Below are 57,671 nucleotides of genomic sequence, written 5' to 3' on the forward strand. Positions count from 1 at the left end.
CGGTGGCTCCCAATTCGGTGAGCTGGCGGTATAATCCATAGCCGCAAGGACCAGCCTCATAACAGGCATAAACCTTCAGGTCGGCGGCCACTAACTTGCCAACGAGGCGAACCAGTTCCTCGTGCTTCAAGCGCAACGGGCGTTGCGGCAAGCTGCCGTCCACCTGTAGGCAAGCCACGCCATCGCGGGCATGAAGATCGATCCCGAGCTTGACCTCCTGCCCATTGGACGAGACGATTCCGTTAATCAATTTGGAGAAGTTATTTTTCGATTGGTTATTCATATCGGGCGACATGTTGGAGAATTCTTTCCCACTTGTCGCCCTCATGTTATCTACGGGGTAGCATCCCGGCTTTCGCCGGATGAAGGATCGGTGCGCTTCAGCCGCCGTCGTTGGGCGGTCCGTCAATTTGGAAACGTTCGCCGTGTCCGACGGTCTTCGGCTAAAGCACGAAGCTCCGGCTTATGCTCTGTTTCATCGAGTGAAAACTCGATGCTGCTATGAGGGTTTCGTGACAAGCGGAAAATGAAACCGTTGTTTGATTTATTTTTCTTAGGACATTCTTAAGATCTGCTTTCTTACCTTAGTTCCCCTAGCGGGGGTTTGGGGGCGGCAATGAGCCCCAATCTTTTGGCCTTTGGAGTTGCCCCCGGAAAGGAATGTCTCTCGTCCCCGGTCCCCTCGAACTGGCCGGGGGGACAAACTGCTATCCGCGCGTGCCTTAGAGGCAGCGCATTATAATTTATGCGACCCCCGGCGAGGCCGGAGGAAAAGAGGGACGGAGCAAGCGGCACAATCTACAGGAACGGATGAAAGTCCAAGCATCGAAACGTGCGCGCTCCACTCCGAAATCGGGTTCGCTTCAGGCAAAAAGATCAAAGAACAAAAAGGGAAGTTGGTTGCCCTCAGCCGACTGCAACCTCGGGCATCCTCAGGCCGAGCTTCTCAGGCGTGGTTTGACCGGTGGCCAACCGCCACAGATCGATGGCGAGCTTGCGGGCGGCCGCGACCGCGATCTTGCGCCGAGACCGGCCGCTGACAAGCTTCTCGACCAACTCGCGCACGGGCGGGTAATCGGGTTGCCATCGCACCATGCGCCAGACCGCTTCGATTAACAGGGCGCGTATTCGCGGATTGCCGTGCTTGTTTATACTCAGATCCCGGGAGGATCCTCCGCTTTGGTGAACCCCGGCACATAATCCGACGAAGCCGGCCACTTGACGCCGGTTCTTAAACCGTCCCCAGTCGCAGATCTCCCGCAGGAGCATCACCCAGGTCAGGGCTCCGATTCCGACCGGCAGAGGCTGTTTAACCTCCTCGACCAGTTCCTTTTTGATGGCCCTTTCCTTCTCGTCGAGCTTCAGCAGAATCTCACGCATTACCTCAAGTTGCTGGACCAGATACTCGGGTAATTCGAGACAGAGATCCTTCCATTTGCGCGGCCCCCACCAACGGCCTTTCACGTGGAATCCCTGCGCCAGCAACGCGCTTCGACCACGTGCCTCCCATCCACTCCGGCTCTTCTTGATCTGATCGCGCAGACGTGATCTCGCCCGCGCCTGTTCTTCCTCCTGGCTTGGCACACGAATGACCGTGAAGGCCTTCTTGTTGCCTCGCAAATAGCGGTCGAGTTGGTCGACCAGCCCCCGCGCATCAAGGTTATCCGTCTTTTGGTTGCGTCCGCCCGCCAGGCTCACCGGGGCAACCACGAAAACGGTGGCTCCCAATTCGGTGAGCTGGCGGTATAATCCATAGCCGCAAGGACCAGCCTCATAACAGGCATAAACCTTCAGGTCGGCGGCCACTAACTTGCCAACGAGGCGAACCAGTTCCTCGTGCTTCAAGCGCAACGGGCGTTGCGGCAAGCTGCCGTCCACCTGTAGGCAAGCCACGCCATCGCGGGCATGAAGATCGATCCCGAGCTTGACCTCCTGCCCATTGGACGAGACGATTCCGTTAATCAATTTGGAGAAGTTATTTTTCGATTGGTTATTCATATCGGGCGACATGTTGGAGAATTCTTTCCCACTTGTCGCCCTCATGTTATCTACGGGGTAGCATCCCGGCTTTCGCCGGATGAAGGATCGGTGCGCTTCAGCCGCCGTCGTTGGGCGGTCCGTCAATTTGGAAACGTTCGCCGTGTCCGACGGTCTTCGGCTGAAGCACGAAGCTCCGGCTTAAGCTCTGTCTCATCGAGTGAAAACTCGATGCTACGGGGTAGCATCCCGGCTTTCGCCGGATGAAGGAGCGGTGCGCTTCAGCCGCCGTTGTGGGCGGTGCGTCAATTTGGAAACGTTCGCCTTGGCCGACGGCCTTCGGCTGAAGCACGAAGCTCCCGCTTACGCCTTGCGGCCGGCCGACGGAAGGAACCGGTCGGCGGCGTTCATGAAGTGGCGCCAGTCCCAGAGAGTGATGTCGTGTTTTCCTTCGCGGAGGTGGTAACTCACGGGGCCGTAGACGGCCTCGCCGGGGGCGGGCATTTTGGTTAGATTCTCGCATGGGTGTCCGAGAAATGAATACACCTTGGCCGCTTCGGTCGCGCTGATCCACTCGCCCCGGGGGTCGGCCCAGAGGTCGCCGGACGCACTGGCGATGTAAAGGGGCCGGGGAGCGATCAGGGCGAGCAACATGTGTTGGTCGAGAGGCAGGGCCTCCTCGTTTCCACCATATTGTTTGAAGTCGCCGCAAAACCAGTGGGGGAAGTTTTGGTTGATCACCTCGACCGTTTCGCCGAAATTCCGGCGGGAGAGGGAGGCGCCGACGCATCCGGAATTGTTCGAAATCGCCATTGCGAACCTCGGGTCCCGGGCGGCCGCCCAGAGCGCGGTTTTGCCGAGGCGGGAATGGCCGACGGAGATGATCCGGCGCGGGTCGAGGCGGGAGTCCGATTCGACGTAGTCGGCCATGCGGCTCATTCCCCAGGACCAGGCCCCGATCGTTCCCCATTCGTCGGGGGCGGGGGAGGTCTGGCCGGGACGGTAGAAAAGAGGATGCGCGCCGTTTTGAAAACCGTCGTCGAAATCCGGATCGAAGTCGCCGCAATATGCCATCACGACCGCGTAGCCGCGGGCAGTGATTTCTTCGAACGGCCAGCGGGATTGGCTCTTGCCGCGGCTCTTTTCAGTGGCCCGGTTTCCCGCGGTCTCCATCGATTCCACTGCGCGAACCCATTTGTCGGTGACGGTGATGAAAGGGGAGGGATGGGCGGTTTGATTGCCGTGGAAATTCAAGCTGATGAATGTGGGAAAAGGATTGGCACTGTCGGAGGGAAGGGCGAGCAGGATGGTCGCTTTTAGTTTCCCACGGGAGGTGGTGACGGTGAGTTCGATTTCCTCCAGAAGGCAGTTCGGGATGATTTCGTCGCTTTGCTGTAACGAAGTGAAAGTCGTCTCGAATGGAAGATCGGGAGTCCGGCCATAGACATGACGGGCAAAGAGATTCAGGATTTCCGGGCGGCGGCGTTCCGTCCATTCGGTCGCACTGGAGAGTGGCCGCCCGGCGACGACCAGAGGATCGGGGAGGTCGAAGGGACGGACGCGAGTTTCGTCGTAATTGGGTGCCGGGAGATCGGAGTTCTTCATGGGAAAATGGATGCCGGGTCGCTCGGGCGAATGCGAAGAGCGGAAATCTGATGGGATGCTTGGGCGGAAGCCGTCATGCACTGTTGGAAAAGGTCCTTCAATTGTTAAAGGCAAACCGATACCGGGGGAAGGTTAAAAGTCGGCAAAGGGTTTGGCCGGCAACAAAAAGGCTCGATCGTGGCGAAGAATCCAGCAATCTGTTTTTGCATACTTCCGATTGCGCTTCAACGGATGCCACGCATGAAACGGTCTCGATCCAAGGCGGCGATTCTCGTATTGGGATTCGCCTTCGGCTTGCTCGCTCTCCCGGGCGTCCCCTGGGAAGTGGTGCAAGGTCGGCTCGAAGGGGCGATGATCGATTGGCTCTTCAAAAAGAGGGGGGCGATTCCGCCGCGGGAGGATATCGTCGTCCTCGGAATCGATTCCGAATCGATGGAGTTTTTCGAAGACGAACTCGAAGCTTACCCGGACTTGGAACTCCTGACCGAATGGCCGTGGCCGAGAGAGGTCCACGGGATGTTGCTCGATCGTTTGGTGGAGGCTGGAGCCCGGGTGGTGGCGTTCGATATTTTGTTTCTCGGACCGAGCATCTACGGGGAGGAAGATGACGCCCGATTCCGCGAGGCTTTGTTGCGTCACCGGGAGCGGGTGGTGATCGGATTCAGTTTCGAAGATACGGACGCGACCTTGGGAAGGACCGAGTTGAACCGGCCGTCGGCGACGTTATTTCCCGAGGAGGATTGGACGGACTTCGCTGGGTTTGTCCGTTATCCGAAAGATTTCGACGGACGGGTGCGGCGGGCCTTTTTTGAGACGACTCCGGCGTTGGTTTCCGGCATTCGGGCCGAACCGTTGGCGGAAGAGCCGAAGTTGGTTTCGTTTCCGGCGATGGCGGCCCGGAAGTTCGAGCCCCAGGTGGTGATTCCGGGTTGGCGGGAAACGCGGATGATCCGATACGCCGGTCCGTCGAGGACGTTTCCGCAGTTTCCGGTGTCGCATGTTTTCCATGACCGGTATTGGGATTGGAATTTTCGGAGGGGCGAATTCTTCCGCGACAAGGTCGTCTTGATCGGGGCGACGGCTGGGTTTATGCACGACGTGCATATGACTCCGATGGGGTCGATGGCTGGAGTGGAGATTCATGCCAACAGCGTTGCGATGCTCTTGGATCAAACGTTTTTGCGCGAGCCGCCGCTCTGGTTCAAGAGGGGGTTGACGCTTTTGGCGGGCATGGCAGGAACCGGGTTGATTCTGCTCTGGCGGGGCGCCCATTGGGTGAAATTCGCGGGGATGATCGTGGCCGGGGCTGGCGCGGTCGCGGGCACCTATGGATTGTTCGTTGGTTTCGGTTTGGTCGTGGCATTCCCGCATCCGTATCTGGCGTTTTTCGGTGCCGGAGTTTCAGGCCTGGCGATCCAGTTGACGGTCGAGCAAATGGAAAAGCGGCGGTTGAGCCGGACCTTTGGGACCTTCGTGTCATCGGATGTGGCTCGCTATCTGATCGCTCATCCGGAGGAATACGAACGGGTGGCGGTTGGAAGGCGCAAACATTGCGTGATTCTTTTTAGCGATATCCGGGGATTCACGACGTTGACGGAAGAGGCGGAAGATCCGGAAGCTTTCGTGTCGCAGTTGAATGAATACCTGGCCGCCTGGGTCGATTGCGTATTCGACCACGGGGGAACGCTGGATAAGTTCGTCGGCGATGCGGTGATGGCGGTTTGGGGAGGGATCCAGACGCGGGGCGAAGCGGAAGATGCTCGCTGCGCGGTCCGCGCCTCCTTGGCGATGCGGGAAAAATTGGAAATGCTGAATCGCCGTTGGGAGGAGGAGGGAAAACCGGTTTTCCGAATCGGAGTGGGGATCGGGGCGGGCGAAGCGATGGTTGGAAACATGGGTTCACCCGGTCGGAAGTTGGAGTTCACCGTGATCGGCGATCCGGTCAATTTGGCCGCCCGACTCGAAGGGGAGACGAAGGCCTTCGGCGAACAGATCCTGGTCTCGGAGGAGGTCCAACGGTTGATTGCGGGGGAAGTTCGGACTCGGTCGCTCGGGGAAATTCAAGTCCGCGGAAGAAAAAAGGGCGTGCGAATCCACGCGGTGGAAGGGCTGCATTCACCGGAACCGACGATGGATCGTCCGGATGCGTCTGTCGTCGGATAAAATTGCCGGAGGCTTTCCGGGCGATTTCGAAGGAGGTGCGAAGGAAGTGGAGAGCGTTTTTTTACTCTTGTCATCCGGGGAGGGAGATTGGAGGCTTGCCGATTTATCGGCGTTGTTTCGCACAGAGCGGGGGCGTCGGCGATTAGCGACTTTTCCAATTTCAGCACTATGATCAGTTCCACCTCCGACCGGCATCCGTTCTTGCAGGGACTCAGTAAACATCGTGGGGCACCGCCGACCATCATTGTTATTTTTGGCGCGTCGGGCGACCTTACGTCACGCAAACTGGTGCCGGCGTTGTACAATCTCAGTTGCGACAATCTCCTCCCGGCGGACTTCCATTTGATTGGCTTTGGACGCAAAGAGATGTCGGACGAGGCGTTTCACCAGGCGAACGTCGAGTCGATCCGCCAATATTCCCGTCGGGACCTCACCGCGGAAATTTGGGGGCGGGTCGAGGCGCAATCCTCCTATTTTTCCGGAGGGTATGACGATTTGGAGGCATTTCGTCAGCTCAATGAGCGGATCGACGCCATTGAAAAACAACTCGGACGGGAGATGCAGGCGGTTTTCTATGTCTCGACTCCGCCGTCTGTTTTCAAGCCGATCCTGGAGAACCTCGGGGCGTCCGGACTGGCCCGGCGGCATCTGCATACCCGTTACGCTTCGAAGGTGGTCGTCGAGAAACCGTTCGGCCGCGACCTGGCTTCGGCCCGGGAGTTGAACCGGGTGATCACCGATCAGTTCGACGAACAGCAAGTGTATCGGATTGACCACTACCTGGGTAAGGAAACGGTGCAGGACCTTTTGGTGCAGCGGTTCGCCAATTCGATCTTCGAACCGATCTGGAACCGGCGCTACGTCGAGTGCGTCCAGATCACCGTGGCGGAAGATCTCGGGGTTGGGACGCGGGGCGGTTACTATGAGCAAAGCGGCGCGATGCGGGACATGATCCAGAACCATACGATGCAGCTGCTCAGTTTAACCGCGATGGAGCCGCCCGTGTCGCTCGATCCGGAAGCGATCCGGGACGAAAAAGTGAAACTCCTCCAGGCGATCCAGCCGTTGAATCCGAAGCCTGACGCCGGCGACGTGGTCCGCGCCCAATACACCGAAGGATTGGTCGGGGGTAAAAAGGTGCCGGGCTACACGCAAGAGGCGGGAGTCGATCCTCGTTCCGCCACCGAAACCTATGCGGCCCTCCGGTTGTCGATCAACAATTGGCGGTGGGAAGGAGTTCCTTTCTATATGCGCTCGGGCAAACGGATGGCCCGGCGGGTCAGTGAAATCGCGGTCCAGTTCAAGCGCCCCCCGGGGATTCTTTTCAGCGAGGCCGATCGATTCGACCTCGCGCCGAACACGATGGTGATGCAAATCCAGCCGGACGAAGGCGTGACGCTTTTGATGAACTCGAAAATCCCCGGCCTGGAGACCCGGACCCAGCCGGTGAAGATGCATTTCCGTTATAAGACCACCTACGGGTCGAATACGCCGGAAGCCTACGAGCGGTTGATTCTCGATGCGATGATCGGGGACGGCACGCTCTTCATCCGCGGCGACGAAACGGAGGCCTCGTGGAAGATCATGTCGCCGATTTTGGAAGCGTGGCAAACCCTCGGCTGCCGAGGGATGGAAACCTACGCCGCGGGATCGTGGGGCCCGTTGGCGGCGGAGCAGTTGCTTTGGAAACGCCAGCATGAATGGCGAAGAAAATGATGAATGATGAATGATGAAACTCTTCCTAATTCATCATCCCTAATTCATTATTTTCTCCCATGAAGATCGTCGGCTTGCAGTGGGATTTGGCCTGGGAGGATAAGCGGGCCAATTTTGGCCGGGTGGAGGAATTGATGGTCTCCGTGAGGCCGGAGGCGGGATCATTGGTCGTGTTGCCGGAAATGTTCGCCACGGGTTTCAGCATGAACGTGGCGGCGATAGCCGAGGAGGAGCGGGGGGAAACGTTTTGTTTTCTAACGGACCTCGCCCGACGTCACGAAGTGAACGTTCTCGCGGGAATGGTTTGCCGGGGGAACGGCGGACGGGGTTGCAACGAGTCGGTGGTGATCGATCCGCGCGGAACGGAACGGGTGCGTTACCGAAAGATGCATCCGTTCAGTTATGCCGGGGAGGACCGGTTTTACGAATCGGGGCAGTCGCCGGTTTCCTGGCGGGCGGAGGAGGGTTTGGAGGTGTATCCGTTGATTTGTTACGACCTCAGGTTCCCCGAGCTCTTCCGGGTGGCGACCCGCCGGGGGGCTGGAATGTTCGTGGTGATCGCGAACTGGCCGAGTTCGAGGGTGGAGCATTGGCGGACCCTTTTGCGGGCCCGGGCGATCGAGAACCAGGCGTGGGTAGTCGGGGTGAACCGTTGCGGACGCGATCCGAAACTTGAATACCCGGGGTCGAGCACGATCATCGCCCCACAAGGCGAAGTGGTTGCGGAATTGGGTGCCGAGGAAGGGTGGATCAAGGCGGAGGCGGACGCCGAATCGGTCGCCCGTTGCCGCGCCGATTTTCCGTTTCTGAAGGACCTGCGGGCCGATTTGTTCGGCCCCGCAGATCGGCAATAACGGGCTGGAAAGTCCGTTCTCCTGTCTTCAATACGGCAACGGGAAGGCGCGGCAGAGGTCGAGGGCGATTTCGCGGGCCTCGGCGATCTTGGCGTCGTCGTCGGGATTCGAAAGGACCAGGTCGATGGCGGTGACGATCCGTTCCATTTCCGCCTCCTTCATGCCGCGGCTGGTGACCGCCGGGGTGCCGAGGCGAATGCCGCTGGCCTGGAAGGGGCTGCGGGTTTCGAATGGAATGGTGTTCTTGTTGCAGGTGATGTTCGCCCGATCTAGGGTTTCCTGGGCCTTCTTGCCGGTCAGATCCGGGTTCTTGTCGCGGAGATCGATCATCATCAGATGATTGTCGGTGCCGCCGCTCACCACCCGGAATCCCCGGGCGGTCATCGCCGCCGCCATCGCTTTGGCATTGGAGACGATTTGTTGTTGGTAGCCGCGGAAATCGTCGGCTGCGGCTTGTTTGAAACAGACCGCTTTGGCGGCGATCACATGCATCAGCGGTCCCCCTTGGACGCCCGGGAAGACGGCGGAATCGATCGCCTTGGCATGCTCCTGGCGGCAGAGGATCAGGCCGCCCCGGGGGCCGCGCAAGGTCTTGTGGGTGGTGGTGGTGACGAAGTCGGCGTGGGGGACGGGCGACGGGTGGATTCCGGCGGCGACCAGTCCCGCGATGTGGGCGATGTCGGCCAGCAGGAGGGCGCCGCAGGAACGGGCGATTTCGCCCATTCGGGCGAAGTCGATCACCCGGGAGTAGGCGGAGGCGCCGACGGTGATCATCTTCGGCTTTTCGCGTTGGGCGACCTCGGCGATCTCGTCGTAGTTGATCCGTTCGTCTTCTTGGCTGACGCCGTAGCTGACGACATTGAAGAACTGTCCGCTGAAGTTGTTCGGATGGCCGTGGGTCAGGTGGCCGCCGTGGCTGAGATTCATGGTGAGAATCTTGTCGCCCGGCTTGAGGGTTGCCAGATAGACGGCGGTGTTGGCCTGGCTGCCCGAGTGCGGTTGGACGTTGGCGTGGTCGGCTCCGAAGAGGGACTTGGCCCGCTCGATGGCGAGGCGTTCGACGATGTCGACGTATTCACAACCTCCATACCAACGTTTGCCGGGATAACCCTCGGCGTATTTGTTCGTCAATACGCTTCCCTGGGCTTCCATCACCGCGGGCAGGGTGAAGTTCTCGGAGGCGATGAGCTCGATGTGGTTTTGTTGCCGTTCGAGTTCGGAGGCGATCGCCTGGTGAATCTCGGAATCATAGCTTTCGAGCCGGGCGGCCGGCAGGCTTTTGGCAGTGTCTGTCATATGCATATAAAGTTTGGCTTAACCGTTCTTGCTGGCGACGAGTTCCCGGATGAACCGGATCACGGAGGGGATCGCCTCGACCATGCTGTCGCGGCAGGCCTCGTAGGCGCGAAGATCCATACCGTAAGGATCGGGGATCTCGCCGGCGGTTTCGGGCGGAAGGAATTCCCGCATCAGGTAAACGTCGGTGGGGAGGGGATCGAAATGGTAGGAGAGGAGGGCGCGGTGGCTCTCGGTCATACAGAGAGCGACCAACGACGATTCAAGCAACTCCCGGGTGACCGGCTGGCTCTGGTGGTCGGTGAGCGACAGCCCGACCTTCTTCATCGCGGCTTTGGCGTTGGGGGAGGCCTCTTCCCCCAGGCAGGCGGCGACCCCGGCGGAGACGACCGAGAGGGACCGGAGCGGTTCATCTTCGGCGGCGAGGGCGTGGGCGAGCAGGCGTTCCGCCATCGGGCTGCGGCAGATGTTCGCGGTGCAAATGCAAAGGATTTGATTCGATTGTTGCGCCATGTGGATCGACGGTGGGGAGGTTGGAAGTCAGTGGCCGATTTCCCCCAAGGCCTGGAGCGCTTTCACGATATTCAGCGCTCCGCGGAGAATCGGATCGGGAGCGACGTCGGGCCGTTCCTCGTCGTTGGCTGGCTCTTCCGTCAGGCCGGGGAGCGGGGCGTGTTCCCGCATCAACCGGCCCTCGTCGAAACGGGGACGGGATTCGCGGGTTTGCACGAGATCGTCCAGGGAAACGTCGTCGTTGAGGGCTTCGTAGCCGATCAGGTCGTCGGTCGGATCGACCGAAATTCGCACCCGGGGAACGAAACCGGACGTCACGAGGGATTCTTGGTTAACCGGACGGATCTCACCGCGGATGATGTAGTAAGACTCGGTGCCGGGAAACGGCTCGAAGGCGGCGGTCTGGCCGGGAGACGAGGTTCCGACGGAAATGACTTCGCCGTCCTCCTTGAGTTGGGCGAGGAGGGCTTCGAGCGGGCCGCGGGTTTCGTGGTTGGAAAGCGTGAAAACGGTTTGGTCGGAGTCGCGGAGGCGGCGTCCGTCGATGGTGAACAAGGCGTTGGCCAGATGTTCGGCCGCCGCCGGGTAGGTGCCGGCGCGAGCCAGACTGAAACTCGCGCGGCGGGTGAGCATCGCGCCGAGGTCGAGAGTCGATTCGAGGTCGGCGGAGAGGAACCGCAGATCGAGGATGAGAAGGGGGCGGTCGAGCGCCTCTTCGATGGCCGGGAGGGCGGAGGGAAGGTGTTTCACCCGCAGGTAAACACCGTTTGGTTCGATCTCCCGGATGACGGGTGGTTCGGCTTCGGGGAGATCGAGCTCGGGAGGATCGGTGAGGATCCGTTGGGGGAAAAGGCTCTTCAACCCGGCCAGCAGAAGTTCGTCCCGGGAAGTCTCATCGAGCGCCGGGAAAAACTCCGGCGGAAAGAGTTCCGGGTCCGAAAGGTCCAGCGTGCCGCGCTCGGTCTGGGCGGTCAATCCGGAGGCCGCCGAGAGAAAACAAAAAGCGCAGAACAAGCCGAAGGTTATGTGCGAAACGGTCTTCAATGGTATGGATCAGCGATTCAATTGTTTGGCTCCAATATCCCGTCGGGCATACTTGGACGCAAACGTAATTTTGTCGCAAAGGGCGTAGGCCGCGTCGGCCGCTTCCCGGAGCGAGGAGGCCATCGCGGTGACGCCGAGCACCCGGCCGCCGTTGGTGACGACCGTTCCTTCCGAAGAGAGGGTGGTGCCGGCGTGGTAAATGGCGGACTTCGCCGGGACGTCGGCGGGGAGGGTGATCTCATCCCCTTTGCGGTAGTCCCCCGGGTAACCTCCGGCCGCGAGGACGACGCAGAGCGAGTAATCGGGTTTCACCGCGAGTGGGATTTCGGAGAGATACCCTTCGGTGCAGGCGTGCATCAAATGGAGGAGATCGGTCTTCAAGCGGGGAAGAATGACCTGGGTTTCCGGATCGCCGAATCGGGTGTTGAATTCCAAAACCTGGGGGCCCTCCTTGGTCAGCATGATGCCGATGTAAAGGGTCCCGACGAATTGGATACCTTCGGAGGCGATCGCGTCGACGCTGGGGCGGGCCACCGTTTCGATGATGTTGCGGAGAGTTTTCTCGTCGACCAATTCGGCCGGGGAGTAGGCGCCCATGCCGCCGGTGTTCGGACCGGTGTCGTTTTCGCCGGCGCGTTTGTGGTCCTGGCTGGTGGGCAGGACGATGAAGTCGGAGCCGGAGACCATCAAATGGATCGACGCTTCCTCGCCCTGGAGACATTCCTCGATCAGGACCCAGCTGCCGCTCGCGCCAAAGGTGTTTCCTTCCAGCATGCCCCGGACGGTTTCGGCCGCGTGTTCAAAGTCGTCGGCGATGATCACCCCTTTGCCCGCGGCGAGTCCGTCGGCTTTGATGACCACCGGGAAGGAGTGGCCGCGGAGGTAGTCGAGGGCGGTGTCGACGTGGCGGAAACTCCGTCCGGCTGCGGTCGGGATGTTGTATTTGATCAACAGGTCCTTCGTGAAGATCTTGCTCGCTTCGAGCCGGGCGCCATCTTTGCGGGGGCCGTAGGCGGGAATCTCCTTTTCGGCCAAAGCGTCGACCAAGCCGAGACTGAGCGGAACCTCCGGGCCGACCACCACGAAGTCGACCTTTTCGCGGACGGCGAGCGCGACCAAGCCGTCGACATCGTCCGCGGCCACGGGAAAGCAATCGATCTCGGCGGCCATTCCTCCGTTGCCCGGGGCGGCGATCACCTCGCGGCAAAAGGGGCTTTTGCGGCACAGCGAAGCGAGGGTGTGTTCACGGCCTCCGGAGCCGACGATCAATACTTTCAGTGGTGAATCCGGTTTTTTCATGTGGAATATGCGGAAAGTGAAACATACAAGCGCCCCGGGGCTGAGAGGTAAAGCTTTAAGGGAACCGTAGATGTCGGAGGGGAGGGGGAACCGCGGATCTCGGAGGGGAGGGGGAACCGCAGATTTCGCAGATGGGCGCAGATGGTAGATGGGGAGGGAGGGGAGGATGGCTGGTCCTTCCGCTTAAGTATTTATCTTTGCGCCTTTTGTGCCTTCTCGCGGCTGAATAGCGGGTATCCGAAAAGGTTTTCGGTCGATCCCAAGCTGTAGCAGCGGGGAAGACAACACACCCCACCATGCTCGCGCATGGTCCCCCCCTCTCAAGAGGGGAATGGCTTACAAAAAGATCCCCTCTTGAGAGGGGGGGGACCGCTCGCTAGAGCGGTGGGGTGTGTTTCCAGGCCGGTCCGGTCGCTGCAAACCCTTTTCGGACGGGGTCTAAATGCTGCTGGTTTTACGGTTGAATGGGGCGAAAAAAAAGACCGGCCGCGAACGGCCGGTCTTGATGATTAAGAATGAATGGAAACAGCTGTTACTGGGCTTCGCCTTCCGGGGAGGCTTCTCCTTCTTCTTTGGCGGCGCGGTCGGCCATCGCTTCTTTGCGGCTCAGGCGGACCCGGCCTTTTTCGTCGATGCCGACGCACTTGACCCACATTTCATCGCCGAGTTTGGCGACATCCTCGGTCTTCTTGACCCGGAAGTCGGCCAGTTCGGAGATGTGGACGAGGCCTTCGCGTCCCGGGAGAACTTCGACGAAACAGCCGAAATCCTTGATGCTCCGGACCACGCCCCGGTAGATGCGGCCCGGGGTGATTTCGGCGGAGACCAACTCCACTTCTTCGATCGCCCGCTCCATCGCCTGCTTGTTGTTGCTGTAGATGAAGACCTTTCCGCTGTTGTCTTCGGCGATGTCGATGGTGGCGCCGGTCGTCTCGGTGATCCGACGGATGTTTTTTCCGCCGGGACCAATCAACGCGCCGATCTTGTCGGGATCGATCTGGATGGTGTGGATCCGCGGCGCATACGGGTTGAGTTCGCCCCGCGGCTCGGCGATGGCGGCCAGCATCCGGGTGAGGATGGCGAGCCGGGCTTCGCGGGCCTGGGCAATGGCCGTTTTGGCGAGGTCGAACGGAAGACCGGAAATCTTCAGGTCGAGCTGGAAACCGGTGATCCCTTCGTTGGTGCCGGCCAACTTGAAGTCCATGTCGCCGAAATGGTCTTCGGCGCCGAGGATGTCGGTCAGCAACTTGTGTTTCGTGATCTTGCCGGAGTCATCTTTCTCGGTGACCAAGCCGACCGAAATACCCGCGACCGGAGCCAGGATCGGCACCCCGGCGTCCATCAGGGCCAAACATCCGCCGCAGATCGAGGCCATCGAGGTGGAACCGTTGGAGGCCATGACTTCGGAAACCAAGCGGATCGAGTAGGGGAAGATGTCTTCCGCCGGGATCACTTGGAGGAGGGAACGTTCGGCGAGCGCGCCGTGGCCGATTTCGCGGCGGCCGGGGCCGATGAAACGACCGGCTTCACCGACCGAGAACGGCGGGAAGTTGTAATGGAGGATGAACGATTTCGTTTTCGCCCCACCGGTCAAGGCGTCAAGGTCCTGCGCGTCGCGCGACGCGCCGAGGGTCGCTACCACCAACGCTTGGGTTTCGCCCCGAGAGAAAAGGGCGGAACCATGGACCCGCGGCAATACGCCGACTTCGGAAAGGATTTCCCGGAGGTCGCCCGGACCGCGCCCGTCGACCCGTTTGCCGTGGTCGAGGATGTTGGAGCGGTAAACTTCTTCCTGCAACTCCTCGAAGGCGATGCGAATGGCGTTCGGGTCGAAATTCTCTTCGCCGAGTTCCGACTTCACCACTTCGGCGGTCTCTTCCATCACTTTGCTGACGGCGCGGGAGCGATCTTCCTTCTTGTCGTTGAAGACGGCGGTGACCAGTTTCTCGCTCGCTTCGCGGCGGACGATGGCGGTGACCCGGTCGTCGCCGGTGACGAGAGGGAATTCGCGCTTCGGTTTGCCGGCGAGTTCGGCCAGCTTGCGGATTCCGGCGATGATCGGCTGGATCGCCTTATGGGCGAATTCGAGGGCCTCGACGAACCGGTCTTCCGGCATTTGGTCGGCGCTCCCTTCGATCATCAACATCTCGGATTCGGTGCCGACGTAGATCAAATCGAGGGTGGAATCGTATTGTTGTTCGATGGTCGGGTTGACCACGAACTCGCCGTCGACTTCGCCGACCCGGACCGCGGCGACGGGGCCGTTCCAGGGAATATCGGAGATCATCATGGCGGCGGAAGCGCCGTTGATCATGAGGACATCCGGCTCGTTGATGAGATCGAGCGACAGGCAGAAGCCGATCACCTGGACCTCGTTGAGGAAACCCTTCGGGAAGAGGGGGCGCAACGGACGGTCGCAGAGACGGGACGTGAGGATCTCCTTTTCGCTGGGCCGGCCCTCCCGTTTAAAGTAGCCGCCGGGGAAACGGCCGGCCGCCGAGTATTTTTCTCGGTAATCGACGGTGAGAGGGAAGAAATCCTGGCCGGGGCGCAGGTTCTGGGAGGCGGTGGCCGAGACGAAGAGCACCGTTTCCCCGAGGGAGACGGTGACGGCGCCGCTGGCGAGTTGGGCGAGAGTTCCGGTCGAGAGGGTGATGCCCAGTTCCTCGATGGTGACGTTATGTTTCTGGTTCATTGTTTTCCTTTTATTTCTGCAGGTTGTCTACAAGCCCTCTCGTTTCCTCAGAAATGATGGAAAATCACGAAAGGGGATCCGCTAAGCCATCTCCGGTAATACAAAAAGATCATGCCCGGCGGGGCGACGCGTCAAACGGGTCGCCTGCCGGGCATGATCTGCCGGGATGACTTCAATTGGTTTACTTGCGAAGATTAAGCTTCTGGAGGAGCTCGGTGTACTTCGGCAGGTCGTGGCGCTTGACGTAATCAAGCAGCTTTCTCCGGCGGCTGGCCATCGCGATCAGGCCGCGCCGGGAGTGAAAATCCTTCCGGTGGGTCCGGAGGTGCTCGGTGAGCGAATTGATCCGCGCGGTGAGCAGGGCGATTTGGACCTCGCTCGAGCCGGTGTCCGAATCGTTGATTTTGAACTGAGAGATGATTTCTTGTTTCTGAATCTTTTCTGGCATGTTTAGTTGAAGTGCACGACTTTGGGAGCTTGGTGACAAGCCCGTGAGCCCAGCCCGGAAGCCGGATTCACCGCTGGAGCCCGCCGAGGCGGACCAGTCGCGGGAGCACGCTCTTTAGGGATACGGGCTCCTGACGCAATTTCCCAAAAGAGTTTAAAAAGAACCTTTGTGCAAGTGGAAATTGATCCCGCACGCGAAAAGATGGGGGATCGGAGGATTTGTAGCGATGAAGCCACGTCTCATCGATGGCCGTAGCGAATCTTCGGGGAAGATTCGCTCCGGGAGATCATCCGGCCCGGAGGGTGAGTTCGCGGATGTCGCGGCAACCGGGGAGTGCCCGGATCCGTTCCAGGATAAGTTTGCGGTGGAAGAACAGTTCCTGGCGGATGATTGGATCGGTGACGGCGACCAGGACGCGGCGGCCCTCCTCGATTTTCAGGAGATGGACGAATTGGGCGTTGGCCGGGCCGACGAGGGTCGGCCAATGGGTGGAAATGGTTTCCTCGAGGGAGGGCAATCCGATCCGGTGTTTTTCGAGGATGCCGGAGACCAGTTGATTCATTGCCACGGTTTCCCGCGGACGCGACCGGCTCCGGTCCGGGGGCATTCCACGGAACGAGGCGATCAGGTTTTCGACATGGCGAGGAAACGGCATTGAAGGTGAAGGATGGGGGAGGATTGTTGCGACAAAAGGAATCCGTGCAATAAAAACCGTGGATCGGGCGTGCCGGGATCGGTAGACGGAAGTTCGCGGTCGCCGGATTTTTTACTCACCTCCATTTGAATTCTTTGGAACTTCGCCGGGAAAAACCACTCCAATTGTCCTTGACAGTCCATCTGGAGTTCAAGGTAATCGCCTCGAAAAACGACTGACGAATCTATGCAAATCTCCGTTTCTTCCTCTGTTCCGTCGCTTCAAAACACCGGCAGTCCAACTCATGTTCCGTGTTTTGGGGGCTTCGATTCAGTGTTTCAACGTCGATTTGCCGATTTGTCGAGAAGGAGACTGAACGATTTTCCGCTCGATTTCGACGGGATTTTCGAATCGGTTTCTTCGCGGCGGACCGTTTTCTGAGGGGGCAAGCCGTTGTTTTATTCACCATGATTTCCGCACGTTTTTTTTCGCCAATTTCTTTCCGTTCCACTGGGGACGTTCATTCCTATTTTGATTCGGACCTATCCGCTTGGATGGCCGAATTCCGTTCGTCTCCCGGGTCGACTCTCGACGGGGTGACTGCACCGGGGACAACTCAATCGCTTTCAGTATAAGCAGGGATTTTTACAAATGGATACATACCTAAAATCAGTTTCGAAAAAGCTATGGAAGGTGGCGGTCGCCGGTTGCTTGGCCGTCTTCTTCGGCGCCGGCCTTTCCTATGGAGGAAACCTGCATGTCCGGTCGGTCACCCTTCAGGGGGACCAACATGTGGAATTAAATCCGGACGACCCGATTGTCTATACGGTGCGTTACGCTCGGACAAATACTTCAAGTCCTCCAAATGGTCCCCAACGTTTTCGGGTTTCGGTTTATCTTTCCACTGATGGCGATCCAGAGAACGAAAACAATTACCTGATCGATTTCTTCGATTCCACGGCGGACGAAGCGGGGCCTTCGGGACAACCGGTTCCCCCATTCGAGGCGCGTCGTCGACGGACGAACGCTCTCCCGAGCAACTTCTCTGGAACTTATTTCTTGTTGGCTCGAATCCGGGTAACCGACGGTCCTCCCGATTCAAATGTTGATACTTCGTATCCAAGCGTTTTCACCACCGGCACCGCACGGGTGACAATCCGTTCGATGGATCGGCCGCAGGTGAGTCGGGTGTCCAATGATTATCAAACCGGCGGCGACGCGAACGAGTTGAGCGAAGATCCGAGCATCAGCGCGGACGGACGTTATGTGGTTTTTCAATCGGAGGCAACGAACTTGGTTTCGTCACCATCCGCGCCAGAAGGCATCGCTCAGATCTATCGACGGGATAATATCACTGGCCAAGTGATCATGATCTCTCAGTTGGGGAATGTCGCAGGGAATCAAGAGAGTCGGAATGCTGTGATCAGTGCGGATGGAAGATTTGTGGCTTATGAGTCGTCGGCGACTAATCTCATTTCCGGAATCGGAAATACCGACACAAACCAGCACACAGATGTTTTCGTATACGACGGAAATACCGGCATCACGACGCGGGTGAGCCTTGCCCATGACGGGAGTCAAGCGAACGGGGGAAGCTTTTACCCGACCATTAGCGAGGATGGCTCCATTGTTGCGTTCGAGTCCGATGCTTCGAATTTGGTTCCCGGTGACACGAACAACCGTCGGGATGTTTTCTACGTCAATCTGGTAAACGGGATGTTCAATGGAATCAATATGGCCAGTGTATCTCCAGAGGGTTACATCGGAAACAATTCCAGCACCCAACCCGCGATTAGCGGAGATGGATCGACGATCGTCTTCCGTTCTTTCGCCACCAATCTGGTGCCAGGAAAGACCACTACCTTTTCTGAGATCTATGCGAAAACCGTCAGCACCGGAGAGCTCACCCGGATTTCTTATAACTGGGAGTCGGATGAGCAGTTGAATCGTGATTCGTTCGATCCGGCGGTCAGTTTTGATGGTCGCTACGTGGCATTCGCTTCCCGCGCGTCCAATATTGAGGCCCCCGACGGTTCTTTCAATAATTGGGGGACCTCCCAGGTTTACGTGGTGAACCGTCAGGTATCCCAGGGGGACCCGCGAGATCAAGTCGGCAATGTTTCTTTGTCGCTCGTATCCCGGAGTTTTGACGACTCGTTTGCAGACAGTGAAGCGTTGGGACCAATTATAAGTGGGAACGGACGTTTCATCGGATATCGCACAGAGGCGGGAAATCTTCAGCCTGAATTCGTGGTTCGTTCGGACCAGGTTATTTTCGAAACTTTCATCACGGGGGTTTCTTCCATCCAAGTAATCGAATCTGGTGAAAATTATGGTCCTTCGGTTAGTATCGTTGATCCGACCGGAACCGGTCAGGCAGCGGCCGCATCGGTCACGATTACAGGAGGACGGGTGACCGCTGTCACCGTGATCAATGGGGGAATTGGGTATGATGACGACACGGAAGTCATCATCAACGACCCTTCGCCCGACGCGGGCGGAGTTGTTTTGAATCCGACCTTCGATGACGAAGGCCGTTTGACCGAAGTGGAGGTCATTGAGGGTGGGTCCGGCTATACCCAACCCCCAACCGTCGAGTTGATCGGGGGCGATCCCGCGATAGGAGCCGAAGCCCAGGTGCTGCTGAATGCTTCAGGTGGAATTTCGAGATTCATAATTCTCGATCCCGGGGCCGGATATATGTCGCCGCCCGACGTGGTGATCCACTCATCCTCTCCGACCGCGACCGGCGCGGAGGCTGAAGCGGTGTTGGGAACGGTTGATTGGATCCGCAATTATGCGGATACCAACGGAACCTCTGATCTTTATATTCGGGACACCGGGATCCGCGAGATCGTGGTGACCGATGGGGGATCGGGCTATACCGATGACATTCTTTTGATGGCCCCCGTCGAAATATCCGGCGGCGGTGGAACGGGAGCGGCGGCGTTGGCCGTCGTGGAAAACGGCGCGATTGCCCGGATCGAAATCATCGAATCGGGTGCGGGCTATACCTCCGTTCCCACAATCAACCTTCCGGGGAATGCGACTGCCGAAGCTGCGTTGGCGAACGGAAACGAGCGGGTCACCCGCAGTAAGTTCGGCCAGCAGACGATAGGAATCGTGGGCAGTTATGAGGTTCCGTCTTCCCGTGGGATCGCGATGAGTCGTGACGGACGTTACGTCGTGTTCGCGTCAGATGCTCACAACACAGCAGGTTTTATATTCGGAAAATCGAACCAGATTCCGCTTGACGGTAATTCGAAACGGGACGTTTTCATGGTGGACCGTCGCATCGGATCGGCTTTCACTCCGGTCCAAGGGGTGGCCCCACTGGTGAATCTCACGATGGATTCCGAAAACATCACCTATGGGTCGGACCGAATGTTCAACATTCGCGCCTTCGATGGGGGTGACGTGGATCCGCTCACTGGAACTCCGGTTCCGGGAGTTATCCAGTCGGTGGAGATCTATGCCAACGGCGTTCGAGCCGGAACCGGCGGATTGAACGATCCCTTCGGCGAGATCATGAGTGGCCCGAGTGGGACGTATTTCGGACGCTTCACCGCTCCGAGCGTGAGCGGCCCTGTGCAAGTGTATGCGATCGCGATTGACGGGAATGGGAATCGGACAATCTCTGATCCGGTGACCTTCAATGTCGTTCCTCCGTCGAGTGGACGCCCGGCGGTGACGATTACCTTGACCCCCACGACGATTACTCTGGGGCAAACCGCGACCATTCAGTCTTTCCCTTCCGATCCCGAGAATCAGTTGGGCATTGATGAAGAAACCGGTTCCGCCGTCCGTTTCTACGTCGATGGCGTCCGGATTGCCAATGATCCCGATTTCCCGAACCGCGCTCTTTTCACTCCGACCAATCCGGGGCGTTACTCGATCACGGCGATCGTCCGCGACGCGACCGGGAATACCGCGGCGTCCAACGAAGCGATTTTGTCGGTCCTTTCGCCGCCGGCTCCGGTAGTGACCTGGAAGCGCCCGACTTCGCTGGACCGGGCTACCGTGGGACAAAGCTACTTCTTCGAAGTCGAAGCGAGCACGACCAATCAAGCAGCTTCTTTGACCTCGGTCAGAATCTACGGCCTCCTCGGTTCCGAAGAATTCTTGCTCGGCCAAGCGGTCCGGGTTGGGACAAGTTCGATTTTCCGATTGGAATGGATTCCGACATCGGAGCAGATCGGGGGTCTGACTGTGTTTGCCCGGGCGGTGGATACCCAACAGGGCCAAGGTCGCACCGACAATCAGGTGGTGATCGTCAGCCCGGTGATTGATCCGGCGCCCTCGATTGAGATCGTCACCCCGAGTTGGACTCCGGGCGTGGCACCCTTGGAAGTTCTCACGACTGAAACGTTGGTTTTCGGCTCGGAAGTGACCAATGACATTTACGGTGCGAATTCGGTCGAGTATTTCGCCAACGGATCGAGCATTGGAATGGGAACCTTCAATGCTGACACTGGACTTTGGGAACTCGATGTTGATTTTTCGCTCAAGACACCTGGAGCCTACAGCATCGTAGCTATCGTGGAAGACGGCGCGTTGAATCGGATGTCTTCCGATCCGCTTTTGATCTCCCTCCTGACGCCGAAGCCGATTGTGGTCCTCTTGGATCCGGATCCGGCCGATGGCATGGTGGAGGCAAAGCTCGGACGTCCCCTGCCGTTTACGATCGAAGCCTATTCACCCGATCCGCTGCTGCAAATCACCAGCGTGGTGATCGAATCCGAGGGTCAGCAGATTGGCACCGCCGAGCGCTTCCCCGGAACTAATAAGTATACATTCACGTGGAATCCCACTTCGACCGGATTCTATGTTCTGGGAGTGTCGGTGGGCGACTCGGTCGGCGGCACGTCGAAATCCGCGGACCTGGAGGTTCGGGTAACCGAGGCCGCCGGTAGTCCTCCCAGCGTGAGTATTCTGAATCCTGAAGATGATTCGACCGTCACGAAAGCATCGACCGTGCCTCTTTCGGCCCGGGTCCTGCGTGGAACGAATCCGGTGGCCGGGGTGAAATTCTACCTCAATGGTCTCTTGCTCGGTTCCGCCGTTCGGGAGCATGCCAGCGAGCAGTGGGTGTTGAATTACACCTTCGACGAGATCTCCTCAGGTTCGTATGAATTGACGGCGATCGCGACCGACACGAGTGGAAACTCCGCTTCTTCAGGTGTGATTGAATTGTCGGTCACCTCAAGCATTGGACTTCCTCCGACTGTTTCCGTCGAAGCCGTTCCGTCTTCATTCTATCGCGGACAAAGCACTCAGTTGATGGCGACCGCGTCCGATTCGGATGGCACGATTACCTCGGTCGAGTTCTTCGCCAACGGCCAACGGATCGGAGAAGCCGAAGGGGCGCCGTTTGCTATATCCTGGACGACCAATGTGGCTGGTCTCTATAACGTGGTCGCGGTAGCCCGGGATAACCATGGCAATACTGGCATTGGCTCCACGACCGTCACCGTCAATGGAAGCGATCCGGATCCGTCTGCCGATTTCCCGGTGGTCTTCGTGCGTCCGGCTGATAACTCCTTGATTGGACGCCCGGGGCAACCGCTCTTCATGGAAGCCACCGCTTCCTTTGCCGAAGGTTCGATTTCCCAAGTCGAATTCCTTGCCAACGGTGCGGTGATCGGAGAAGGCGAGCGGGTGGGTGACAGCGATCGTTACCTCCTGACTTGGACTCCGCAGACGACTGGAACCTACCAGGTCTTCGTCCGGGCGACCAATAATCTGAATCAAACGAAGACGACCTCCACTCGGACGGTTGTGGTTCAGGCAACGGCCGGTTCGGCTCCGACTGTCACCATTCTTCAACCCTCCGGGGATGACTCGGTGACGACCAATTCGGACGTGTTGTTTACCGCACGTGCCACCGATAGCGATGGAACCATCACTTCGGTCGAATTCTTCGCGAATGGCGGACTCCTGGGATCAGCTTCTCCCGCCGCAGCGGGCGCGTCCACTTGGACGATGACGACGGATTTCGCCCTGCTCGGACCGGGTAGTTACGAAATCGTGGCAGTTGCCCGGGACAATTCCAGCAACATGACCGCATCTTCCTCCGTTGATCTCAGCGTCACTTCCGCGACGGGACCTGCAGCTCCGCAACCGGCGTTGACCGCTTCGGCCGGCACCATCAAGCGCGGGCAAAGTGTTCTGTTGTCGGTTCAGCCCGCCGGTGGAACCGCGATCACGGAAGTCGAATTCTTCGCGAACGGCTTGCCGATCGGCGACGATGACGAAGCTCCTTACAGCGTCAGCTGGACTCCGAGCGCGAGTGGTGAATTCAGCTTGGTGGCGATCGCGACAGACGCACTCGGCAACCGGGTTTTGACCAATGGTCTCTCGTTGAGCGTGACCGCGAACAACGCACCGGTGGTGAGCCTGATTCAGCCGAACGGTAACACCACGGCGACGGTCGGTCAGCCGGTTTTCCTCCGGGCCAATGCGACGGACGAGTTCGATACGGTCGCCTTGGTCGAGTTCATCGCCAACGGTCAAGTGATCGGCGAAGGGGAGCGGGTCGGCAACACCGACGTCTACAATCTCACTTGGACACCGAGCCAGGCCGGGGCGAGAGCGATCACCGTTCGGGCGACCGACTCTGCCGGGTTGACCGGCGTTTCGACCGAAAACGTGACGGTTCAAGTCAATTCGACCTCCGGGGCGGCTCCGACTGTGACCATCGTCGCACCTTCGGGAGACACCACCGCGACCACCAAGTCGGACGTTGTCTTCACGGCGAGGGTCGTCGATAGCGATGGCACCATCGACTGGGTTGATTTCTACGCCAATGGCGAGTTCATGACCCGGGTCGACGCTCCTGCCACCTTGGGTTCGAACCTCTGGACCACCAACGGTAACTTCAGTGACCTGGGGGCCGGTAGTTATGAGATCGTGGCGGTGGCGAAGGACGACAACAACAACGTGACGGCGTCCTCACCGGTCGAACTCACTGTGAGCTCCGTTGAAGGAACGCCGGCTTCGCCCGCGACTTTGACGGCCTCCGCGACTCAAATCAAGCGTGGTCAGTCGATCAACTTGTCGGTCCAACCGGCGGGAGGCACCGCGATCACCTCGGTCGAATTCTATGCGAACGGCGCCGTGATCGCCGACGATGACGAAGCTCCGTTCAGTGCCAACTGGACGCCGGCGGTGCGGGGAGACTACACCGTGGTCGCCATCTCCACCGACGCTCTGGGGCATCGGGTGTTGACGAATTCGATCGACGTAAGTGTCGATGCCAACAACGCCCCGGTAGTGAATATGGTGCAACCGAATGGCAACACCACGGCGACCGTCGGTCAGCCGGTGTTCCTGGAGGGAACCGCCACAGACGACTTCGATTCGGTGACGTTGGTGGAGTTTTACGCCAATGATCAGCTGATCGGGGAAGGGGAGCGGGTTGGCGACAGCAGTTCCTACCAGTTCACCTGGGTGCCGACGCAGTCCGGTAACCGCTCGATTTCCATGCGGGCGACCGACTCCGCTGGTCTCACCGGTGTTTCGTCTCAATCGATCAATGTTCAGGTGAATGCGACCAGTGGGTCCGGGCCGACCGTCTCGATCATCGAGCCCTCGGGCGACGATTCGGTGACGACGACTTCGGATGTGCTCTTTACGGCGACGGCCGACGGCCAACATGGGATTTCCAGCGTGGAGTTCTATGCAAACGGACGTTCCTTCGGTTTGGCGACTCAGTTCCCTGGAACGACTTACTGGAGTCGGGTGACTGACTTCGCGGGAGTCGGTGCCGGAGAATACGAGATCATCGCCGTCGCCCGTGACAATGCCGGTAATGTGCGGGCCTCGAGTCCGATCGAGTTGACGGTGGTCCCGTCGACCGGCGGACCCCGGGCATTGCAACCAACCTTGTCGGTGAACGCTTCTGAGATCGGCCGCGGGCAAACCGTCGTCCTGACCTTGCAAGGCAATCCTCAAGGTGCCGCTCTCAGTTCCGTCCGATTCTTCGCCAATGGTCGATTCATCGGTGAGGAAGATGAGGTCGAGGGGGCCATTCCAAACCGTTTCCGGATCAATTGGACACCGAATGCCAGCGGCAACTATCAGTTGTATGCCTTGGCGGTCGACGTCAACGGAAACACGGTTCGCTCCACGGATGCTCAGCTCACGGTTTCGGGCTTCGATATGACTGCGACCATCGCGTCGCCTCTTGACGGGTCGTATTTCACGGTCGCTTTGATCGGCAGTCAGCCGACTGGAGCCCGGCCGGTGCCGATCCGTGTGGAGTATTCCATGCCTCAGGGTGTTGCCGTCGACTCCGTGACGGTTCTCGTCGACGGTGAGCCTTTGACTGGTCCGACCTTGCTGCGGCCTCAATTGACCCAGCAATTCTTCCGGGCCGATTGGTTGCCGAGCCAAACCGGCGAGCGGACGATTTCCGCCATCGTGGTGGATAGCCGTGGCAATGTCAGTTATGCCCAGGAAGTCACCATCACGGTGCAACCGCTGGGGGTCATCGTGGGTAATCCGGCAGCGCCGGACAACAACGTGGCGTTCGTGACGCAGATCTATTCGGATTTGTTGCGCGGGGGGCCGTTGGCCAGCCCGACTCAGGGACGGGCGCCGAGCCGTGCGGAGTTGGTTTATTATGTGACCCGGTTGGACAATAACCAATGGACTCGCGGCCAGGTGGTCGCCGACGTGATGACCGATCCGGACTTCGAGGTCGTCCGCTGGGTGATCGCCACCTACATTACGGTATTGGGTGATTATCCGACGGTGGATCACTTGATCGACGGGATTGCTATCCTCGGACCGGTTTCGGGCACGGTCCCAGCCAATTTGCCGTTCTTGGTCGATCATGTGTTGGAGTTGGACGAGTTCCGACTCCGCCATGGCCGGGCCAACTCCCAGTTGACACCCGGGGAATTGCTCCACTTGGTCTGGAGTAACAACCTCGGCCGAAGCTGGAGAAGTGCCGATCAGCGCGTCACGGAGGAACAGCGGATCGCCAGCATTGGAAAGATCTCCTATCTGACGATGCTCATTGTTGGAACGGATAACGGCAACGGTAACGGCACCAACGGGGGAATGACCGGCACGATCGCTTCGTATGAGAACGAGATTAAGCGTGCGGCCTTGATTCTGCTCTTGCTGGACAAGGATATCGTTCCGAACGAAGTCGGGTCCCTCAGCAGGAATATTGCGGAGGCCGCCCAGTTCATCGTCGAGGGGAATCACGGTTTGTTCGAGCGCCGGTTCAGTGGAAATGGTTGTTTCTTCGGAATCGCTAATCCGAGCCTGCATACCGTGAAGACTTCAACCTGGTTGGGCGTCTTCGATGATCGCCACTTCAAATACAATAATCCGGCCGGATGGATCAATCACCAGGAGCATGGATGGTTGTATGTGACGGGCCAGGGGTATCCCCACGGCATGTGGATGTGGGATCATGTCCAACAAGATTGGCTCTGGACCCGCCCTGACCTGTATCCGTTCTTCTACAGCGATAAACGCGGGCAGTGGCTCTACTACACCAAGGGTGGAAATTCCAAGAACCGGCAGTTCCAAGTCTGGAACGGTCAAGCTTGGATTCCGCTTCCAGTGAACGGCCAGTGATCGGCGCTTAACCAAATAATTCAGAATATATGAAAACTAAGAAGGTTTCGAACGGGCTGTTTGCGGTATGTGCCCTCCTCTCGTTGGTCGTCGGTCTCGGGACCGGTTGTGGCGGGGGTGGCGGTGGTGGCGGCGGCGCCGACACCAGCAATACGCCTCCTCCGACGGATATGGGTGAACCGCCGGCTTATAATCCGGATCCGAATCCTCCGGCGGTTCCGTAAGCTGATCGGAGTAGAGTTCAATTCAAATGAATCCAGGGGACTGGTTGCGCGAGCGGCCAGTCCCCTTCGTCGTTTGCTTCTCTCAGGCCCCTTTATTCGCGGAAAAGTAGTGGGGTTGGCTTTGCCGCCCCATTCTGCGGGATGTTCGAAAATCTCGGGATCCACGACCTCGCCTGCGAACCGCGAGGTGGGCGTTCGTTCGGTTGTTCTTCGCCCGCTGCGGTCGGGCGGCGGAGCCAACCCGACTACGGGGGCGCTCGACTCCTCCTGCAGGCTTCGGCGTTTGGGGGATGTCGCGTCTTTGCAGTGATGGGGAATAAGGAAAAGGTTTTGGCTGGCGGTTTCTGGCGTGGCGAGTGATCTTCGAACGATGTTTTCGGTATTTCAGTTTCGCGTCCCGAGGGAATCAGCGGGGCGGCGGTAGCGTAGAAGGGATCTCTATGCGAGGTGTTCCGCTTCAGACTTTTCCCCGGCAAATAACGGTCTCTTCGCCGTTTCGCTACCTCGCTTTGATAATGGCGGGCACACTGTTTCATGCTGGTTCTTTGGTGGCGACCGAGTCCTCGCCGTTGTTGCCGGAGACGTTCTTTCCTGAGTTGCACCGGATTTTGGAGGAGTCGATGGGGCGTTCCTGGCGGATGGTTGAGGAGAACTTCCGAGTCGACGAAGCCCGGGGCGAGGAGCGAGCGTTGGCGTCGGGCCGTTATCCATCCGTCGCTGGCACCTTCCGTTACACGGGAAGGTTGGAAGATCGGGATGATTTTGACCGGACGCGGAGTTTTTATCAGCCGCAAGCGGCTTTGACGGTTCGTCAGCCGGTTTTCCAGTGGGGTGCCACGGAAGCGAATCGGCGGATCGGTCGGATTCGGACGGCGATGGCCGAAGCCAATCGGGAGGAGGTCTATCGTCTTCTCGCATTGCAGATTCGGGGAGCGTATTTGGATATTCGGTTGCAGCAGTTGGGAGTCCGGCTTGTGGAATCCCGACGCGATTTGGCCGAAAGCGAGGTGAGATCGGCCGATCATCAATTTCAGGATGGGGGAATTACCGCCGAGGAGCGAACCCGGGTCCGGTTGGCGGCGGAGGAGGCCCGGCTTCATTTGCGGCGGGCGGAAGCGGATTTGGTTCGGCGGATCGGCGCCTTGGAATCCCTCAGCGGCGGGCCGATTGATCTGCCGCTGGATGGAGAGGCGATCGGAGTTCCGTCATTGCCCGTCGTCAAGGGGATGCCGCCGGTGGAAGTGGCGCGCACGGAAGGGGAGCGACCAAGGGAACGGTTGGCGGATCAGCGGGTCCGGCAGGCTGCCGAACAGCGGACAGTGGAGCGGGCGCGGGACCGTCCATCGCTCCAGTTGATCGCGGGCGTCGCGCAGGATCAAGTGGCGGTGTTCGATCGGGGAAATATTGACCGCACGGTGTATTTCGGAGGGGTGGAGGTGACTTGGAGTATCTTCGACGGATTTGAATCCCAAGGCCGGAGGAGGGCGGCGGCGGCTCGGGAACGGCTGGAGCGGCAACGGCGGCAACGGCAGGAGGTGGAATGGGTGGTCAACATGGAAAATCTGACCGACACCATCCGTTGGGCATCGCTGGCTTTAGAGATTTCGGAAGCTCGTTTGGAACTCAGCGCGAGGGAGCTGTCTGAAACAATGGAAGATTGGGAGCAAGGTCTTGTTTCCGAATTGGATATGATGAGAATTCGAGTCAGTCACTTGGAAGCGGAGGCGGAAACAGCAGGTCAACGGGTGGAGTATCTGATGGCGGTGGCTGAATATTTGTCGGAAGCGGGTCTCGATCCGATTGTTTACGGTCTGGGCAGTAGATAAAAAAAGATAAATAATCATGAACAACCGGCAAAAGTGGCGATGGATGGGGGGAGCTCCAGTGGTGGCTGCCCTCCTTCTCGCATTGGGCTGGGGCGGAGCCCAGGTGATGCGGACGGAGGTCCAGGTCGCCGCGGTGGAACGGGGAACCGCGGTCAGTGCGGTCTCCGGTGTGGTGACATTGACGTCCTTCCGGACGGTTGAGTTGCGGTCCGAGACGGGCGGAGAGATTGTCGAAAGCCGATTGGAACTTGGGGGAGAGGTTTTTCCAGGCGATTGGGCGCTTTGGCTCGACGACACCGATGTCCGGCGTGCTCTCGAACGAGTGACGATCGATTTGGACGCGGAAGCGGCGTTGGCGGAAGTCGGATCCCTTCTGCGACATGATTTGGAGGAAGCCCGCGACGAATTGACGAGGCGGGAGGGGGAGCCAACACGGTTTTCGGCGAAGGAGATCGAGCAACAACGCCGCCGGGTGGCGCGATTGAGCGATGAGATTCGGCGGGAGGAGATCGCGGAGCGCCGGAGAATCGCGGTGTTGCGAAACGAATTCCGCCGTTTGGAGCGGGAGTTGGAGAAGACGATGCTCCATTCCCCGGTCGCGGGGGATGTGGTGGAGTTGATGGCCCACCCTGGCGATGTGGTGGTGCCGCGGGCGGTCGTCGCCCGGATTCTTTCGCGGGAGCGGGTGATCGAAGCGACGTTGAGCGAGGAAAATTTTGCCGGAGTCCGAGTGGGGCAACCGGCGACAGTTCGATTTCTCGGCTATGGTTCCCGGCTTTTCCCGGGAACCGTCTCGAAGGTGTTGCCGGCCGCGGATCCGATGACCCAGCGGTATACGGTTCATCTGGAAGTCGACATGCCGGAGGAACTCATGGCTCCGGGGATTACCGGGGAAGTGAGCATCATCGTGGGTGAACGGGCGGATGCGTTGACGATTCCCCGCCGCGCATTGCTCGGCCGCGAAGTTTTCGTCGTTCGAGGTGATCGGGTGGAGGCACGGGAAGTCACGCCGGGATTCGTGAGTTTGAACCGGGTCGAGATACTCGCGGGATTGGAGGATGGGGAGCGAGTGGTGGTGGAGAATCTCGACCGATTGCGGGATGGTGATCGGATTCGGATCAAGTGACCATGCCGATTGAAGCACGCATTGCCTTCCGTTTTCTGCTGGCGAAGAAGCGGGCCATGCTGATGAGTCTCGGGGGAATCGCCCTTGGGGTGGCTTTTTTCATTCTGACTCAGGCGCAGACTACCGGGTTCGAACGTTTTTTCGTCCGGACGATCTTGGGGACGAGCGGGGCGATTCAAGTGCGCGACTCATTTCAAGATACCCTGCGGACCATGGAGGTGGGAGGCGGGGAGAGCGGCAGTGGATTCCAAATCGCCCATCGTGGGGCGCGACACTACGTGGAAGGCGTCGCCGAACCCGGAACGGTCAGGGAGGCGTTATTGGAATTCGCCAACGTAACCGCCGTGTCGGAGATTTTGGAAGGTTCCGCGAGGATGCGGACTTCGTTCCGGCAGGAAACGGTTCAGGTGTATGGGGTGCGATTGGAGGATCACTTGGCGGCGAGCGATTTGGGAAGTCAGTTGGTCCGGGGAAGTCTCCAGCGCTTCGAGGAAAATCCCCAAGGGATTTTGATCGGGGCGATTCTGGCCCAGCGGATGCAGTTGCAGGTCGGGGATAGTTTTGTGATGGAAACGCCGGATGAGCGACGCCGTTACCGGGTGGCGGGGATTTACGAAACGGGGGTGCGCGACATCGACCGCTTCCGGGTGTATCTGCACCTGCCTGAGGCGCGCTCGCTTTTACGGCGTCCGTTCGGAGCTTCCTTCCTCCAGGTGAATCTGCGGGATCCGGGTCGGGCGGCTCGCGATGCGGCCCGGATGGAGGAAGTGGTCGGACATTTCGCCTATGGCTGGGAGGAACGTGAGCAGGCTTGGTTGGAGGTGTTCCGGGCGTTGCGGATCTCGTCGGGGCTGACGGTCGTCACGATCATTCTTATTTCTGGTATCGGAATGTTCAATACGTTGGCGATGATTGTGATGGAAAAGACCCGGGAGATTGCGGTGCTGCGGTCAGGCGGATTCGGACGCGGCGATATTGTGCGGATTTTCCTTTGGCAAGGGGGGATGATTCTCGGGGCCGGGGTTCTTTTGGGGTGGATACTTGGCGCGGTGTTGACTGAATTGGTATCGCGGATACCGATCCGGATTCGGGGAATATTCGCGACGGATTCGTTCGTGGTGAATTGGTCGATTTCCCATTATCTCTGGGCGGCGGGAATCACCGCCGTGGTGGTGGCATTGGCGACGGTGTTGCCCGCCCGTCGGGCGGCGCGACTGGAACCGGGGGATGTGATACGGAACGCATCGGTATGAGCATGGCGAAACCGCAACCGGAGGTCGAAGGGGGAGCAGCGGACGAGGGAGCGGTGCTTTCGTGCGTCGATTTGCACCGGTATTTAGGAGCGGATGAATCGCGGGTGCATGCGGTTCGCGGGGTGACGCTCGATTTGTTTGGTGGGAAAAGTTATTCGATCGCAGGTCCTTCCGGATGTGGGAAAAGCACGCTGCTTTATTCACTAGGTCTGTTGGACCGTCCAGACTCCGGGGGGATTCGGATTGGCGGTGTTGATTACTCGGATGCCGCGGATCCGTTGCGGACTCGGGTCCGGTTGGAGAAAATCGGGTTTGTGTTCCAATTTCATTTCCTGCTGACGGAATTTACCGCTCTGGAAAACGTGATGCTCCCAATGGAGCGATTGGGGTGGGGGGGGAAGCGAGAACGGCAGGAACGGGCTTGGGCACTATTGGAACGGGTGGGGTTGGCGGAAAAGGCCGGACGACGGGCGAACCATCTCTCCGGAGGGGAACAGCAACGGGTGGCGGTTGCCCGAGCCCTGGCGAATGCGCCGCCGATTATTTTAGCCGATGAACCGACCGGTAACCTGGATGCCGCCAACACCGAGCGCGTGGCGGATTTGTTGGTGCGATTGGCCCGGGAGGAGAACCGGGTGTTGGTCGTGGTGACTCATAATCCGGCGGTTGCCGACCGCTGTGACGTCCCATTGCGGATGCGCGATGGGAAGATCGTAACGACGGAGTAGGAGCGGGCGCATTTCTGCCAAGGGGGTGGAACAGGCATTCCTGCCTGTTTTTTCTGTGAAGAGGCACAGACAGGAATGTCTGTGTGTGGCTCTTGGTTTCCCGCGCTCCCCGCCGTTCGCAAGAGTTCATCAATTCCTTCCGCGCCTATCAGAGCAAACCCCGTTGGCGCCGAACGGAATCGCCTTATTCCGACCCCCCGCCGCCCCGCGGTCGCCGAGAATTGCCTGATCCTTTCTTCGCCCGGCAAATCGAGTCATGCGGAATTGATCCCCGTCTCCTCCACGCTCCGAGCAAGACCTGCCGCATCATCATCCGGCGAAAGCCGGGATGCTACGGATGTCCGGGGCTTGGAATCGTAGCATCGAGTTTTCACTCGATGAATCTCCTCCCCGCGAGGGTCATCCGGCGAAGGCCGGGATGCTACGGATGCCCGGGGCTTGGTATAGTAGCATCGAGTTTTCACTCGATGGGTCCCTCCCCGCGACGTTCATCCGGCGAAAGCCGGGATGCTACGGATGCCCGGGGCTTGGCCGCGTAGCATCGAGTTTTCACTCGATGGGTTCCCTCCCCGCGACGGTCATCCGGCGAAAGCCGGGATGCTACGGATGTCCGGGGCTTGGCATAGTAGCATCGAGTTTTCACTCGATGGGTCCCTCCCCGCGACGTTCATCCGGCGAAAGCCGGGATGCTACGGATGTCCGGGGCTTGGCATCGTAGCATCGGGTTTTCACTCGATGGGTTCCCTCCCCGCGAGGGGTCATCCGGCGAAGGCCGGGATGCTACGGATGCCCGGGGCTTGGCCGCGTAGATAACATGAGGGCGACAAGTGGGAAAGAATTCTCCAACATGTCGCCCGATATGAATAACCAATCGAAAAATAACTTCTCCAAATTGATTAACGGAATCGTCTCGTCCAATGGGCAGGAGGTCAAGCTCGGGATCGATCTTCATGCCCGCGATGGCGTGGCTTGCCTACAGGTGGACGGCAGCTTGCCGCAACGCCCGTTGCGCTTGAAGCACGAGGAACTGGTTCGCCTCGTTGGCAAGTTAGTGGCCGCCGACCTGAAGGTTTATGCCTGTTATGAGGCTGGTCCTTGCGGCTATGGATTATACCGCCAGCTCACCGAATTGGGAGCCACCGTTTTCGTGGTTGCCCCGGTGAGCCTGGCGGGCGGACGCAACCAAAAGACGGATAACCTTGATGCGCGGGGGCTGGTCGACCAACTCGACCGCTATTTGCGAGGCAACAAGAAGGCCTTCACGGTCATTCGTGTGCCAAGCCAGGAGGAAGAACAGGCGCGGGCGAGATCACGTCTGCGCGATCAGATCAAGAAGAGCCGGAGTGGATGGGAGGCACGTGGTCGAAGCGCGTTGCTGGCGCAGGGATTCCACGTGAAAGGCCGTTGGTGGGGGCCGCGCAAATGGAAGGATCTCTGTCTCGAATTACCCGAGTATCTGGTCCAGCAACTTGAGGTAATGCGTGAGATTCTGCTGAAGCTCGACGAGAAGGAAAGGGCCATCAAAAAGGAACTGGTCGAGGAGGTTAAACAGCCTCTGCCGGTCGGAATCGGAGCCCTGACCTGGGTGATGCTCCTGCGGGAGATCTGCGACTGGGGACGGTTTAAGAACCGGCGTCAAGTGGCCGGCTTCGTCGGATTATGTGCCGGGGTTCACCAAAGCGGAGGATCCTCCCGGGATCTGAGTATAAACAAGCACGGCAATCCGCGAATACGCGCCCTGTTAATCGAAGCGGTCTGGCGCATGGTGCGATGGCAACCCGATTACCCGCCCGTGCGCGAGTTGGTCGAGAAGCTTGTCAGCGGCCGGTCTCGGCGCAAGATCGCGGTCGCGGCCGCCCGCAAGCTCGCCATCGATCTGTGGCGGTTGGCCACCGGTCAAACCACGCCTGAGAAGCTCGGCCTGAGGATGCCCGAGGTTGCAGTCGGCTGAGGGCAACCAACTTCCCTTTTTGTTCTTTGATCTTTTTGCCTGAAGCGAACCCGATTTCGGAGTGGAGCGCGCACGTTTCGATGCTTGGACTTTCATCCGTTCCTGTAGATTGTGCCGCTTGCTCCGTCCCTCTTTTCCTCCGGCCTCGCCGGGGGTCGCATAAATTATAATGCGCTGCCTCTAAGGCACGCGCGGATAGCAGTTTGTCCCCCCGGCCAGTTCGAGGGGACCGGGGACGAGAGACATTCCTTTCCGGGGGCAACTCCAAAGGCCAAAAGATTGGGGCTCATTGCCGCCCCCAAACCCCCGCTAGGGGAACTAAGGTAAGAAAGCAGATCTTAAGAATGTCCTAAGAAAAATAAATCAAACAACGGTTTCATTTTCCGCTTGTCACGAAACCCTCATAGCAGCATCGAGTTTTCACTCGATGGGTTCCCTCCCCGTGACGGTCATCCGGCGAAAGCCGGGATGCTACGGAAGTTTGGTGCTTGGCCGCGTAGTATCGAGTTTTCACTCGATGGGTTTCCTCCTCGCGACGGTCATCCGGCGAAAGCCGGGATGCTACGGATGTCCGGGGCTTGGCCGCGTAGCATCGAGTTTTCACTCGATGGGTTCCCTCCCCGCGACGGTCATCCGGCGAAAGCCGGGATGCTACTGAAGTTCGGGGCTTGGCCGCGTAGTATCGAGTTTTCACTCGATGGGTTTCCTCCTCGCGACGGTCATCCGGCGAAAGCCGGGATGCTACGGATGTCCTGGGCTTGGCATCGTAGCATCGAATTTTCACTCGATGGGTTCCCTCCCCGCGACGGTCATCCGGCGAAAGCCGGGATGCTACTGAAGTTCGGGGCTTGGCCGCGTAGTATCGAGTTTTCACTCGATGGGTTTCCTCCTCGCGACGGTCATCCGGCGAAAGCCGGGATGCTACGGATGTCCTGGGCTTGGCATCGTAGCATCGAATTTTCACTCGATGACCACAGACAGGAATGTCTGTGTCACGGTCAGGGACGAAAAAGGGGCGAATCCCGTTTTGCGGAATTCGCCCCGATGTATTCGAAACGTTAGGACGTCTGCAGGTCGCTTACACCCCGAGGGCCGCTTGGGCGGCGGCGAGGCGGGCGACCGGCACGCGGTTCGGCGAGCAGCTGACGTAATCGAGACCGATTTCGTGACAGAACTTCACCGAGTCCGGATCTCCGCCGTGTTCGCCGCAGATGCCGAGCTTGATCTTCTTGCGGGACTTGCGGCCCTTCTCGATCGCGAGCTTCATCAGCGAACCGACGCCGGCGGTGTCGACCGAGGCGAACGGATTGGCCGGCAGGATTTCCTCGTTCTGGTAGAGGCGGAGGAAGTTGCCGGAGTCGTCGCGGCTCATGCCGAGGGTCGTCTGGGTCAGGTCGTTGGTGCCGAAGCTGAAGAATTCGGCGGTTTCGGCGATCTGGTCGGCGACGAGAGCCGCGCGCGGCACCTCGATCATGGTTCCGACGAGGTAGTCGATCTTCACCTTTTTCTTTTCCATGACCTCGGCGGCCACGCGGTGGATGATTTCGACCTGGTTCTTCAATTCCCCCGGGTATCCGACGAGCGGGACCATCACTTCGGGAACCACCTTTGGCGCGTTTTTCAGCTTCATCACCTGGGCGGCCGCTTCGAAGATGGCGCGAGCCTGCATTTCGGTGATTTCCGGATAGCTGATGCCGAGGCGGCAACCGCGGTGTCCGAGCATCGGGTTTTGCTCGTGGAGAGCCTTGACCCGTTCGACGATCGCTTCCTGCGGGATCTCCAACTTCTCGGCCAAGGCCCGGATGGAAGTGTCGTCGTGCGGGAGGAACTCGTGCAACGGCGGGTCGAGCAGACGGATCGTCACCGGGTAGCCCTTCATCGCTTTGAAGAGACCGGCGAAGTCGGACCGCTGGTGCGGCAGCAACTTCTTGAGAGCGGCTTGGCGGTCCTTGTCGTTCTGGGCGATGATCATTTCGCGCATGGCGGTGATCCGGTCGCCTTCGAAGAACATGTGTTCGGTCCGGCAAAGGCCGATCCCTTCCGCGCCGAGGGCGATCGCTTGCGCGGCCTGGCCCGGGGTGTCGGAGTTGGTCCGGATGCCGAGCTTGCGGGCGCGGTCGGCCCACTTCATCACCTGGTCGAAGATTTGGTAGGTGTAGCTCTTATCGGCCTTCAATTTTCCGGCGAGCACCTGGTTGACTTCGGAAGGCGCGGTCGGAACGTATCCGGCGAAAACTTCCCCGGTGGTGCCGTCGATCGAGATGTCGTCGAATTCCTTCAGGACAACCGAACCGGCGGTGAGAGTCTTGCGCTTGTAATCGATGACGATGCTATCGGCGCCGCAGACGCAGACCTTGCCCATTTGGCGGGCGACGAGGGCGGCGTGGGAGCTGACGCCTCCTCGCGAGGTCAGGATCCCTTCGGCGGCGAGCATGCCCCGGAGGTCTTCCGGGGAAGTTTCGACGCGGCAGAGGACGACGCGTTCGCCCTTGTCGCTGAGACGTTCGGCTTCGGAGGCGCTGAAGACGATCTTGCCGGAGGCGGCTCCGGGGCCGGCGGGAAGGCCGGTGCCGATCACCTTCACCTTTTTCCGGGCATCCATGTCGAAGATCGGAACCAGGAGGCTGGAGACCGACTCCGCGGGAATGCGGCCGACGGCGGTCTTCCAGTCGATCAAGCGCTGCTTCACCATTTCGGTGGCGATGCGGATGGCGGCGAGGCCGGTCCGTTTGCCGTTGCGGGTTTGCAGCATGTAGAGTTTGTCTTCTTCGACGGTGAACTCGAAGTCCTGCATGTCCTTGAAGTGCTTTTCGAGCTTCTTCCGGATCTTGTCGAGTTCGTCGTAAGCATGCGGCATTTCTTCTTTGAGCTTCGCGATCGGATGGGGAGTCCGGACACCGGCCACCACGTCTTCACCTTGGGCGTTGATCAGGTATTCGCCGTAGAATACGTTGTCGCCGGTGGCGGGGTCGCGGGTGAAGGCGACGCCGGTGGCGGAAGTGTCGCCGCTGTTGCCGAAGACCATGGCCTGGACGTTGACGGCGGTGCCCCACTCGTGGGGGATCTTGTATTTGCGGCGATAGAGGATAGCGCGGTCGTTGTTCCAGGAACTGAATACGGCGCCGACCGCTCCGTAAAGCTGCTTGGAGACATCCTGCGGGAAGCTGTCGCCGGTCCACTTTTTGATCAGGGCTTTGTAGCGGTTGATCAATTCGAGGAGGTGATCGGTGGTGAGGTCGGTGTCGATCTTGACGCCGACTTCCTTTTTGAGGGCGGACATCACTTCATCGAACGGCTCGTGGTCGTGTTCGTCTTTGGGTTGGACTCCCATTACGACGTCGCCGTACATCTGGATGAAGCGGCGGTAGCAATCGTAGGCGAAGCGGGAGTTGCCGGATTTGGCGGCGAGGGCTTCGACCGTTTTGTCGTTGAGTCCGAGGTTCAGGATGGTGTCCATCATCCCCGGCATGGAATCGCGGGCGCCGGAGCGGACGGAGAAGAGGAGCGGATTCTTCGCGTCGCCGAACTTCTTTCCGGTCTCCTTTTCGACCTCCACGATCGCCTTGTTGACCTGGTCTTCCAATCCTTGGGGGAAGGCCCGGTTGTTTTCGTAGAAGGCGTTGCAGACTTCCGTCGTTATGGTGAAGCCCGGAGGAACAGGCAGGCCGATGCGTGACATCTCGGCGAGGTTCGCGCCCTTGCCACCGAGGAGTGCCTTCATCTTGCCATTGCCGTCGGTCTTCTTCCCGAAGGCGTATACGAGCTGCGTGCTCTTCTTTGCGGAAGAGGCGACTCGTTTACCTCTCTTTTTTGCGATTGCTTTTGCCATCCAATGTTACCTTGTTTGTATTGAATTTTTTCCCGGGATTCTCCACGGGAAAGGCTTGAAAGTAAGCATGGAGAAGGGAGTGTCAACGGTTTGCTTGACATCTGTGCGGGGAATCTCGCAGGAGCGGAGAAACCGGGGTTGGGTAAGAAGGTCGAAGACCGTTTTTTCGATTTTTTCGAATTGGTTGCCGTGAAGGGCTTGACTATCGCCGGGGGCGTTGCTTATTTTTGTTTCTTCAATTGCCTGGTGGTGTAATGGTAGCACAACGGTTTTTGGTACCGTTTGTCAAGGTTCGAGTCCTTGCCGGGCAACCATTTACGGACTTTCTAAAAGACCGGTGTCCTTTTTGCGGGGGCGCCGGTTTTTTTGTGAGCGGGAGGTGGGATAGGAACAGACAGGGATGTCTGTGTCACGGGGTCAGAGGATGAGCATGGCGTCGCCGTAGCTGAAGAAGCGGTAACGTTCGCGGATCGCTTCCGCGTAAAGATCGAGGAGCCAGTCGACGCCGTCGGTTTCGCCCGGGGAAAGGAAGGCGCTCACCAAACAAAGGAGGGAGGAGCGGGGGAGGTGGAAGTTGGTGATCAGCGCGTCGACTCCGGCGAATTTCCGGGGAGGGTAAATGTAGATGTCGGCTTCGTTGACATAGGGGACGTTTGTATCCACATCGTCTGACGTTTTGCGCAGGTAATCCTCAGTGGCGCGGGTGACGGTGGTGCCGATGGCGACCCGGGCGGGGGGAGGGGCGGCCCGGAGGAGTTTTTGGGTTTCCGGCGGAATCTCGTAGATTTCGTGGTGGATCGCGTGTTCCTCGACCTGCTCGGTCTTGATCGGTTGGAACGTCCCGAGTCCGATGTGCAGGGTGAGGTCGGCGAAGGAGAAGCCGCGGCGGAGGCACTCGGCTTGCAACTCCGGGGTGAAGTGGAGTCCGGCGGTCGGGGCGGCGGCGGCGACTTGTTTGTCGGGACGGGCGTAGACCGTTTGATAACGCTCGCGGTCGGCCTCGGTGCGTCGGTCGTTTTTCTCGCGGCGGATATAAGGAGGAAGCGGCATCTCGCCGACGCGGTTGACGACGCTCAGAAAGTCGGCGGCGGAATTGGCGGTCTCGAACCGGATCAGTTTGCGTCCATCGTCGACGACCTCGACGACTTCGGCTCGCCATGCGTCCGGCTGTTCGAATCGGCTGCCGGCGGGGAGCTTGCGTCCCGGTTTGACCAGGCACCACCAGTGGTCCGGGGCATCGGACGGATTGAGCAGAAGGCATTCGACCTGGCCACCGGTCGGCCGGTGGCCGCGGAGACGGGCGGGCAGGACGCTGGCGTTGTTGCGGAAGAGGGTGGCGCCGGGCGGTAGGAAATCGACGATCTCGGCGAAGGTCCGGTGAGAGAAGGAGCGTGTTTTCCGGTCGACCACCATCAGGCGGCTTTGGTCGCGGACGGCGGCCGGCGTTTGGGCGATGAGATCTTCCGGGAGGTGGAAATCGAAACGGGTGATGTCCATGGTTGGTTAGGTTCGGAGAGAAAAAATTGGTTAACCACTAATAATCACTAATCGGCACTAATCTGTTGCTCGGGGGGAACCACGAATGGACACGAATGAACACGAATTAAATTCACATCAACTTTCCTCGCAGAAACTGGCTTCAGTCGGTTTTGCATTAGTGTTTATTCGTGTCCATTGGTGGTTTCCTTCTTTCGGCGGCGAAGAGGAATTGTTGGGCGTAGCCGGCGAGGGGACCGAAGTGGGTCCGGCCGAAGTGGGCGATCTGGGTGGTGGTCCAACCGTGGAGGTCGTAGCGGTTCTCCATCACCCGGAGAATCCAGACGTCAACCGGGAACGACTCCAGGCGTCCGGCTCCGAACAGGAGGATGCAGTCGGCGACTTTTTCGCCGACGCCGGGAAGCCGGATCAGGCGTTCGCGGGCTTCGTGGTAGGGGAGCGTATCCAGGTTTTGGATCATATCCGGGGCTTCGGCGAGCAGGAGGGCGGTCGCCCGGATGTAGCGGGCGCGGAAGCCGAGTCCGCATCGGCGCAATATTTCCTCCGGGGCCGTGGCAAGGGTGGGCCAGCTCGGCAGGGCGTGGAATCCCGGGGCGACTTCGGGACCGAGGGCGAGGGCCAGGTTGTGGCACATCTGCTTGATCTGGACGATCTGTTTGGTGGCGCTGCAAAGGAAGCCGAGCAAGCTTTCGGTCAACGGCTGGCGGAGGATCCGCAGGCCGGGGAAGAGTTCGATGCAACGGGCAAGGTGGGCGTCGCTGCGCCAGGGGAGGCGGTCGCGAAGGTCGGTCCAATCGCGGTCGAGGGCGAAATATCCGGGGAGTTTTTCGGCGACGGTTTGTCGGAGGGAGGAGGGGGCCGACCAGGAAAGTTGTCCGTCCGGTTCGCGGCGGAGGCGGCAGACGCAGTCGTCCCATTGGCCGAGCCAGAGACCGTCGTCCTGGCGGTTCCAGCGGAAAGCCTGTCCGCCGTCGAGGAGTTCCTTCAGGCAGGATTCGGAGAAGCCGCCATCGATCGGCGGGAACCGCTGCCACCGGGACCAGGAGGATCGAGTTTCGGCCACGGAAGAAATCGATTTACTTGCTCCAAAGAAAACTCTGGTGACGGGCGACCAGGTTTTCGTCGGCGTCGAAGAAGGAGATGCGCCAAGCGAGCGGATGGGCCGAGGGGTCGGGCCAATGGTCGCCGGTGAGGCCGACCAGGATCAAAGGATTGCGCCGGGAGGCCGGTCCGAGGGGAAAGGTGAAAGTGGTCGGCTCGACGTCGCCGGGCATGATGATCTCCAGCCGGATCGCTTCCTCGACGGTGTCGCGACGGTACGGATACCGACGGAGTTTGACTGTGATGTAGTAACCGGCGCGTTCCTCCGGTTGGGTGCGGAGGATGACCTGGTGGCCGGTGTTTTCGCGTTCGGTGAAGAATTCCGAAATCCGGTAGAACTGGCGGGCGTCCCGGTATTCGGCCGAGATCCGGGTGATCTTGATTTCCGCCGCGGCGAGCAGGTGCGGCAGGAGGAAACAGGCGAGAAGGATCCAGAGGCCGGTCTTACCAGCGAGGAAGGCGAATGCGGATGACTTCATAAAGATGATCGGGTAATTCCTGGAGGAAACGGCTTGGGTTGAAACCCATCGGCGGGCCGTTGGGGACGAATTTCGGGTAGGAAAGGTAGAGTTCGTCCTTGGCGCGGGTGACGGCCACGTAGAACAGCCGGCGCTCTTCCTCGACGTCGCCGGCTTCCATGGCGCGGCGCAACGGGAACAACCCCTCTCCGAGGCCGATCATGAAGACGACCGGGAATTCGAGACCCTTGGCCTGGTGGACGGTGGTGAGGCGGAGGCGATGCTCCTCCTCTTCGACCGAATCGGAAGAAGTTTCGGAGTTGAGCAGGACCAGTTGGGCGAGCAAGTCCTGCATCTCCTCGAACTTTTCGGCGAAGCCGACGAGACTCTTGAGATCGTCGAGCCGGGACGGGTAGTTGTTGTAGGCGCCCCGGAGGTAGTCGCCGTACCAGCCGTCCATCCCGATTTGGACCACTTCGGAAGGAGGGCGTTTGTCGGCGGCGGAGGCCATGTCGCGGAGGGACCAGATCAGATTCGGCCAATCCTCGCGGGCGGCGGCCGGAACCTTTTTGACGACCGCATCGGCCGCGAGGGCTTCGACGATCGGGATCTTTTGGTCGGCGGCCAGCTTGGCGGCGAGCGAGTGGAGTTTGGTTGAAGTCTTGGCCCCGATCTTGGGAAGGAGGGAGGAGACGCGTTGAAACGAAGTTTCGTCCTTTTGGTTGTAAATGAACCGGAGTTGGGCGACCAGGTCGCGAATGTGGGCCTGTTCGAAGAAGCGGACGCCGCTGGTGATTTGAAACGGGATCCGTTGGCGGACCAGTTCCATTTGCAGGTCGACCGATTGGTAATGAGCCCGGTAGAGGATGGCGATGTCGGAGAGGTTGTACCCCTCGTCGACCAGGCCGGAAATCCGTTTGATCACGAAAGCGGCCTGTTCGCGGGGATCGAGGGCGGAGACGACGTAGGGCCGGACGCGGCTGTCGCGGACCGCGCGGAGTTCCTTCTTGAAGCCGGTGCCGGGGGCCTGGTTGACGAGGACGCCGTTGGCGAGGTTGAGGATCTCTGGGGAACTCCGGTAGTTGACCTCGATCTTGTAAATGGTGGTGCCGGGGTGGCGTTCGGGGAAAGTTTGGATGTTTGTGAAATCCGCTCCGCGCCAGGAGTAGATGCATTGGGCGTCGTCGCCGACCGCCATCACCCGGTGGTGGGCGGCGAACAAATCGACGATGCGGGCCTGGAGGACGTTGGTGTCCTGGTATTCGTCGACGAGGAGGTATTGAAAACGCTTTTGGTAATACTCGCGGAGATCGGGATTCTCTTCGAGGATCTTGAGCAGGTATTCGAGGAGGTCGTCATAGTCGGCGACCTGCTGGGCGAGTTTTCGTTTCTGGTAGGCCTCGAAGAAAACGCTGGCGCGGTCGGTGATGTCGGCCAAGTAGGAGTAATATTTCTTGATGGCGTCGGCGGTTCCCAGGCAGGTGTTGCGGGCCATGCTGTAAATCTCGCCGAGGAGCCGGGCCTTCGGGTTGGCTTTGTCCTTAAAGAACCCGGGGTCGATCTCGCGGACGGTTTCGTTCATGAACGATTCGGCGTCGCCCGCGTCGAGGATGGTGTAGTTCTTCCCGAAACCGATATGCTCGCCGTGCATGCGGAGGATCTTCTGGCCGATGTGGTGGAAGGTTCCTCCCCAGAAGCGGTGGCCGGGAACGCCGGTCAAATCCTCCACCCGCGAGAGCATTTCGCGGGCGGCTTTGTTGGTGAAGGTCAGCAGGAGGATCTCTCCCGGGCGCATCCCTTCTTTCAGGAGCCAGGCGACCCGGAAGGTCAAGGTGCGGGTTTTGCCGGAACCGGCTCCGGCCAGCACCAGAGCGGGGCCGAGAGGGGCGGTCGCGGCGGCGAATTGCTCCTCGTTCAGTTCCGCTTCGAAATCGATCGGGGGAAACGAGGAGGCCGGTTTGTGGCTGTCGAGGGTGAAATCCATGTTGTCGGGCTACTTACTCACGGAAAAAGTCGGCAAGCAAAAGAAAAAAGCAAACGCCGGGGCCGGGAAGTGAGGCAACGCGCCAAAACGTTGTTGGGCGAAGGCCAACCGGAAGAACGGATTGATTTCAATCGGCCCTGGCCTGATCTGCCGGTTAATCTTCCTCAAGCTATTGTGAGTCAATTCGAAACGCCGGATTTGATCCCCGCCTCCACGACATTCCCTGACCCGATCGGGTCAGGGAATGTCGTGAAGGTGGGGGGCGGAGCGCCGGGAGTGGGGGAAGGGATGGGAGGGGCCGGAGGCTGTTTTCCGGTGGGTGGCAGGTCGCTTTTCGATGGGTGTGAAGGTCTTTGAGCGATGCGATCCGCAACGAGAAGATTGCGCATCGGGGAGGATTCGGGTAACGAATGGTTTAAATGAGCGTTGAAGCGAAATTGAAGGAACTTGGACTTGAACTGCCTCCGGCGCCGAAGCCGGCGGGGAATTACGTTCCGGCGGTGCGGACGGGGAATCTGCTGTATATCTCCGGCACGCTGGCGATGAAGGATGGCGCGATCACCCATGCGGGCCAGGTCGGGGCGGAGCAGACGGTCGAGACGGCTTACGAGGCGGCGAAGGTTGCGGCCTTGAATACTTTGGCGGCGATCCAAGGCGCGTTGGGGACGTTGGATGCGGTGAAACGGGTGGTGATGGTGAACGGCTTCGTCAACGCCACCGCCGATTTCGCCGACAGCCCAAAGGTGATCAACGGCGCTTCCGATCTGTTCGCGGCCGTCCTCGGGGAAAAGGGGAAACACGCCCGGGCCGCCGTGGCGGTCGCCGGTCTGCCGCTCCGCTCGACGGTCGAAATCCAGGTCGTCGTCGAAGTCGAGTGAGTTTCCCGCCCCGGGGCGGGACCTCGGGAAAGCCCTGAGCGGGGCCTCGCCCGTTTGCCCGAACGGCGGCGGACGGATACGATAACGGATGAAGGAGCCGATCCCGGTGGATGCGGCTCCGTCGAATCGTTATGGCCAATCATCCGGATCACGACCCGCAACATTCTTCGCCGCCCGCCCAGCCGGGGGCCGGCAAGGGCATCTTCGTTTGGCTGCTGTTGCTGTTGATCGTCGGCTTCTTCCTGCTTCGGCCGTTCGGCGGAGAGGAGGCGGAGACAGTCAATTACAACCGCTTCAAAACCGAGCTGCGGGAAGGAAACGTCCGGGAGGTGGTTCTGACCGGCAACGAAATCCAAGGCGAATTCGAATCGCCGATCGAGAAAACGGTTGGCGACGAGAGTGTGTCGGTCGAAGTTTTTCAAACCCGCGTTCCGGCGGTCGGCGACGACGAATTGCTCGCCCTGATCGAGCGGCACGAAGTGGAATTGGAGGTGCGGGCCGAGCCGGGAATGGGGTGGGGAATGATCCTCCTTTATATGACGCCGTTCCTCTTTTTGCTGCTGATCGGATTCTTCCTCTTTTCGCAAATGCGCAACCGCGGTCAGGGGATGCTTTCGATCGGCCAAAGCCGGGCGCGTTTGTTCGACAAGAGCAAGGCGCAGGTCGGATTCGACGACGTGGCCGGCACCGAAGGGGCCAAGGACGAGTTGCGCCATACGGTCGAGTTTTTGAAGAATCCGAAGCATTTCAAGCGCCTCGGCGGGGTGATTCCGAAAGGGGTGTTGTTGGTCGGACCGCCGGGCACGGGGAAAACGCTGCTGGCCCGGGCGGTGGCGGGGGAGGCGGACGTGCCGTTCTTCAGCACCAGCGGATCGGATTTCGTCGAGATGTTCGTCGGGATCGGGGCTTCCAGGGTGCGGAAAATGTTCGAGGAAGCGAAGAAGGCGTCGCCGAGCATCATCTTCATCGACGAACTCGATTCCGTCGGACGACGCCGCGGGGCCGGGGTCGGCGGGGGGCATGACGAGCGGGAGCAGACGCTCAACCAGTTGTTGAGCGAGATGGATGGTTTTGAGGAAAATGAAAACGTGGTGGTGATGGCGGCCACTAACCGGCCCGACGTCCTGGATCCGGCGTTGTTGCGTCCCGGTCGTTTCGACCGTCAGGTCACGGTGAATCTGCCGACCCGGCCGAGCCGACTGATGATTTTGAAAATCCATGCCCGCAAACGTCGCCTCGCCGAGGAGGTCGACCTGGAACGGGTGGCCCGGGCGACCCCCGGTTTCAGCGGGGCCGACTTGGAGAATCTCTTGAACGAGGCGGCCTTGAACGCGACGCTGGCCAATAAGGATTTGATCGAAAACTCCGACATCGACGCGGCCCGCGACCGGATCGTCCTCGGCCGGAAACGCGAAGGAGTTTATCTTAGCGAAGAAGATTTGAAACTGCTGGCGTATCACGAAGCCGGACACGCGGCGGTCAGTATTCTAAGTTCCACGGCCGACCCGATTGAGAAAATCACCATTGTGCCCCGCGGCCAATCGATGGGAGTGACCCAGCAATTGCCGGAGGAAGAGAAATACATCTATCGTCAGGAATACGTGTTGGACCATCTGGCGGTGATGATGGGCGGTCGGGCGGCGGAGGAGTTGGTCTTCTCGACGGCGACCAGCGGCGCGACCCACGATCTGCACCAAGCGACGAAGTTGGCTCGCAAGATGGTGGTGGAATACGGAATGAGCAAGGCCCTCGATCAGATGCACCTCGGCGACGGCGACCGGCAGGTTTTCCTCGGAGAGGAGATGTCGCACGCGCGCGAGTTCAGTGAAGCGACGGCGGAGAAGGCCGATGAGGAAATCCGGCGGATTTTACGAGAGACCTACGGACGGGCCCTGACGTTGTTGAAGGAACATCGCGCGGAACTCGACCAGTTGGCGCAGCGTCTGTTGGACGAGGAAGAAGTGAGTGGCGAAGAGGCGTTGAAGATTTTCGGTCGCGAACCGAAGCTCTCCCGCATCGCCGCTTGATTTGTCGTTCAGGTGCGACTTGTTCGTTGACCTCTGGCCAGTGCGGACCATAGTACCGAATCCGTTTCGGAGGTTCGGTCGACCGGCTTTCCGGGATCGGTGTGAACCAAGGCCGGGGGCCGCATGACAGAACGACGAAACAAGATTTTTTCGAGTGAGATCGATTGGGACGCTACTCCGTTGGGGCCATTGAAAAACTGGTCGAATTCGCTTCGTCAGGCGGCCGAAATCGTGATGGGGACGCATGCTCCCGCCGCGGTTTTTTGGGGGGCGGAGCAGGCGGCGGTTTTTAATGACGCCTATGCCGCTCTTCTCGGCGGAAAAAAGGAAAACCTGGGGAGGCCCCTCGCCTCGCTTTGGCCGGATGCGATGGAGGTTTTGGGGCCGGCCGTGGACAAGTGCCTCGCCGGGGAATCGGTCTTTTTGAAAGACAGCCGTTTTTTGCTCCGCCGTAACTCGACCCAGGAAGAAGCATGGTTGGATTGGGGATTGAGTCCTCTCCGGGACGACGATGGCGGAATCGCCGGCATGTTGCATCTGGCGGTAGAAACGACGGAGCGGGTCTTGGGCGAACGGCGCGAGAAATTTTTATTGGAGTTGAGCGATCTTTTGCGGAAGTCGGGTGAATTGGCCGCGACGATCTTATCCGTTTGTCGCCCCCTCGGCGAAGTTCTGGGCGCTGACGGGGTCGGTTTTTTTGTGATCGCCGACAAAAGCGACGACGCTGCGGCTGGAGCGGAATGGCATTCCGAGCGCCTGTCCGGTTTGGAGGCGAACCGCCATTGGGAGGCATTCGGCGCCGATTTTCTTTCGCGGCTTTCCGCAGGAGAACCGTTTGTGACGAATGATCGGGAGGCGTTGGATGGATCCGGGCAAGGCGTGGTGCGTGAAGTGCTTGGCCGCCTCGGGGCGCGGGCGGCGGTCTACGTGCCGGTGGTCGCGGAAAATCGATTGGTCGCGGTTCTCTACGCTCACCGAGCCGTTCCGCGGATTTGGCGGGATGAAGAGACGAGGTTGGTTCGCGAGACCGCCGACCGCGTTTGGACCGCGTTGCGTCGGCGCAAGACGGAGAGGGAATTGCTTTGGAGCGAGGAGAGGTTCCGCAGTTTGGCCGACGCGATGCCGCAGTTCGTCTGGACCGCGCAGGCCGATGGGACGGTCGATTATTTCAATGACCGGGTGAAGCAATTCGCAGGCTTTCGTTATTGCCAGGATGGGAATTGGAATTGGGAGCAGGTCCTCCATGAGGCGGATCTCGATGCGACGGTCAATGCGTGGCGAAATGCGACCGCCACGGGAGGAGCCTATCAGATTGAGCACCGATTGGTCATGGTCGACGGGTCTGCCCGTTGGTTCTTGAGCCGGGCGTTGCCGTCGCGGCATGGCGACCAAATTGCGAAATGGTATGGCACCACGACGGACATCGATGACTTGAAAAAGGCCGAACAGGTTTCGGATGCCACGGAAGCTTTCCGCGCGGAGGTTTTTGGCAAAGCTCCCTTCGGGATGTATCTGGTCGATGAGAACCTCCGCATGGTTGAAGTCAACGAAGGGGCCAAACCGGTGTTTCGCGGCGCGTCACGCTTGATCGGAGCCGACTTGAAGGAAGTTTTGGGAATGATCATGGAGAAGGAGGAGGCGGAAACGATCGCGCACCGCTTCCTCGTAACTCTTGACTCGGGGGAGTCGTATTTTGCTCCGACGTTCCGAGGAGCCCTGGCGGGGCATGAAGGGACGCAGTATTACGACTGGAGTATCCATCGGGTCACGTTGGCTGACGGAAGGCGGGGAGTGGTTTGCTTTTTCGTCGATGTTTCGGCCCATGCCTTGGCCCAGCAGCGGATCCAGGAAAGCGAGAAACGGTTTCGCGCGATGGCCGATGGCCTTCCGCTCATCGTCTGGGTGCACGATGCGAAGGGGGAACAGGAATTCGTCAACCGGACCTTTTGCGAGTTTTTTAAGGTGACCCGGGAGCAGATGCGCGGGGGAGAGTGGAAAATCCTGATGCATCCGGACGATGCCGAAGCCTACACCCGGGAGTTCGTTCGTTGTATCGAGCGGAAGTCTCCGTTCCACGCTGAAGTTCGGGTTCGCGACGGATCGGGGCGTTGGCGCAGGATCGAGTCCTGGGGGCGTCCTCGTTTTTCCGCGGATGGCGATTATTTGGGGATCGTCGGGACGAGCGCCGATATCACCGAACGGGCGGACGGGGAGCGGGCCTTGCGGGAGAGTGAGCAAGCGTTGCGTCGTTTCAGCGAGACTTTGGAGCATAGGGTGATCGAACGGACGGCGGAGCTTGAGGAGTTGACGGATCGCTTGCGCCATTTGGCGGCGGAATTGGCGTCGGCCGAACAGCGCGAACGCAAGCGCCTGGCGGCACTCCTGCACGACGATTTGCAGCAGTTGTTGGTCGCCGCCAACATGCAGATGGAGGTGCTTGAGCGCCAGGCGGCGGAGCCGGAGAGCAAGGAGGCGGTAAGGAAGGCGGCTGGTTGGATCGGCGAGGCGGTCGAGGCGGCGCGGGATCTCACCCGGCAATTGCGTCCGCCCACGCTTTACGAAGGCGGTTTGGTGCCGGCCCTCCATTGGCTGGCGTCGGAAATGAAACAACGGCACGACTTGACCGTGATCATCGAAGATAAAGGGAAAAGGCATCCCTTGAGTGACGACATCCGGGCTTTGCTGTTCGAATGCGTGCGGGAACTGTTGTTCAATGTCGCCAAGTATGCCGCGGTTGACGAGGCGAGGGTCTCGGTGGGCGAGACCGAAGGTTTTTTGGAGATTGCGATCGTCGATGACGGCCAGGGATTCCACGTAGATTCAATCGCCCGGCGGCGGCCGGTTGGAGGATTCGGCCTTTTCAGTATCCGGGAGCGGCTTACGGCATTGGGGGGATCGATGACGATCGAGTCTTCGCCAAGGCGGGGGACTCGGGTGGAATTGAAAATTCCGCTACGGGAGTCGCTCACGACGGGAATCACCGCGGACGTCGCCCGGTCGTTTCGTCCGGCGCCCGCCCGCGAGCAACAGCGGGCGGCCATTAGCACCGATCTCCGCATTCGGGTGCTGGTGGTCGATGACCACGCGATCGTCCGGGAGGGAATCGCCAATATCATCAATGGCGACCGGCGCCTGTTGGTCGTCGGGGAGGCGGCGGACGGCGCCATGGCGGTGGAGGCGGTCAAAGTGACTTCGCCCGACGTCGTGCTCATGGATCTGAACATGCCGCGGATGAACGGCATCGAGGCGACCCGCGAGATTCGGCGCGCTTTTCCGGAGGTGACAGTCATTGGATTATCGGTCCAGGACGATCCTACCACGGCCCGGTCGATGATCGAAGCGGGCGCCGCTGATTTTCTGCCGAAAGCGGGAGATACCGAGCGGATGATCTCGACAATTCTGGCGCTCGCCCCGGTCGAGGGATCCGGAGATTAGTAATCCGGGGGTTGAATCCGGTGTTCGGTTGCGGTATCACGGTCGGCGATGGGATGGGTGGGCCGATATTTTGGATTGTTCGAGGGAGAGCCGCTTTGGTTGATCCTGGTGGTCAGCGTGATATTTTTGGCGGGCTGCGTGGTGATCGCCGAAAAGATTTTTCGGTTCGGTCTATGGCTGATGATTGTCGGGGTGGTGGCCGCGCTGGTGATGCTGGTGGGCGGATGGTTTTTGTTCGCCTGATTCCGCCGCGGTTCCCGGCAAACCTTTCGGTCCGGTCCGACTTTTTCTTGTCATTTGCCAGAGATTCTCCTGATTACCTTTCATGAAGTATATTTTCCTGACCGGGGGGGTCGTCTCTTCATTGGGTAAAGGTCTAACGGCGGCGGCGTTGGGCGCTCTTCTGGAGCATCGCGGCTTGTCGGTGAAGATCCAGAAGTTCGACCCCTATCTGAATGTCGATCCGGGCACGATGAACCCGTTCCAGCATGGCGAGGTTTACGTGCTCGACGACGGGGCGGAGACCGACCTCGACTTGGGCCACTACGAGCGGTTTACCTCAGGAAAACTTTCCCGTTTCAACAACCTCACTTCCGGGCAAATCTACGAGTCGGTCATTCAAAAGGAGCGCCGGGGCGATTACCTCGGGGCGACGGTGCAGGTCATCCCCCATGTGACCAACGAGATCAAGGCCCGCATTTACGAGTCGGGCAAGGATGTCGACGTGTTGATCACCGAAATCGGCGGAACGACCGGGGACATCGAAGGCCTGCCGTTCCTCGAAGCGATGCGGCAATTTGCCCTCGAAGTCGGATCGCGGGACACCTTGTTCATCCACGTGACCTTGGTGCCATTCCTGCGGGCCGCCGGGGAGTTGAAGACCAAGCCGAGCCAGCAGAGCGTGGCGAAACTGCGCGAGATCGGGATCCAGCCGGACATCCTGATTTGCCGCTGCGAACATCCGTTGAACGACGAGTTGCGCCAGAAATTGAGTCTTTTCTGCAATATCCCGGTCCGGGCGGTGATCGAGGAGATGGACGTCGAGTTTTCCATTTACGAACTGCCGGTGCTGCTCCAGCAGGAGAAGTTGGACGATCTGGTCGTCGAACACCTCGCCCTCGACGCCCCGTTCCGTCCGATGAACGACTGGCTCGACATCCTGCGCCGCCTCAAGAATCCGGCCAATCAGGTCCGGGTCGGGGTCGTCGGCAAATACATCGAATTGCAGGACGCCTACAAATCGATCTACGAGTCCCTCACCCATGGCGGCATCGCCAACGATTGCCGGGTCGAGGTGGTCCGGATCGACGCCGAAACGTTGGAAGGAACCGACGGGGAAAGCCGTCTCGAAGGGTTGGACGGAATTTTGGTTCCGGGTGGCTTCGGTGACCGCGGAACCGAGGGGAAGATCATCGCCGCCCGTTACGCCCGGGAAAAGAAGATCCCGTACTTCGGCCTCTGCCTCGGAATGCAGGTGGCGGTGATCGAGTTCGCCCGCAACGTCGCCGGCTTGACCCGGGCCAACAGCACCGAATTCGACGCGGAGACGCCCGATCCGGTCATCGATCTGATGTCTGACCAAAAAGGTCTGCTTACCAAAGGGGCCAACATGCGCCTCGGCACCTACGCCTGCACCTTGAAGGAAGGAACTCTGGCGGCCAAGGCCTACGGCGAGAAGGAAGTGCGGGAGCGCCATCGCCACCGTTACGAATTCAACAACAAATACATGGCCGCGCTGGAAGAAAAGGGCATGGTCTTCTCCGGCATCAACCCCGACCGCTCGTTGGTCGAGATCGTGGAGTTGAAGGAGCATCCCTGGTTCGTCGCGGTGCAATCCCACCCGGAGTTCCAATCGAAACCGAACAAGGCCCACCCGCTTTTCGCCGCCTTCATCGAAGCCTCGCTCAAACATCGTCGGAGCTGATTCGCCGTGATCCACGATACCGAAAAACTGCTCCTGCTGGCCGGGCCGTGCTCGCTGGAAAACGAGAAGACCTGCCGGGCGGTCGCCGAAGTTCTGTCCGGGATCCGCGACGAACAACCGGAGTTGACCATCATTTTCAAAGGTTCCTTTGACAAAGCCAATCGGACGTCCCTCGCCGGGGACCGCGGGACCGGAATGGAGGCGGGGTTGGAACTGCTGGCGATGGTTTCGCGCGAATACCGTTTCCCGGTGGTGACCGACATCCACGAACGCGACCAAGTCGAGCGGGTGGCGGAGGTCTGCGACGTCCTGCAAATCCCCGCTTTTCTTTGCCGACAAACCGATCTGTTGTTGGAAGCGGCCCGATCCGGCCGGACGGTGAACGTGAAAAAAGGCCAATTTCTCTCGCCTGGCGACATGCGCTACGTCTGCGGAAAACTGGAAGAAGGAGGCGCCGCGGAAATCTGGCAAACCGAACGGGGCACCACCTTCGGCTACCAAAACCTGGTGGTCGACATGCGCGGGTTTCCGATCATGAAAGGCAACGGCCATCCGGTGATCTTCGACGCCACCCACAGCGTCCAACTCCCGGGGGGCGGCGGCGGAAAAAGCTCCGGCCAGCGGGAATTCGTGCCGCCGTTGGCCCGCGCGGCGTTGGCGGCCGGAGCCGATGGATTGTTTCTCGAAACCCATCCCGATCCCGACGCGGCCATCTCCGACGGTCCCAATATGGTGCCGCTGAGCGAACTCCCCTCGCTGATTGCAAAATGCGTCGAGCTGTGGAAACTCTGCCGTGGCTGACCTCCGGCCGCGGCGGCGGGATGAGCCGAAAGGTTGACCAATCCACTTCGGCGGCGTAGAACAACCGCTTTTGATCCGAGTGACACCAGGCAAACAAGCATGAGTTCCTTCATCATCGATATTCCGGTTCCTTCCATGGGAGCCACGGTCAGCGAGTTGACCTTGATCGACATTTTCGTCCAACCCGGGGCCGCCATCGCGAAGGGCGAACGAATCGCCGAATTCGAGAGCGACAAATCGGTTTTCGACTACGAAGCCCCCTGCGATGGCGAAGTGAAAAAGGTGTTCTGCCGCGCCGGCGACATCCTCGCCTCCGGCGGTCCGTTTCTCCGTTTGGAAACCCGCGATGGCAGCTTGAAACACCTGGCGGTCGACGACGTCGACGCCACTCCCGCCGAAACCATCGCCGCCGGTTCGGCCGACAGCATTTTGGCCGCCCCATCCCAATCGACAACCACCCCGGAGAAACAGTCCAGCGGCAACGGCGATGGCAACGGGCGGGCTCCGCGAAAGACGGCGGCTCCGGCCCCGGAAACCACTTCGACCCCGGCCCCGAAAGCTGGCCCGCTCTGGACGCCGCGGGCGGCCAAACTGGCCCGCGAAAACGGACTCGATCCCGATCAAATCACCGGCATCGAGGCAACCGGTCCCGGCGGACGGGTCTCGGGTGACGACGTGTTGGCCTATCTCCGCTCTTCCCAGGCCGCTCCGGAAAAAGCTCCGGCGCCACGGTCGGAGGCGGGAAAACCGGTCGACGAAACCGTCTGCGTGGCCGGGATCGGTTATGCGGTTCCGAAGACCATTCGGTCGAACAAAGAGATTTTGAAAGCCTTCCCGGACATGACCGAGGAGGAAATCATCCGGATCACCGGCATCGAGCAACGTTACTACGCGGGGGAAAACGAATCAGCCACCAGCCTCTCGACCATCGCCGTCGAACACGCGCTTCAACAGGCCGGAATGAAGGCGGCCGAGATCGACGGGATCATCGTGGCGACGATCCTCCCCGACCAACCGGTGCCGAGCGCCGCCAGCGCGCTGGCTCGGGCTCTGGGTGCTTCGAAGGCTCTCGCGTTCGATCTGAACGCCGCCTGTTCCGGTTGGTTGTATGCCTTGGAGGTCGGCCGGGCGCTGATTCAAGGCGGCAGCGCCGAAAAGGTTTTGGTGGTCACGGCGGAGTTGCTCTCGCGGATCACCAATCCGAAGGACCATGCCACCGCTTTCCTGTTCGGCGACGGCGCGGGCGCGGCGATTCTCACGGGAGCCGAAGGAGGCCACCGGCTGGGGCGGATGCAATTGAGCGGCGACGCCAAGTACTTCGACGCGATCCAACGCAGTGGCGGAGGAGCCCGGATGCCGTTGCCCGACCCGGCGAACCTCGACCTGTTTTACCTGTCGATGAACGGTCCGGTGGTGTTCAAACAAGCGGTGATCGCTTTTTCGGACATCATTGAGGAGACGTTGAAGCGCCAGAACATGACGGCCGACGACGTTTCGTGGATCGTGCCCCACCAAGCGAACGAGCGGATCCTGCGGGCGGTGAGCAAGCGGGTCGGCATTCCGTTCGAGAAGTTCGTGGTCACGATCGGTAAATACGGCAACACTTCCGCGGCATCGGTTTCGATGGCCCTCGGCTGGGCGGCCGAAGAGGAGATTTTCAACCCGGGCGACCGGATCATCTTTTGCTCGGTCGGCGCCGGATTCACCTTCGCCGGCGGATTGCTGGTCTGGTGACGAGGGTGTGGGCTGTTCGGGCGGGCGGCGTCAGTCGGTGACAAGCCATTGCGCGTGGAGCGTGGTGGCGAAGTCGATCAATTGGTCGATCCTGGACGGTTTCACGGAGTAGGCGGCGGCCCCAAGTTGTTCCGCGCGCGCGCGGTCGGCCGGGTGGTCCGAGGAAGAGAAGACGACCACCGGGATCGGGGGGAAGCTTTCCTCGGTCCGGATCCGTTCCAGAATCGTAAAACCATCCTGTTGGGGGAGGTTCAAATCGAGCAGGACCAAACCGGGGAGGGGATGCTTTGCGCGATCGGAGAAATCGCCTTCGCCGCGGAGGTAGGCCATCGCCCTTCCGCCGTCCGAAACGGTTTGGATCGGGGTGTCCAAGCTGGCCCGCTTGAAGGCGAGTTTCAAGAGGAGCACATCGTTTTCCTCGTCTTCGACGTAAAGAATGGGGGCACGGGAGGTTGGGGAAGTCATGGTGATAGGGAGGGAGAAGCTTTGTTCAATTCGATCCAGAACCGGCTGCCTTCTCCGGGAGATGATTCGACCCCGACCGAGCCCCGCATTCGCTCCACCACCTTTCGGACGAGGGCGAGGCCGACCCCCGTTCCTTCAATCTCTTTGCTGAGCCGTTGGAACATCGTGAAGACCCGCTCGTGTTGGTCGGGTGGAATTCCTATGCCGTTGTCTTCGAACCAAAGGCGAACGGTGTCGCCATGGTCTTCGGGCCAAACCTCGATCCGGGGAACGGTGTTGTCGTCGACGAACTTGATCGCGTTGCCGAGGAGGTTGGAGAAGCATTGGGTGAGGCCGGCGGCGTTGGCGATGACGGAGGGAAACGGCTCGCGAAGCTTAATTTCGGCGCGGGGTGATTGGAATTGTGGATACGATTCGATCATACCTCGCAGGAGTTTCGCGGGATCCACTGGTTCGAGAAGCAATTCGGATTGGATTGCCTTGGCGTAATTGAGGGAATCGGTGATGAGGTTATCCATCCGATGCGCCGCTTCGATGATGCGACGAAGAAAGTCGCGGCCCTCGTCGTCGAGTCGGTGCCGGTAATCCTCCTTCAGGATTTCGCTGAAGGCCTGCATCGCCCGCAGCGGCGCTCGCATGTCGTGGGTGATGGTGTAGGAGAAGTGTTCGAGTTCGGCCACGGTTTCACGGAGTCGTTCGGTTCGTTCGGCGACTGTCTTTTCCAGGGTCGCGGCGTGGGTGGCCAGGTTTTCCCGAGCTTCAGCGAGAGCGTCTTCCGCTCGTTTACGTTCGGTGATGTCACGGGTGGTGCCGGCAATCAATTCGACCTCGCCAGCTTCGTTGAACACGGGAACGAAGATGTAATCGTAAATCCGTTCGCCAAGGACGGCGTGGGGGAACGGGACCTCCCCCCGGATCGGTTTTTTGGTGGCCACGACTTGGTCGATCTCTCGTTCGTGCATCGTCGCATGCCACGGCTCGTAGCCGATCTCCAACAAGGATTTCCCGAGCGAATCTTCGAGGGTCCGGCCCCACATGTTCAATAAGGCCCGATTGACGAACGTGAATCGATAATCGAGGCTGAAGACATAGACCAAGTCCGGCGTGCTGTTGATGATGGTGTCGTAGAGTCGCCGTTCGCGGTCGGTTTTTTCGGTCAGGTGAGCCAACGCGGCTTCGGCTTTTTTCCGTTCGGTGATATCGGTGAAAAGAACCGCGACCTTTCGGTCCGCGGGAGTCCCGACTCGAAACGCGTAGAGGTCGAACCAACGGTTCATCGCCTCCGCGTATTCGACGAAGCGGGTCGGCTCTCCGGTAACGGCGACTTTTCCGTAGATCCCGAACCAGGGGCCATCGAAATCCGGAATGAGTTCGCGGATCGTTTTACCGACGGCATTCTTGATGCCTGTTTGCTTTTCAAAGGAAGGATTGACGGAAAGGTAGCGATAATCGATTGGGATTTCACCTTCGTCGAAGACCACCTCGAGAATGCAGAAACCTTCGTCGATCGAGTCGAAGAGTGTTCGGTAACGGGCTTCCGATTCGGTGATGCCCCGCCGGGCTTTCACTTGTTCGGAGATGTCTCGGAAATAGGCAACCACGCCGTTGCGACCGTCCGGGAGAAGGATGCGTTCAGTTTGCCATTCGTAGCACTCCGTGACTCCCCGGTCGGCCCGAACTTCTTCCATTTCACCCGAATGGTAGGCTTCACCCGTCTCCAAGGTGTGGCGGAAAACTCGGAGGATTTCGTCGGCCCGGGGGGACGGCCACACGGCCCGGGTGAGTTCTTCGAAGTCCCGTCCGATTACGCCGCCCGGAACTTCCGCTAAAGTTCGTTGGGCGATTGGGTTGGCGTGGGAGAGGCGGAAGTCGGCGTCGACCAAGTAGACGCCGAGCGGGGCGGCATTGAATAGGGTTTCGAATTGTTCGGCGCGGTGACGGACTTCCGCTTCGATGGTCTTTAGTTCGCTGAGGTCGTAGAAATAACAGACCAATCCCGGGCGGCCATCGGGGAGTGTGATTCGTTCGACCCGCCAATCGAACGACTCGGGGGCGGGATCATCGAGTCGAATTCCGGGAGCGTTGTGGGCGGAGTAAGGTTCGCCGGTTTCGAGGGTGCGACGGAAACGTTCCAGCCCGTTGCTTGCGTAGGGTTCTTTCCAGATCAATCGCAAAACTTCTTCGAAGTCCCGTCCGATCAAGGGATCGACGCCTTCAAAAACCTTCTTAGCGCCGTCGCTGATTTGAACCAGTTTAAAGTCGGAATCGATCAGATAGATTCCAAAGGGCGCTTTTTCGATCAGATGGCGGACGGTGTGGTCATGGTAGGCGACGGTTGCCTCGGCGGTGGACGGCGTGTCGCTTTCGGCGAGTTGCCGCCGGGAAAGAAAAGCGGTCAAACCGACCGAGGCGATCATCGCCGCGATTAGGAGCAGCCAAATGAAGAGAGGATGTTCCGCCGAAGCGGTGTCTCCGGTTTGGGTTGAGGCGATCAAGATTCCGATTCCGATCAATCCAAGTCCGGATGCGGCAAGGAAAACGCCGGGGCGCACGAGCAAGACCAACGGAAGCAGCGCCGCGAAAACCAACCAGGGAGCGTTCAGGAGCCCACCCGCCAAGAGGGAAACTCCAACGGCCGAGATCGCCAAAGCGGACTCCGCCGTCGCCGTCGAGTTGAAAGGCATCCGATTTCCCATGGGTTCAGGTAGGTTTAAAGGTTTGTTCCTCTTTCCGCAAGCCGATTGGAGGCCGGATAGCAGACGATTTCTTTCTTCTCCCTCAGGGCTCCCCTCGGGGTTTCCATAGGTTGGGAGGTAGTGCGGGAACGGGATCGGCGCTTCTTTTCGACTTTTACGTTTTATTGCGAGTTGCAGAGAGTTTGTTTGCGACCGGTCTGCAGGACCCTGATTTGATGCGACTTTTAACCCATTTCCGGTGTTTGTTTTTCTGAGAATAAAGGGAGAATTAAATAAGTATGACTTCCTGCCGCCCCTGCCTGAACTGGGATGCCGGAATCCAAATGAACAGATCCACCTTAGGCGGGGTCTAAATCAATAAAGGTCGCGTCGCTTCTCTCTGATCGTGGGTGGCCTCAAATCCTCAACCAAAGGTTTTAGAACATGGAAGAAAAAGATACCGCGACAATCTTCGCTCTCCTCATCTGTCTGATCGTTGCCGGCGCCGGGTTATATTTGGGCGCCAGCTCTTCGTCGAGTCAGGATTGGGAGCATAAGGCAACGATGCCCTCATCGCAGACCGGGCAAGTGTTGACCCGTTGAGCGTAGGGTTGGACGCCGTCAAAGCGCCCGCCGCCGGAAATTACGTTCGGCTTTGAGCGCGGCGATCCGACCGGCTTTCTCGTTCAAGGTCAGCAACGCGGCAAAGCCGATCACAAAAAAGATTCCGGTCGAGGCGACGATTACCGGGAATCGATCGGGGAAAAACGTTTCCCCCAGGCCGATCCAGCCGAGCGCCAGGATAGCGGAAAGCTTGTGGGCGAAGCCGTAAAATCCAAAAAATTCCGCCGCCTTGTGTTCCGGGCTCAATAGACCCACCATCGCCCGACTCGAAGTGCCGAGAGCGCCGATGCCAAGGCCGATGAAGTTGCCGACCACCCAGAACATCCATTCCCGGTCGGCGAAACCGACACAGACGATGGTGACTCCCCAAAGGAGAATGCAGCCGAGGATGAAGTTGCGGGTGCCGATGGAGTCTTGGAAACGGGCGGTGAAAATGGCTCCGATGATCGCGGTCACGGTCAGTTGGAGCACGAAAAGTCCCATTTTCAATTCGTCGAAGCCCAAGCTGCGCATCAAGGAGCCGGCGAACCAATAGACCGCCTGCATCCCGGCCAGGTAGACGGTCAGAATCGCGACGAAGCGGAACAACCATTGGTAATCGCGTAGCGACCGAAAAGTTTCGGCCAGCCGGAAAAATCCGATGGTGAAATAGGTTTGTCCGGGCGGCATGGTTTCCGGTTGTTTCTTTTCCCTCAGCCATAGGAAAGTTGGAATCGCGGCACCGAGGAAGAAAAGTCCGGCCCAGACGCTGACGATCCGGTAACCGGTCGCCCCTGGCCAGAGGGTGGTGATGATGACGGCTCCCGTCAGGCAAAGAAGCCCTCCGATATAGCCGAGGGTCCAGCCGAACGCCGAGACCCGCCCCATCACCCGGTGCGGGGCCAATTCCGGCAAAAACGAGGCGAGGAAGTTTTCCCCGGCGGCGTAAAACAAGTAGGCTAAAATGAATACGGTGATTCCGGCGGCGAGAGCGCCTGGCGGTATCAGTCCCAGCATGACAGTGAACACCACGCAACCGGCGTAGGTGACGAAAAGCAGTCGCTTTTTCGCCCCGGAGAAATCGGCCATTGCCCCGATGACGGGCGCGGCGAAAATAATCGCCAGTTGGGTGACGATCCCGCACATCGCCCACAAACGCCGTCCGAGCGAAGGATCGTCCTCGACGATGTATTCGACGAAGTAAACTTGGAACATGGTGGTCAGGATCACCAAAGTGAACGCCTGGTTGGCGAAATCGAACATCGCCCACCCGAAGACCTGTTTGTTCAGCCACTTCTGTTTTCGCATGGAGAA

36 protein-coding genes and 1 tRNA gene (1 of these 37 running past the window's edge) are annotated in these 57,671 nt (G+C 59.5%); 19 read left to right on the top strand and 18 right to left on the bottom strand.

From position 1 onward, the window contains the following. From ACWUI2_RS11475 to ACWUI2_RS11485, 3 genes are all read right to left on the bottom strand, one after another. Window positions 1-328, bottom strand: the 5' end (the start) of a protein-coding gene (locus tag ACWUI2_RS11475; protein WP_486981276.1) for an IS110 family RNA-guided transposase. It extends 809 nt beyond the left edge of the window; only the first 328 of its 1,137 coding nucleotides appear in the window; its start codon is at window positions 326-328; its stop codon lies off the left edge, out of view. 578 nt (window positions 329-906) lie between these two features. Beyond that, window positions 907-2,043, bottom strand: a complete 1,137-nt coding sequence (locus tag ACWUI2_RS11480) for an IS110 family RNA-guided transposase (protein ID WP_486981276.1) — start codon at window positions 2,041-2,043, stop codon at window positions 907-909. Between the two features lie 297 nt (window positions 2,044-2,340). After that, entirely contained in the window at window positions 2,341-3,582 is a 1,242-nt protein-coding gene (locus ACWUI2_RS11485; RefSeq protein ID WP_486982988.1) for a glucuronyl esterase domain-containing protein, read from the bottom strand. A gap of 240 nt (window positions 3,583-3,822) precedes the next feature. Here ACWUI2_RS11485 and ACWUI2_RS11490 point away from each other — a divergent pair, with 240 nt between their 5' ends. The 3 genes from ACWUI2_RS11490 to ACWUI2_RS11500 all read left to right on the top strand — a co-directional run bounded on the left by ACWUI2_RS11490 (window position 3,823) and on the right by ACWUI2_RS11500 (window position 8,315). Continuing rightward, window positions 3,823-5,745, top strand: coding sequence for a CHASE2 domain-containing protein (locus ACWUI2_RS11490; RefSeq protein WP_486982989.1), 1,923 nt, complete (start codon window positions 3,823-3,825; stop codon window positions 5,743-5,745). Window positions 5,746-5,913: 168 nt separating this feature from the next. Beyond that, a complete protein-coding gene (gene zwf / locus ACWUI2_RS11495; RefSeq protein WP_486982990.1) occupies window positions 5,914-7,461 on the top strand; it encodes a glucose-6-phosphate dehydrogenase in 1,548 nt (515 codons plus the stop codon). Between the two features lie 59 nt (window positions 7,462-7,520). Next, the gene (locus ACWUI2_RS11500) at window positions 7,521-8,315 is read left to right on the top strand and encodes a carbon-nitrogen family hydrolase (RefSeq protein WP_486982991.1); all 795 of its coding nucleotides are present in this window, start codon (window positions 7,521-7,523) and stop codon (window positions 8,313-8,315) included. A 27-nt stretch (window positions 8,316-8,342) separates the two neighbouring features. On the opposite strand, the gene ACWUI2_RS11505 is transcribed toward ACWUI2_RS11500, so the two are convergent. From ACWUI2_RS11505 to ACWUI2_RS11535, 7 genes are all read right to left on the bottom strand, one after another. Further along, the gene (locus ACWUI2_RS11505) at window positions 8,343-9,611 is read right to left on the bottom strand and encodes a serine hydroxymethyltransferase (protein ID WP_486982992.1); all 1,269 of its coding nucleotides are present in this window, start codon (window positions 9,609-9,611) and stop codon (window positions 8,343-8,345) included. An 18-nt stretch (window positions 9,612-9,629) separates the two neighbouring features. Further along, the gene (locus ACWUI2_RS11510; protein ID WP_486982993.1) at window positions 9,630-10,124 is read right to left on the bottom strand and encodes an arsenate reductase/protein-tyrosine-phosphatase family protein; all 495 of its coding nucleotides are present in this window, start codon (window positions 10,122-10,124) and stop codon (window positions 9,630-9,632) included. A gap of 27 nt (window positions 10,125-10,151) precedes the next feature. Beyond that, entirely contained in the window at window positions 10,152-11,168 is a 1,017-nt protein-coding gene (locus tag ACWUI2_RS11515; protein ID WP_486982994.1) for a hypothetical protein, read from the bottom strand. A gap of 9 nt (window positions 11,169-11,177) precedes the next feature. After that, window positions 11,178-12,467: a phosphoribosylamine--glycine ligase gene (gene purD / locus ACWUI2_RS11520; RefSeq protein WP_486982995.1), complete on the bottom strand. Its 1,290-nt coding sequence runs from the start codon at window positions 12,465-12,467 to the stop codon at window positions 11,178-11,180. A 532-nt stretch (window positions 12,468-12,999) separates the two neighbouring features. Further along, entirely contained in the window at window positions 13,000-15,162 is a 2,163-nt protein-coding gene (gene pnp, locus ACWUI2_RS11525) for a polyribonucleotide nucleotidyltransferase (protein ID WP_486982996.1), read from the bottom strand. A gap of 181 nt (window positions 15,163-15,343) precedes the next feature. After that, on the bottom strand, window positions 15,344-15,610 hold the full coding sequence (gene rpsO, locus ACWUI2_RS11530) for a 30S ribosomal protein S15 (RefSeq protein WP_486982997.1): 267 nt from the start codon (window positions 15,608-15,610) through the stop codon (window positions 15,344-15,346). Window positions 15,611-15,896: 286 nt separating this feature from the next. Next, on the bottom strand, window positions 15,897-16,265 hold the full coding sequence (locus ACWUI2_RS11535) for a DciA family protein (RefSeq protein ID WP_486982998.1): 369 nt from the start codon (window positions 16,263-16,265) through the stop codon (window positions 15,897-15,899). A gap of 630 nt (window positions 16,266-16,895) precedes the next feature. Here ACWUI2_RS11535 and ACWUI2_RS11540 point away from each other — a divergent pair. The 7 genes from ACWUI2_RS11540 (at window position 16,896) to ACWUI2_RS11570 (ending at window position 32,946) form a co-directional block, all read left to right on the top strand. After that, window positions 16,896-25,838, top strand: a complete 8,943-nt coding sequence (locus tag ACWUI2_RS11540) for an Ig-like domain-containing protein (RefSeq protein ID WP_486982999.1) — start codon at window positions 16,896-16,898, stop codon at window positions 25,836-25,838. Window positions 25,839-25,867: 29 nt separating this feature from the next. Then, complete coding sequence (locus ACWUI2_RS11545; protein ID WP_486983000.1) at window positions 25,868-26,062, top strand: hypothetical protein; 195 nt, start codon at window positions 25,868-25,870, stop codon at window positions 26,060-26,062. A gap of 515 nt (window positions 26,063-26,577) precedes the next feature. Then, complete coding sequence (locus ACWUI2_RS11550; RefSeq protein ID WP_486983001.1) at window positions 26,578-27,888, top strand: TolC family protein; 1,311 nt, start codon at window positions 26,578-26,580, stop codon at window positions 27,886-27,888. A gap of 16 nt (window positions 27,889-27,904) precedes the next feature. Continuing rightward, on the top strand, window positions 27,905-29,014 hold the full coding sequence (locus ACWUI2_RS11555) for an efflux RND transporter periplasmic adaptor subunit (RefSeq protein ID WP_486983002.1): 1,110 nt from the start codon (window positions 27,905-27,907) through the stop codon (window positions 29,012-29,014). A gap of 2 nt (window positions 29,015-29,016) precedes the next feature. Then, window positions 29,017-30,267 (top strand): ABC transporter permease, encoded by a 1,251-nt coding sequence (locus ACWUI2_RS11560; RefSeq protein ID WP_486983003.1) that lies wholly within the window; start codon window positions 29,017-29,019, stop codon window positions 30,265-30,267. A gap of 2 nt (window positions 30,268-30,269) precedes the next feature. Further along, on the top strand, window positions 30,270-30,995 hold the full coding sequence (locus ACWUI2_RS11565; protein ID WP_486983004.1) for an ABC transporter ATP-binding protein: 726 nt from the start codon (window positions 30,270-30,272) through the stop codon (window positions 30,993-30,995). A gap of 814 nt (window positions 30,996-31,809) precedes the next feature. Then, window positions 31,810-32,946, top strand: a complete 1,137-nt coding sequence (locus tag ACWUI2_RS11570; RefSeq protein ID WP_486981276.1) for an IS110 family RNA-guided transposase — start codon at window positions 31,810-31,812, stop codon at window positions 32,944-32,946. A 1,078-nt stretch (window positions 32,947-34,024) separates the two neighbouring features. On the opposite strand, the gene ppdK is transcribed toward ACWUI2_RS11570, so the two are convergent. Beyond that, window positions 34,025-36,775, bottom strand: coding sequence for a pyruvate, phosphate dikinase (ppdK, locus tag ACWUI2_RS11575; protein ID WP_486983005.1), 2,751 nt, complete (start codon window positions 36,773-36,775; stop codon window positions 34,025-34,027). Between the two features lie 240 nt (window positions 36,776-37,015). Here ppdK and ACWUI2_RS11580 point away from each other — a divergent pair. Next, window positions 37,016-37,089, top strand: a tRNA-Gln gene (locus ACWUI2_RS11580). Window positions 37,090-37,192: 103 nt separating this feature from the next. Here the strand turns inward: ACWUI2_RS11580 and queA are convergent. The 4 genes from queA to ACWUI2_RS11600 all read right to left on the bottom strand — a co-directional run bounded on the left by queA (window position 37,193) and on the right by ACWUI2_RS11600 (window position 41,815). Continuing rightward, window positions 37,193-38,272, bottom strand: coding sequence for a tRNA preQ1(34) S-adenosylmethionine ribosyltransferase-isomerase QueA (queA, locus tag ACWUI2_RS11585; RefSeq protein WP_486983006.1), 1,080 nt, complete (start codon window positions 38,270-38,272; stop codon window positions 37,193-37,195). A 157-nt stretch (window positions 38,273-38,429) separates the two neighbouring features. Beyond that, window positions 38,430-39,335, bottom strand: coding sequence for a DNA glycosylase (locus ACWUI2_RS11590; protein ID WP_486983007.1), 906 nt, complete (start codon window positions 39,333-39,335; stop codon window positions 38,430-38,432). A 13-nt stretch (window positions 39,336-39,348) separates the two neighbouring features. Further along, a complete protein-coding gene (locus tag ACWUI2_RS11595) occupies window positions 39,349-39,852 on the bottom strand; it encodes a hypothetical protein (RefSeq protein WP_486983008.1) in 504 nt (167 codons plus the stop codon). Next, the gene (locus ACWUI2_RS11600; protein ID WP_486983009.1) at window positions 39,818-41,815 is read right to left on the bottom strand and encodes an ATP-dependent helicase; all 1,998 of its coding nucleotides are present in this window, start codon (window positions 41,813-41,815) and stop codon (window positions 39,818-39,820) included. The genes ACWUI2_RS11595 and ACWUI2_RS11600 overlap by 35 nt, the downstream gene beginning before the upstream one ends. 419 nt (window positions 41,816-42,234) lie before the next feature. Between ACWUI2_RS11600 and ACWUI2_RS11605 the strand changes: the two genes are divergently transcribed. The 7 genes from ACWUI2_RS11605 (at window position 42,235) to ACWUI2_RS11635 (ending at window position 52,614) form a co-directional block, all read left to right on the top strand. Continuing rightward, window positions 42,235-42,693, top strand: coding sequence for a RidA family protein (locus ACWUI2_RS11605; RefSeq protein WP_486983010.1), 459 nt, complete (start codon window positions 42,235-42,237; stop codon window positions 42,691-42,693). 131 nt (window positions 42,694-42,824) lie between these two features. After that, window positions 42,825-44,720, top strand: coding sequence for an ATP-dependent zinc metalloprotease FtsH (gene ftsH / locus ACWUI2_RS11610; protein ID WP_486983011.1), 1,896 nt, complete (start codon window positions 42,825-42,827; stop codon window positions 44,718-44,720). 123 nt (window positions 44,721-44,843) lie between these two features. Further along, window positions 44,844-48,155: a PAS domain S-box protein gene (locus ACWUI2_RS11615; protein ID WP_486983012.1), complete on the top strand. Its 3,312-nt coding sequence runs from the start codon at window positions 44,844-44,846 to the stop codon at window positions 48,153-48,155. Window positions 48,156-48,203: 48 nt separating this feature from the next. Further along, window positions 48,204-48,398, top strand: coding sequence for a hypothetical protein (locus ACWUI2_RS11620; protein WP_486983013.1), 195 nt, complete (start codon window positions 48,204-48,206; stop codon window positions 48,396-48,398). Window positions 48,399-48,480: 82 nt separating this feature from the next. Next, window positions 48,481-50,079: a CTP synthase gene (pyrG, locus tag ACWUI2_RS11625; protein ID WP_486983014.1), complete on the top strand. Its 1,599-nt coding sequence runs from the start codon at window positions 48,481-48,483 to the stop codon at window positions 50,077-50,079. Between the two features lie 6 nt (window positions 50,080-50,085). Then, window positions 50,086-50,880 (top strand): 3-deoxy-8-phosphooctulonate synthase, encoded by a 795-nt coding sequence (gene kdsA / locus ACWUI2_RS11630; protein ID WP_486983015.1) that lies wholly within the window; start codon window positions 50,086-50,088, stop codon window positions 50,878-50,880. 99 nt (window positions 50,881-50,979) lie between these two features. Continuing rightward, a complete protein-coding gene (locus tag ACWUI2_RS11635) occupies window positions 50,980-52,614 on the top strand; it encodes a beta-ketoacyl-ACP synthase 3 (RefSeq protein WP_486983016.1) in 1,635 nt (544 codons plus the stop codon). Between the two features lie 30 nt (window positions 52,615-52,644). Here the strand turns inward: ACWUI2_RS11635 and ACWUI2_RS11640 are convergent, their stop codons facing one another. Together ACWUI2_RS11640 and ACWUI2_RS11645 are read right to left on the bottom strand one after the other, a co-directional pair. Continuing rightward, window positions 52,645-53,079: a response regulator gene (locus ACWUI2_RS11640; protein ID WP_486983017.1), complete on the bottom strand. Its 435-nt coding sequence runs from the start codon at window positions 53,077-53,079 to the stop codon at window positions 52,645-52,647. Then, a complete protein-coding gene (locus ACWUI2_RS11645) occupies window positions 53,076-55,763 on the bottom strand; it encodes a PAS domain-containing sensor histidine kinase (protein ID WP_486983018.1) in 2,688 nt (895 codons plus the stop codon). The genes ACWUI2_RS11640 and ACWUI2_RS11645 overlap by 4 nt, the downstream gene beginning before the upstream one ends. 435 nt (window positions 55,764-56,198) lie before the next feature. Between ACWUI2_RS11645 and ACWUI2_RS11650 the strand changes: the two genes are divergently transcribed. Further along, window positions 56,199-56,357: a hypothetical protein gene (locus ACWUI2_RS11650; protein ID WP_486983019.1), complete on the top strand. Its 159-nt coding sequence runs from the start codon at window positions 56,199-56,201 to the stop codon at window positions 56,355-56,357. Window positions 56,358-56,375: 18 nt separating this feature from the next. On the opposite strand, the gene ACWUI2_RS11655 is transcribed toward ACWUI2_RS11650, so the two are convergent. Next, a complete protein-coding gene (locus ACWUI2_RS11655) occupies window positions 56,376-57,665 on the bottom strand; it encodes an MFS transporter (protein ID WP_486983020.1) in 1,290 nt (429 codons plus the stop codon). Window positions 57,666-57,671: the final 6 nt, after the last annotated feature.

The organism is Verruconatronum alginivorum (assembly GCF_056590205.1).

Bases quoted from the DNA above. Each gene is read 5' to 3' on its own strand.
- ACWUI2_RS11480 (WP_486981276.1), bottom strand. From the start codon at position 2,043: ATGAGGGCGACAAGTGGGAAAGAATTCTCCAACATGTCGCCCGATATG.
- ACWUI2_RS11485 (WP_486982988.1), bottom strand. From the start codon at position 3,582: ATGAAGAACTCCGATCTCCCGGCACCCAATTACGACGAAACTCGCGTC.
- ACWUI2_RS11490 (WP_486982989.1), top strand. From the start codon at position 3,823: ATGAAACGGTCTCGATCCAAGGCGGCGATTCTCGTATTGGGATTCGCC.
- zwf (WP_486982990.1), top strand. From the start codon at position 5,914: ATGATCAGTTCCACCTCCGACCGGCATCCGTTCTTGCAGGGACTCAGT.
- ACWUI2_RS11500 (WP_486982991.1), top strand. From the start codon at position 7,521: ATGAAGATCGTCGGCTTGCAGTGGGATTTGGCCTGGGAGGATAAGCGG.
- ACWUI2_RS11505 (WP_486982992.1), bottom strand. From the start codon at position 9,611: ATGACAGACACTGCCAAAAGCCTGCCGGCCGCCCGGCTCGAAAGCTAT.
- ACWUI2_RS11510 (WP_486982993.1), bottom strand. From the start codon at position 10,124: ATGGCGCAACAATCGAATCAAATCCTTTGCATTTGCACCGCGAACATC.
- purD (WP_486982995.1), bottom strand. From the start codon at position 12,467: ATGAAAAAACCGGATTCACCACTGAAAGTATTGATCGTCGGCTCCGGA.
- pnp (WP_486982996.1), bottom strand. From the start codon at position 15,162: ATGAACCAGAAACATAACGTCACCATCGAGGAACTGGGCATCACCCTC.
- rpsO (WP_486982997.1), bottom strand. From the start codon at position 15,610: ATGCCAGAAAAGATTCAGAAACAAGAAATCATCTCTCAGTTCAAAATC.
- ACWUI2_RS11535 (WP_486982998.1), bottom strand. From the start codon at position 16,265: ATGCCGTTTCCTCGCCATGTCGAAAACCTGATCGCCTCGTTCCGTGGA.
- ACWUI2_RS11540 (WP_486982999.1), top strand. From the start codon at position 16,896: ATGGATACATACCTAAAATCAGTTTCGAAAAAGCTATGGAAGGTGGCG.
- ACWUI2_RS11545 (WP_486983000.1), top strand. From the start codon at position 25,868: ATGAAAACTAAGAAGGTTTCGAACGGGCTGTTTGCGGTATGTGCCCTC.
- ACWUI2_RS11550 (WP_486983001.1), top strand. From the start codon at position 26,578: ATGGCGGGCACACTGTTTCATGCTGGTTCTTTGGTGGCGACCGAGTCC.
- ACWUI2_RS11555 (WP_486983002.1), top strand. From the start codon at position 27,905: ATGAACAACCGGCAAAAGTGGCGATGGATGGGGGGAGCTCCAGTGGTG.
- ACWUI2_RS11560 (WP_486983003.1), top strand. From the start codon at position 29,017: ATGCCGATTGAAGCACGCATTGCCTTCCGTTTTCTGCTGGCGAAGAAG.
- ACWUI2_RS11565 (WP_486983004.1), top strand. From the start codon at position 30,270: ATGGCGAAACCGCAACCGGAGGTCGAAGGGGGAGCAGCGGACGAGGGA.
- ACWUI2_RS11570 (WP_486981276.1), top strand. From the start codon at position 31,810: ATGAGGGCGACAAGTGGGAAAGAATTCTCCAACATGTCGCCCGATATG.
- ppdK (WP_486983005.1), bottom strand. From the start codon at position 36,775: ATGGCAAAAGCAATCGCAAAAAAGAGAGGTAAACGAGTCGCCTCTTCC.
- queA (WP_486983006.1), bottom strand. From the start codon at position 38,272: ATGGACATCACCCGTTTCGATTTCCACCTCCCGGAAGATCTCATCGCC.
- ACWUI2_RS11595 (WP_486983008.1), bottom strand. From the start codon at position 39,852: ATGAAGTCATCCGCATTCGCCTTCCTCGCTGGTAAGACCGGCCTCTGG.
- ACWUI2_RS11600 (WP_486983009.1), bottom strand. From the start codon at position 41,815: ATGGATTTCACCCTCGACAGCCACAAACCGGCCTCCTCGTTTCCCCCG.
- ACWUI2_RS11605 (WP_486983010.1), top strand. From the start codon at position 42,235: ATGAGCGTTGAAGCGAAATTGAAGGAACTTGGACTTGAACTGCCTCCG.
- ftsH (WP_486983011.1), top strand. From the start codon at position 42,825: ATGGCCAATCATCCGGATCACGACCCGCAACATTCTTCGCCGCCCGCC.
- ACWUI2_RS11615 (WP_486983012.1), top strand. From the start codon at position 44,844: ATGACAGAACGACGAAACAAGATTTTTTCGAGTGAGATCGATTGGGAC.
- ACWUI2_RS11620 (WP_486983013.1), top strand. From the start codon at position 48,204: ATGGGATGGGTGGGCCGATATTTTGGATTGTTCGAGGGAGAGCCGCTT.
- pyrG (WP_486983014.1), top strand. From the start codon at position 48,481: ATGAAGTATATTTTCCTGACCGGGGGGGTCGTCTCTTCATTGGGTAAA.
- ACWUI2_RS11635 (WP_486983016.1), top strand. From the start codon at position 50,980: ATGAGTTCCTTCATCATCGATATTCCGGTTCCTTCCATGGGAGCCACG.
- ACWUI2_RS11640 (WP_486983017.1), bottom strand. From the start codon at position 53,079: ATGACTTCCCCAACCTCCCGTGCCCCCATTCTTTACGTCGAAGACGAG.
- ACWUI2_RS11645 (WP_486983018.1), bottom strand. From the start codon at position 55,763: ATGCCTTTCAACTCGACGGCGACGGCGGAGTCCGCTTTGGCGATCTCG.
- ACWUI2_RS11650 (WP_486983019.1), top strand. From the start codon at position 56,199: ATGGAAGAAAAAGATACCGCGACAATCTTCGCTCTCCTCATCTGTCTG.
- ACWUI2_RS11655 (WP_486983020.1), bottom strand. From the start codon at position 57,665: ATGCGAAAACAGAAGTGGCTGAACAAACAGGTCTTCGGGTGGGCGATG.